Below are 57,671 nucleotides of genomic sequence, written 5' to 3'. Positions count from 1 at the left end.
ATGACTGATGTTTACGGAGAGTTTGAAGTTCAAGAACTATTAGCCTTTTTAGAAGAAGAAGGCGTACTTTTAAAAACAAGTTCAAATTGGCATTGGATGAGTGACAGGTTTCCCGCACATGAAATAAGTCTGCGCTCTAGTGCTCAAGAAAATGTCGTTATTATTGATTGGTCCATTCAAGGTTCAACAAAAGTCATTGGTGAAATGGATACGTATAGCGCCATGACCTTATTGCATGAAGAAGCCATCTATCTACATCAAGGGATTCAATACCAGGTAGAAAAACTAGATTGGGAAGAAAAGAAAGCATTTGTCCGAGAAGTAGATGTGGATTATTTTACAGATGCAAATTTAGCAGTGGAACTAAAAGTGTTAAGCGAAGACAAGAGCAAACCTTATCCTTCTGCACAATTAGGTTATGGTGATGTTAGCTTATTGGCGATTCCTACCATTTTCAAAAAAATTAGATTTAACACTCACGAAAATATCGGATCAGGAAAGATTCATATTCCACCTCTAGAAATGCATACAAATTCTACGTGGCTCTCTTTCGAAAATCTCGAAAATTGGTCAGAAGATGTACTTACGGATGCACTTACTGGTGCAGCATACGCAATCGGATCATTTGTTCCGTTGTTTATCCAATGTGATCGAAAAGACTTATCTGTCGTTCCACAAGTTAAGGCGATTCATAATGAAAAACCAACATTGTTCATCTACGATAGTTACCCAGGTGGAATTGGATTAAGTGAAAAAGTGTATGATATTCTGGATTCTATTATTGAAGAATCAATTCAACATGTAGATATTTGCCCTTGTGAAAATGGATGTCCATCATGTATAGGTGTAGAAAATAATTTGCAAAATGGAAAAGAGAAAGTTACTAAACTATTATCCTTTTTGTTAAATGAGATGAAGTGATCGAAATGTCATATGAAAATAAAATACTTCAATTGAAGAAAATGCTGGGTAGTAAAAAAGAGAAAGTAGTTGAAAAACCTACTTTTGTAAAACCACCAAAGCCAAGCTATTTAGAGAATTGGGTAAAATGTGGGTTGAACGTCATCGAAAATGATTTTGGCGTTGTTTTTAAACGTGAAGTTATGTATTCCAACGACTATAAGCATGGACTTTATGAATTAGGATCTTTGTATGATGCTATCGATAAGTGGGAGAATCATCGCATTAGTCATCCTTTTTCCTTAAGTTTTGACGATGACATTTTATTTTTTGATACAGAAACAACAGGGTTAAAAGGTGTTGGAACCCATATTTTTTTAATAGGAGTTCTTGAAGCTAAAACAGATGGATTTTTACTTACCCAATATGTTTTAGCTGACCCTTCAAATGAAGCCGCTTTTTTATTCGAGTCTAAATTTTGGCAAACACAAAAGACAATCATTACTTATAATGGTAAAAGCTTTGATTGGCCACAGGTTGAAACGAGATGGACACTACATCGAAATACGTTACCCAAACTAACTAATCATAAACAAATCGATTTACTTCATAGTTCAAAACGTATTTGGAAGAACAACCTTGAAAAGATGAAATTAACAACAGTGGAAGAAGAAAAACTTGGCTTTCATCGAAAAGGTGATATTCCAGGTTTTTTAGCACCAATTATTTATGCCGATGCATTAAAAAGTGGTCAAGCAGATACTTTGATAAAAGTTTTATACCATAACGAATGGGATTTACTTTCATTAGTTACACTTTATATACATTCAACGAATTTATTAATTGAAACTAGAGTTGAAGAAGCCGCTACGACCCTTACAAATGTAGGGAAATGGTATGGAGATTTAAAGCATAAGGGTGAAAGCGAACGTTTTTTAAGTAAAGTTACTGAGCATTTTGAAGGTCCAGAAACAGGTCTTGCTTATTACTACCTAGCAATTGAACAGAAAAGAAATGGTCAATTTGTAGAAGCTGCTATACATTTTGAATATGCAATCCCTCATCTAGATATAAAAAAACAAATTAAAGCATATGAGCAATTAGCCATTGTTTATGAACATCAATTAAAAACTTTTGAAAAAGCAATCCGATGTGCATTGGATGGACTTAAATTGATAGAAAATGCTACTTGCTTCAATGCATCACAAAAAATAAAATTAATAGAACAATGGGAAAAGAGAATACAAAGATTAGAAAATAAAATTATTTCCTAAATATTTATTACTTCTATTTCCCAGGTAAGCGCAAGATTTGACAAAAAACATATCGTATATCTACTATAATGTGACAAGATTTTCGATGAAAGAAAATAGTATCTACTTTATTAGTCGATCGCTAATTTTAGTTTGTAGTGTGTTTTCCTTCACTTTTCAACATGTTCATATGATATAATATAATCACGTATGTTTTGTATGGAAGGGCGATGTGAATGGATATAAAATTAAATTCAAAAATAATATTAGAGAAAGAATTTAAAAAAGCTATGAAAGGTTATAGTGTGGACCAGGTTGATCAATTTTTAGATCAAATCATGGAAGATTATGACGCTTTTGAAAAAATTCTGACTGAACTTCGCACTGAAAATACACGTTTAAAAGAAGAATTACAAAATGCTTCAAGAAGGCCTCAACCAAACCAACCTGTTGGAAATACCAATTTTGATATTTTAAAGAGACTTTCAAATTTAGAAAAACATGTATTTGGTAGCAAATTATACGAATAATTAATTGGTCGCTAAATGTTGAAATAACAAATGTTTTTTAGTATAATGATTTTATCAATGTGAAATTCGAGTAATCGCTGCAACTCATATGAAGTTGTAGAGGAAAGTCCATGCTCACACGGCTCTGAGATGACCGTAGTGTTCGTGCTTACTGAAAAAATAAGGTAAGGCAAGGCTTAGCCTTGACGGCGGAAGGAAAACCTAAGTCGTTCTGATATGGTTGACACTTCCTGAAAGTGCCACAGTGACGGAGCTTCATCGGAAACGGTGAAGGTGGAACGAGGTAAACCCCACGAGTGAGAAACCCAAATTATGGTAGGGGCACTCTCCTGAAGGAAATGAACAGATGGAGAGACGCGATAATTTTCGCGTAGATAGATGATTACTACCCGGTTCGTACGAGGCGAAAGCCGTTTGAGTACTCGGGAACAAAACATGGCTTATTGAATTTTACATGATTTAAACATATGTTATTAATAAAATGCGCTGATTCATTATTTTTCAACATGTCGTACGTATATGTAAATTTGTATATGGGTTACGTGGCATGGTTTGATAATGAGAAAGAGCAATAACGCTCAAGTATTGAAAGCTCTCCATCGTAGTGGAGAGCTTTTCTTTTAGTGATGGGAGTTAATATTATGGGAAATAGTAAAGATTTACATAATGGAAATCGCAATAATTCTATCTATCAATACCCATATGAGTGTCTTGAAATTATATTAGAAAATGTTGCTGAAGGAATTATGATTACCGATCAACATTTGAAAATTATTGCTGTAAACCCAGCTTTTGAATTTGTTACTGGATATAGCTCCGATGAAGTAATTGGGAAAACACCAACATTACTCCAATCTGGTATTCATGAAAAAGATTTTTACATAGAGATGTGGGAACAAATTAAAAGAACTGGTAGTTGGCAGGGTGAAATTTGGAACCGTAGAAAAACTGGTGATATATATCCAGAGAGTCTAACAATCAAAGAAGTAAGGGATAAAGAGGGTAACATCACAAATTATTGTGGTCTATTCACCGATTTATCTGAAATGAAAATCGTTGAGAATGAGTTAGAAAAACGTGCATTAACTGATTCATTAACTGAAGTGAATAATCGCTTTGCATTTCTTGAACGTATGAATAGCTTATTAGAATCTTCCAAAAAAATTAACTCTAAAATGTTACATGCAGTTTTCTTTTTAGACTTAGATCGTTTTAAACAAGTAAATGATACACTAGGTCATTCAATTGGAGATCAATTATTATTAGTTGTTGCAAAACGCTTAAAAAGGCAATTGAAAAATAAGGATATAATTGCAAGATACGGTGGAGATGAATTTGTTATTACTTTAACAAACATTACACATCCTAGGGAAGCAGCTTATTTTGCTGAAAAGATTATTAAAATTATTGAAGAACCTGTCTACATAGAAGAACAAGAAATTTACATATCCACTAGTATAGGAATCAGTATTTATCCACATGATGGAAATAATACGGATGAGTTAGTAAATCGAGCGGATAAAGCAATGTATTATTCCAAACAAAATGGTAGAAATGGTTTTTCGTTTTATTTCGAGGATTTAAGTTCTGATTCTAAAAGGGTTTTAAAATTGGATGGAGAATTAAGAAAAGCAATTGAAAATAAAGATTTTGAATTGTATTTTCAGCCCAAAATAAGTTTAAGTGATAATCGAGTTGTTGGAATAGAAGCTCTAGTTAGATGGAATAACGAGGAACTAGGGTTCGTGTCTCCAGCTGAATTTATTCCATTTGCTGAAGAAACAGGACTTATAATCCCAATCAGCGAAATTATCATTCATAAAGCTTGTGAAGATTTACGAAAATTACGGGATGCAGGATATTCGGATATAACAATGTCGATTAACATTTCTAGTATCCATTTCCAACAAGTTAACTTTTTAAAATCCATAAAATCGATTTTAGAAAAAAATAATACTTCGGCAAACAACTTTGAAATCGAAATGACTGAAAGAACAGTTATGAATAACGATACAGATACAGTGAGTAAGTTAGTACGCTTAAAACAACTTGGTTTTAAATTATCGATTGATGATTTTGGTACTGGTTATTCATCATTAAGTTACTTAGTTCGATTTCCACTAGATTATTTAAAGATAGATCGTAGCTTTATACAGCATATGGTTAGCCTCGATGAAAAACAAGCTGTCGTCGACGCAATTATACAAATGGCTCACCGACTAAAAATGAAAGTTGTTGCAGAGGGAGTAGAAAGTGTTCAACAATTAAACTTATTACGCGAAATGGGTTGTGATTTTATCCAAGGATACTATTACTCTAAACCAGTCCCAATGGACGAGTTAATTGAATTTTTACAAATCTGGGAAGTTGTACATCAAGAGGGGAAAGAAAAATGACTAAATATCAATTAGTAGCAACGAGTGCAATGGGTCTTGAGGCACTTGTTGCTGAGGAAGTACAAAGTTTAGGTTATGAAACAAAAGTAGAAAACGGAAAAGTATACTTTGAAGGTGATGAAACAGCAATTGCCCGTTGTAATCTTTGGTTACGCATCGCTGATCGTGTGAAAATTGTTGTAGCTCAATTTCCTGCATACAGTTTCGATCAGCTTTTTGAAAGTACAAAGAAAATTGAATGGGAACGTTATTTACCTGTTGATGCTGCTTTTCCTGTCTCTGGTAAATCAGTAAAGTCAAAATTATTTAGTGTACCTGATTGCCAAGCGATTGTAAAAAAAGCTATTGTTGAACGTCTAAAATTCAATTATAAAAGAATTGGTCTTTTAGATGAATCTGGAGCAACGTTTAAAATTGAAGTTTCAATTTTGAAAGATTTGGCAACAATTACAATTGATACCTCAGGTAGCGGTCTACATAAGCGAGGATATCGTCAAACCCAAGGGGAAGCACCATTAAAAGAAACTCTTGCTGCTGCTCTTGTAAAACTTTCAAAATGGAGTCCGAGTAGACCTTTCGTAGATCTATTTTGTGGATCTGGCACAATACCGCTTGAAGCTGCGATGATTGGTCAAAATATTGCACCTGGTTACAATCGTGAATTTATTTCTGAAGAGTGGAACTGGATGAAAGCAAAAGTTTGGGAAGATGCTAGGAATGAAGCGGACTCACTTGCCAATTATGATCAAGAGCTTGAAATAATAGGTTCAGATATTGATCATCGAATGATTCAAATTGCAGAGGGAAATGCAATTGAGGCTGGATTTGGTGACCTAATCAAATTTAAACAGATGCAAGCAACAGATTTTACAACGAAGGTAATGGATGGCGTGATCGTATCGAATCCTCCATATGGTGAACGTATAGGTGAAATCGAAGCGATTGAAAAAGTCATAAAAGACTTAGGTGCAGTAATGAAGCAATACCCAACATGGTCGGTTTATATGTTGTCTTCGATGGAAAATTTTGAAGAATTATATGGAAGAAAAGCTACCAAGAAGCGTAAACTATTTAACGGGTTTATTCGAACAGATTTATATCAGTTTTGGGGACAAAAATCAAAACGTGATGAATAAATTATTTATGGAAGTACTTGAACGGAAGGAGGGACTTTTGCTCCTTCCTTTTCAATGTCTATACTAGACAAATTTTGAGGAGACAAACTTTATGAGAAAACCTTTACCATTTGAATTATCAAAGGATAAGTCCTTTTTTGAATCACTTAGTGATTGGATGGGGGATGTTCTTTACGATGAATTACCTGAAAAAGGTCTTGAAATGCGTGACGAACAAATATTTATGGCTTATCAGATTGAAAAGGCACTTAAAGAAAAGAGTGTTTTATTCGCAGAAGCTGGGGTAGGTACAGGAAAAACGATTGCATATCTATTACCTGCCATTTCCTATGCACGTTACACAGGAAGACCGGCATTAATAGCATGTGCGGATGAAACTTTAATCGATCAGCTCGTAAAAGCTGGTGGTGATATTGAGAAACTAGAGAATCTATTAAATTTGGATATAGATGTGCGACTTGCAAAATCAAGAGATCAATATTTATGTTTAAAACGTTTTGAGGAAGCTGAAAAAGTTGAAGTTGACGATTGGATCGATGACATTGCCATGTCCATTCCTGAAGGGGTATATGCAAAAGGTTCAATGCTTTCTACTCAACCATACGGTGCTCGTAGTGATTATCCATTTATAAGTGATGAATCTTGGCAAAAAGTAAACTTTAATTCACTAATGCAATGTGGTGTTTGTGAAATGCGTAATCGCTGTGGCCAAACAATTCATAGAGCTCATTATCGTAGTTCAAGTGATTTAATTATTTGTTCACAAGATTTTTTAATGGAACATTTAGCAACGAAAGAATCACGGGAACGTGAAGGGCATTTACCATTATTACCTGAAGTGTCAATGATGGTACTAGATGAAGGGCATTTACTAGAATATGCTGCACAAAAAGCAATGACTTACAAAGTGCAAAACTTTACAATTGTAAACCTACTAGATCGCTTAATGGTAGATGGTGTCCGTGAAAGTACTTTATATGCTATGGAAAAATTACAAGAAGATCATGAACGGTTTTTTGACCAACTTCGTGATGATATTGTGCCATCAGAAGAAAACCGTAAAAAAATTAACAAATCCAAAACATTATTAACTTATGGTAAAAGATTAATTGATGATGTAGAGAAGCTGTTAGAGGAGTTTGTATTTGAATCAGAGCTTTATATGATTCCAGAATATGAGTTAAATATGGCGGAAGAATTTTTGGAGCAATATCAAGCTGCGATTAAAATATTTACGGCGAAATCGGATGCAATTGACTGGTTAGAAGAAGCAGATGGCGAAGAAACATTAGTTATAATGCCACGATTAATAACGGAGGTTTTAGAGGAAAAACTCTTTTCGAAAAACTTACCGATTATTTTCTCATCGGCAACTCTTTCTGTCAAAAAAGATTTTACATTTATCGCATCAAGTTTAGGTATTAAGGATTATATGTCATTTAGTGTCCCATCTCCGTTTGACTATGATGAAGTGATGAAAATCGAACTTCATGAAGCAAAAAACGAGAAGGTAGTTGAGGTAAATGAATTACTTAAAGATAAACAGAAAACGCTAATATTATTTAAATCAAAACATTCAATGCTTAAATTTAAAGAAAGCTTGTCTTTAATGGCAAGATTATCAGTTTTCTTTGAAGGTGACCAAGAGTTATCATCAACAATTCGTGAATTCCAAAGTGGAACAATCAGTACATTATGTTCTTATCACTTATGGGAAGGTCTTGATTTACCTGAAGAAAGTTTAACACGAGTAATTATTTATGATTTGCCATTTCCACCACAAGATCCATTATTCGATGCAAAACGTGCTTTCTCTAAAAATGCTTTTGAAGAAGTGGACTTACCATTTATGCTTTTAAGACTTCAGCAGGGGATTGGTAGACTAATTCGTACTTCTAAAGACTATGGAGAAATTCATATACTCTTAAATGAGGAAGAAGTAAAAGTGAAAGACCAATTCATTGATATATTGCCAGTTTTAGCTAAGTAAATAGATAGCAATGTAAAAATTTTATTTAATTTTTACATTGCTATTTTTAAATTATTGAAAATATTCTAAAATGGATATAAAAGGATGATAGAGTAGTTTCGTTAATTTAAGGTAAAGGAGGGTCATAAAGGTGCAAAATGTCTTATTATCTAAAATTATTCCACCAGATACTTCAAATCATATTATGAGTAGGGCCAATTTAGCAAAAAAACTATCAAAAGTTTCACAAGCAAAATTAACTGTCCTTCAAAGCGGTGCGGGGTATGGAAAGACATCTGTTCTTACACAACTAACCTCAGACCAAAACCTACTCTTTTCATGGTATCAGGTAACAGATGAAGATGATGATATTTTACCTTTCATGAGACACTTATTTTATAGTATTCGAAGAGTGAGCCATGATTTCGGAGCATCTTTAGTTGGATGGGATAATCTGTCCATGTTCCCTAAGTTAGATGAGTTAAATAAATTATATAAGTTATTTGTAAATGAATTATATAAAATTAATCAGCCATTCTTTATTGTGATTGATGATTTTCACCTAGTGAATCATGTATTCCAAATTAACTATGTGTTAAACAAAATCATAGAAAACTTACCTTCACATATTCATTTTATCGTAGCTACAAGACAAAGACTTAGCTGGAATTGCCTTTTACAACTAAAAATTAATGGACAACTAATCGAATGTACAGAAGAAGATTTTCAGTTTACTGAAGAAGAAATACAAGTATTGTTTGAAGATTATTTTGAATGTTATTTATCAAGAGAACAAATTCAAAAAATACTTGCAGTGACTGAAGGTTGGGCAATTGCTATCATTTTACTTGCATTACAACTAAGAGATTCAGACTCAACCATATCAATAGATGAAATTACAAATTTATCATTAAATGAATTTTTTGCATATTTGTCTGATGAAATCTTTGAAAATATGAGTAGTAGGCAACAAGAAGCATTATTAAACTTTAGTATATTCCAAACATTCTCTACTCATTTAGTTGAACAATTCTATAGTAAAGAAATGGCAGATCAATTAATGGAACTTGTCAAGATTCAAGGATTCATTCAACCTTTATACGGTCAAAAAGAATTTAGATTTCATGTGTTGTTCCAACAGTTTTTAGAAATGAAACTGAAGGAAAGAAATGAAGTAGAGTATACTTATTTACAAGAAAAAGCAGCTAATTATTTTATTAACGAAAATAAACCAATGTTTGCACTACACCATGCAAACAAAGCGAAAAACCAACTATTAATCGCTGAGATTTTAGTAAGTTTTGCAACCGATTTCATTAATGCTGGACAATTTGATTATTATTTAGAAAGAATTAAAGAATTATCTAGTGAAACAAAAGAAAATTACTATGCATTATATTTTTATGAGGGTGAGTGTTTTCGTTATAAAGCACAATACGAAAAAGCAAAAAAATCATATGATTATTGTTTAGCCTTTGCTCAAGAACAGATGGATCATTATTTCATTTTAAAAGCGAATGCAGGGATTGCTCATATTTATTTGGATACGATTCAACCTGCCTATGCTGAAGATTATTTAGAAAAAGCATTAGAAATCTCTCAAAGAGTAAATATCAATATAGAAGAACTCCATTTATTGCAAAGACAATATGCAGAGAATCTTGTGAATTTAGGCAGAGCTTATGAATCTGAACAATGGGTAACAAAAATGAACTTGCCAGAAAATGTTTTATATCAAGGCAATTTAGATGTTCGAACGATGTTAAGACAAGGAAAGTTAAGTGAAGCAAGAATGCTTATTAAAATGAGAGAAGTTAAGGATGTATTGCCTTTGGATGCACATCGTGAATCTGATGTTCTCAACTCTCTAATCCTTACAATGTTAGGTGAGATTGAAAAATCCTTTGTAAGGGCGAATAATTGTGTGAAAAATAGTGAACGGGACTTTTCACAATATGCAGAAGCAGTGGCTTTTCTACGTAGGGGACATGCACTTCTTCTCCTAAATCCATTTGATCTTCAGACTGCAGAAATTAGCTATTTAAAAACGATTGAAATTATGGATGAGATTCATGTTTCTAGGGCAAAAGCTGAGTCATATATGGGGTTAGCATTAGTTTATAGCAGAAAAGGAAATATCGAAGAAGCAATTTCTTATGCAAATCTTGGTTTATACGAAACCGAAAGAGTACAAGATAAATGGGTATCAGCATTATTACTTGCTACTTTTACGAAAATCAATGTTGAGAATCATCTACTACCTGAAGCGTTGCATTATGCAAAACGTGCAGAAGAATTATTTACAATATGTAAAGATCACTATGGACAAATGGTTAGTAACTTTTGGATGTCCTATATTTATTATTTGAAAAATGATCAGAATCAGTTTACGAATTCATTTTTACGATTTATATCTCTTTGTATTGATCATCAATACGAGTTTTTCCTGCAAAAAATTACATTACTTGGTCCTAGAAATCTATTAATATTTCATCAGTTATTTCACTATCATTTGACAAATAATTCGAATGATGAAGTTAAGAAAATTGGATATTTGATGAAATATAAAGAGGGAGAAGTTGTTCCGAAATATTTTATTTCCGTAAATGTACTAGGGACATTTAGCATTTTTCGTGATTATGAAGAAATTGATGATAAAGAATGGAAACGTGAAAAAGCGAAGGAATTGTTTTTGTATCTACTATTAAACAAAGATCGCTATGTGTCTAAAGAAGAATTGTTACACATTCTTTGGCCAAAGGGTAATGATGTGGCAATGGCACGCGACTTTAAAGTGATATATAATGCGTGCTTAAAAGTACTTGAACCTGAAAGAAATGCAAGAGAAGAAAGTGCCTACATTATTAGAAAAAATTCTATGTACCAACTTCAGCAAAGCATTGCATTTTCAACAGATATTGACTACTTTAAAAAGTTTGCAACATTTGGATTAGAAGAAAAAGAACCATCAATTTCCATAGAATGGTTACAATTGGCAGTATCATTGTATAAAGGAAATTTATTAGAAGAGTTCTACCATATAGATTGGGTTCAACAAAAAAGGGAAGAACTAGTTAACTTGTATCTCTTAGTCATAGAAAGAATTGCTCAAAATTTATTTAGATTAAAGAGGTATCAAGAGGTCATATTCTGGGCTGAAAAGGTAATTAAGCAAGACAATACTTGGGAAGAAGGATATCGACTTCTCATGCTAAGCTATTATCATTTAAATAATCGAACACAAGCAGTAAAATGGTTTGAAAAATGTGTTGAAAGTTTAAAAACTGAACTAAACATCGATCCAATGGAATCAACGTACGAAATATATGAAATGATTATACGCTAATGATTTTCAGAGAGTGAAAGCTTTCTGTAAGTCATTAGCTTTTTTTCTGTCGAGTACCCGCTACTCGTTAAAGCAAGCAACAAATTTGTCCGCTTGGTGTAAATAATTTTATAAAAAACACCTTGGAAATAATTGAATTTCTCTATATTTCGAAAAAATGTTCACTAAATTGTAACTTTTTTGTAACTCCCATGTTTTATCTTATTCTCAAAGCAGTTGAAAGCGCTTTAAAACACAAAGGGGGTATTTTCATGAAAAAGCTTTGGTATCTGTTTATGCTTGTGTTTCTTGTAGTCATCCTAGCAGCTTGTGGTGGAGAACAATCATCTACTAACACTCCTGGGAAAACGACTGATAAAGAAGAAACAAAAACTGAAGAACAAAAGACAGAAACTACAGAAACAGCAACTGAATCTGGTGGCACAATCAAAATCGGTGTTCTAGCATCATTAACTGGTGCTCTTGAGTCTTATGGTAAACAAACTCAAAAAGGGTTTGAATTAGGTCTTGAGTATGCAACTGGTGGAACGATGGAAGTTGCAGGGAAAAAGATTGAAATTGTTTATGAAGACACAGAAACAAAACCTGAAGTAGCAGTTCAAAAAGCTACGAAACTATTGGAAGATGACAAGGTTGACTTCCTAGTTGGATCTTCTAGTTCTGGTGACACATTAGCTGTTCTTCCTTTAGCAGAAGAATATGAAAAAATTATGATCGTAGAACCTGCAGTTGCTGATAGTATTACAGGTTCTGAGTTTAACCCTTATATTTTTAGAACTGCACGTAACTCTTCGCAAGATGCATATGCTGCAGCTGCTGCTATTGCTGGTGAAGGTGTAAAAATTGCAACATTTGCTCCAGACTATTCCTTCGGTTGGGATGGGGTATCTGCATTCAAAGATGCAGCTTTAGCATTAGGTGCTGAAATTGTGGCTGAAGAGTATGCGCCAGCTGACGCTACTGACTTCACTTCAAACTTACAAAAAATTATAGATTCAAAACCTGACTACCTATTTGTTGTTTGGGCGGGTGCAAACTCACCTTGGGGACAAATTAATGACATGAAGTTACAAGAAAATGGTATTAAAGTTTCAACAGGTGCTCCAGATATCCCAGCTCTTAAAACAATGGGTCAATTAGTTGGTATGGAAGGATTCTCTGTTTACTATCACACTTTACCAGACAACCCAATTAATGATTGGTTAGTAGATGAGCACAAAAAACGTCATAACGGTGAAGTGCCTGACTTATTTACTCCAGGTGGATTTGCTGCTGCAATGGCAATTGTTACAGCTTTAGAAAAATCAGGTGGAGATGCTGATGGTAACAAATTAATACCTTTAATGGAAGGTATGTCATTTGAAACTCCAAAAGGAACAATGACATTCCGTCCTGAAGACCACCAAGCATTACAACCACTTTACTCTGTAACTTTACAAGAAGTGGATGGTTTCGATTATCCAGTACCTGTTTTAATTCGTGAGCTTTCTCCATCTGAGACTGAGCCACCAATAAGGAATTAAAACAAACCATTTGAAACAGACCATATTGTTGGTCTGTTTCTCTTAAAATCTTTACTTTCAATTTAGAAGTTTAGTTGGAAGTTGCTGTTGAAGCTTGGGGAGCGCCTTCCACTTTTCAGGTGTCTAGCTTCAGGCGCTAACTCCTCGGCAACTTCAAAACCGCCTGCAAGAGCAAAGAGCGCTCTTTTGTCGGTTTCTCCAGTTGCTTTCGGAGTTGGGCGAGCGCCTTCCGCATTTCTATTAAAGATTTTAAGAGGAACAGATAGGAGGAGAAACATGGAACCGATCATTCGAACAGAAAATCTAAGTATTAGTTTTGGTGGCCATAAGGCGGTCGATCGCGTTAATTTTGAAATGCCTGAAAAACATTTTAAATCAATCATTGGACCAAATGGGGCAGGAAAGACAACGTTCTTTAATTTAATTAGCGGCGAGTTAAAGAATACTGAAGGTGATGTATTTTTCAAAGGAAAATCCATTGCTAACCTATCATCAGTTGAACGTACAAGACTAGGTTTGGGTCGTTCATTTCAAATTACAAATGTATTTCCAAACCTAACGGTACTAGAAAATGTACGTCTTGCTGTACAGTCGAAGGAAAAAATCCGTTTTAACCCTTTTAAACATTATTTACATTATAAGAAAATTACTGAAGAAGCATTGACAATATTAGAACAAGTTTTACTGGAAAATAAAGCCCATCATATAGCAAGTCAATTAGCACATGGAGAAAAGCGAAAGCTAGAAATTGCTATGTTATTAGCTCTAGATACAGAGGTTCTAATGCTTGATGAACCAACTGCGGGTATGTCTCTTGAGGAAGTGCCTGCCATTTTAGATGTTATTAAATCAATTAAAAATCGCGGAGATAAAACGATTCTATTAATCGAACACAAGATGGATATGATTTTGGACTTATCGGACTCCATCATGGTGCTATTTAACGGAAAACTATTAGCGGATGGCACACCAAAGGAAATAATGGATAATACTACGGTTCAAAATGCTTATTTAGGAGGGCTTTATGATGACGAGCTTGTTGAAACTTGATAATGTCAATACTCATATAGGCCAGTACCATATTTTACAAGGAGTTCATTTCGAAGCTAAAGAAGGTGAAGTTTCAGTACTTCTTGGACGTAATGGTGCAGGAAAAACTACGACATTAAAGACAATTATTGGTCTAACACCAGCATCAGGTGGTTCGGTCACATTTTTAAATCAAGACATTACGAAAAAAGCAACTTATGATATTGCAAATCTAGGGATTGGGTATGTTCCAGAGGATCAGGGAATATTTGGTGATTTAACAGTTGAAGAGAATATTAAAGTAGCAATGCGAAAAGAAACAGATGAAAGTAAGGAAAAATTAGAGTACGTACTGAATTTATTTCCCGATTTAAAGAAGTTTTGGAAAAAGGCTGGCGGTAATTTATCTGGTGGACAAAAGCAGATGTTAGCGATGTCACGTGCATTTGTTAACGATAGTAGGTTACTTTTAATCGATGAACCATCTAAGGGTCTTGCTCCAATTGTCATTGAAAAAGTAATGGAAGCAATTGTTGAAATGAAGAAACAAACAACGATTGTACTAGTTGAACAAAACTTCATTATGGCAAGTAAAATAGGTGATTCCTTTACATTAATCGATGATGGAAAAACAGTTCGCAATGGGGCAATGAAAGAATTGATTGAAGATGATGAGTTGAAACATAAATATTTGGGAATCGGTTAAAGGGGGGGACTACATGGATTTAATTATTAGTTTAGTTATAAATGGTCTTGCAACAGGGATGTTAATATTCCTTCTTGCTTCTGGGCTTACACTTATATTTGGTCTAATGCATGTTCTTAATTTTGCACACGGTGGATTATTCGTGTGGGGTGCATATGCAGGTGTATTTAGCTATGCCTATTCTGGAAGTTTTATTGTAGGGATTATTGTTGCGATTTTAACGGGACTTGTCTTTGGGTTTATTACGGAAAAGTTAATTATTACTCCAGTTTACGGAAATCTCGTTCAACAGATTCTAATCACTTTAGGATTTATGCTCGTTCTTCAAGAAATGATTAAGGTAGTCTTCGGGCCAAACGTTGTTGCTGTAAAGGTACCTGAACTTTTAGCTGGGAGTTGGCAACTAGGAGATATAATTATTATTAAATATCGTATTTTCATTATTTTCTTTGGATTTATAATTTTTGGTCTATTACATTATATGCTGACACGCACAAAAATTGGTCTTATTGTTCGAGCTGGGGTTATGAACAGTGATATGGTACAGGCACTTGGGATTAATATTAAACGAATCTTCTTAGTTGTCTTTATGACGGGCTCTGCTCTTGCTGCATTAGCGGGTATGTTATTTGCACCATATTCTGGAGCAATTTATGCTGAACTTGGAATGGAATTTGCAATTATGGCATTTATCGTGGTAGTAATTGGGGGAATGGGTAGTTTCCAAGGATCACTATTTGCTGCAATCTTAGTTGGATTAGCGGGTAGTTTCATGGCTTATTATGTTCCTTATCTATCTCTTGCAGTAAATATGATAATAATGGTTGTTGTGTTAATATTCCGTCCTCAAGGATTATTCACAACGGCGAAGGGGTGAGAATATGAATAAACCGATATTACTATCAAGATCAAATATTATTTTATTTATTATTGTGCTTGCCCTAGTTGCTTTTCCATTTGTAATGGACTCTCGGACGTTGACAATTTTAGTTACACAAATATTAATCTTCGGCATTTTAGCCATGAGTTATGATATTTTGCTAGGGTATACCGGTATTGTTTCATTTGGTCATGCTATGTTCTTCGGTATTGGAGCATATTGTACTGCAATTATGCTATCAGATTTCGAATCAACAATTGGCGTGTTCATTGTTTCAATTATTGTTGGAATGCTTATTGCTGGGATATTAAGTTTTATCGTAGGTTTACTTACACTACGATTAAAAAGTCATTTCTTTGCTATGTTAACAATGGCTATTTCAGGTCTTCTTTTAGTAGTAGCGGAAAAGTGGAGAAGTGTAACAAAAGGAAATGATGGGTTTACATTTAAAGCTCCAGAAGTCTTTAAAGATAGAGTTATATTTTATTTAGTTGTTTTAGCGTTATTAGTCATTGTATTTATCGTATTGAAGCGTTTTGTTAGCTCTCCGCTAGGACGTGTACTTATTGCCGTACGCGAAAATGAGCAACGAACAAAATCATTAGGTTTTAAAACACTGTATTATAAAGTGATTGCATCTGTTGTTGCAGGAGTCATTGCTGCCTTGGCAGGATCTTTGTATGCTGTATCACTACGTTTTGTGAATACAAGTGTATTAACAATGGAAATTACTTTAGATGCATTACTAATGACAATTATTGGTGGGGTTGGAACTTTAATTGGACCATTAGTTGGGTCAGTTGTTATTGAGTCCGCACAGCACTATTTATCGGGGTTAGCGAGAGATTTCCCTATTTTTGAACGATGGATTATTTTCTTCGGTATTATTTATATTTTAGCTGTAATCTTCTTCCCTAAAGGCATTGTTGGAACAATTCAGACGAAATATTCTCAGTGGAAAATAAAGAGAAATCAATTAGACGTCGCTCCACTTTCAAAGAGTAAGGAGAGTTCAAAATGAATGTAGGTATCATTGGAATTGGTATATATTTACCGACAGAAAGAATGACAGGGGAAGAAATAGCTAAGATTGCTGATATACCAGCTCATATTGTAAAAACAAAAATGGGGATCAATCAAAAAACCATTGCAGGTAAAAATGATCATACCGTTCAAATGGGTATTAAAGCAGCAAAGGATGCCATTCAAAACGCAAATATCGATCCAAGAGAAATTGATGTCATTATTTATATCGGCGAAGAACATAAAGAATATCCGCTATGGACAGCTGCTATAAAAATTCAAGAAGAAGTCGGAGCTACAAATGCGTGGGCATTTGATGCCCAACTAAGATGTGGTACGACTATTATGGGTATTAAACTTGCGAAAAGTTTAATGTTATCTGATGAGAGTATAAAAACCGTATTACTGGCAGGTGGATACAGAAATCACGATTTCATTGATTATAAAAATGAACGAACAAGATTTATGTTTAACCTCGGTGCTGGTGGAGGAGCACTTGTTCTTCGAAAGGATGTAAAAGAAAATATCGTTTATGAAAGTGAAATTATAACAGATGGATCTTTTTCTGAAGATGTACTAGTACCAGTAGGCGGTACAAAAGAACCTTTAACTCCTGAACATTTGGAACAAGGACTTTATCGATTAGATGTATTGGATCCAGCCGGTATGAAAAGTAGACTTGAACAAAAGTCATTAGATAATTTTATTAAGGTAATACGCAATTCCTTAGTAAAAAGTGGATTTAATGAAAGTGATCTGTCGTATATCGGAATGCTTCACGTAAAAAAATCAGCACATGATTATGTATTGAAGGCATTTAATTTAGAGGAAGATAATTCTATTTATCTTTCGGATTATGGTCATATTGGCCAAATTGACCAAATATTATCTCTTAAACTAGCACAAGAAGAAGGAAAACTTCATAACGGTGATGTAGTTACTTTAGTAAGTGCAGGTATAGGTTATGCATGGGGTGCAGTTACAATTCGATGGGGAAAAGAATAGGAGAGAATGCCATGAACATGATTGATCAATTAAAAGCTGTAGAATTATCAAATGGAGAAACCATTACTTATCGGGAAAGACTTGGCGGTGACAAGTTAGTTTTGTTTATTCATGGAAATATGACTTCTTCAAAGCATTGGGATATCTTAATGGAAGCATTTAGTGATGATTTTACTATTATCGCTCCTGATTTAAGAGGATTTGGTGGCTCTACTTACAACAAAAGAGCTTCACACGTAAGAGATTTTAGCAATGACATAAGACTTTTTGTTGATGCATTAGAATTGAAGAAATTTAGTTTAGTAGGTTGGTCTTTTGGCGGGACTGTTTGCATGCAATTCTGCATTGATAATCCAGAATATTGCGAAAAGCTAGTGTTATTAGCTTCAGGATCAACCCGAGGATACCCACATTTTAAAACGAATAGTGATGGTTCTCCAGATGTTTCCAAACGATTTACTACAATCGAGGAAATTGAAAGTGACCCAATGCGAACAATTCCAATGCAAGGACTATATGACACAAAAAATAAAGAAGGCTTAAAAATGGTTTGGAATGCGGCAATCTATACGCATAATCAACCTGTAGAAGAAAAATATAACGAATATATTGAGGATATGTTAACTCAACGAAATCTAGCTGATGTTTACCATGCATTAAATACATTTAATATTAGTCATTTTGACAATGTGGCAGCCAAAGGCACTGGGGAAGTAGATAACATAAACGTTCCCGTATTAAATCTATATGGTGATAGAGATTTAGTCGTTCCGATGATAATGACACAGCAGATTATTGATGACTTAGGAGACAAAGCGGAAAATGTTCAATTAGTTAACTGTGGTCATTCTCCATTAATCGATGACTTAGAAAGATTAAAATTAGAAATTGAAAAATTTTTAGAATAGAGGTGCACTTTTGAGATTAGAAGATAAGGTTGCGATTATAACTGGTGGTGCCAACGGAATCGGTAAAGCAGCTGTAGAAATCTTTGCACGTGAAGGTGCAAAAGTAGTAATTGCAGATTTCGCAGAGGAACAAGGAAAGCAGTTAGAAAGTGAATTACGTGAGAAAAGTTTTGATGTTCAATTTGTAAAGTTGGATGTAGCGAGTAGAGAAAGCGTTCAAACGATGGTACAAAAAGTTCTATCTAACTACGGAAAGATTGATATATTAATCAATAATGCTGGTATAACAAAAGACGCGATGCTTGTAAAAATGACTGAAGAAGATTTTGATCGTGTAGTAGATGTAAATCTAAAGGGAGTTTTTAACTGTACACAAGCAGTTGTTCCGCACATGATCGAAAAGGGATATGGAAAAGTCATTAATACTGCCTCGGTCAGTGGAGTGTATGGGAACATCGGTCAAACAAACTATGCTGCAACGAAAGCGGCAATCGTTGGTATGACAAAAACATGGGCAAAAGAACTAGGAAGAAAAGGTATTAATGTAAATGCAGTTTCACCAGGTTTTACGAGAACTTCTATGACTGAAAAGATGCCGGAGAAAATATTAAACTATATGGAGTCTATTGTCAGTTTACAACGACTAGGAGTCCCAAAAGATATTGCTAATGCTTATTTATTTTTAGCTTCTGACGAAGCAAGCTATGTAAATGGCCATGTTTTAAATGTTGATGGTGGAATCATGATGTGATTTGGGGTGTGTAGTATGTTTAATGAGCAAACCTGGATATTAAATCGAGCAAAATTAACCCCTGAAAAAAATGCGTTAATCGATATTCGAACTGAGCGCACTTGGACCTATGAAGAACTTTCAAAAAGAACTATGAACTGCCTAGTCTATTTACAATCTCTCGGTATAAAAAAGGGAGATCGAGTAGCGATATTAGCTGAAAATTCGATTGACCTTTTCCCAATACTATTTGCCTGTGGTTTAGGTGGGTACATATACGTACCACTTAACTGGCGTTTAAGTATAGAGGAACTCCAATTGATACTTGAAGATTCCTCACCTAGTCTACTGCTAACAGATGATAATTTTCATGATTTTGCAGTGAAGATTCATCCAGCGAAAACTATTGTGATTAAGGAAATTATTGAATTTCAGCCAACAGAGATACATTCAAGAGTTGGGACAGAATGGAGTCCAAAAGATGCATGGTTAATGATTTATACTGGTGGTACGACAGGGAAACCAAAAGGTGTGGTTTTATCATTTGATGCGGTCAATTGGAATGCCATTAATACAATTGTCAGTTGGAGTTTAGAAGAAAATGATTGTACATTAAATTATATGCCGCTATTCCATACGGGTGGACTCAATGCTCTTTCCATACCTATTTTAATGGTGGGTGGTACCGTCGTAATTGGAAATAAATTTGTTCCTGAAGAGGCAATAAGGGCAATCGATGATTATCAAACAACAATTTCTCTTTTTGTTCCCACAATGTACCAGGCTATGATTGAAACAGATTATTTTAAACAGTCACATTTTCCTTCTGTTAAATTATTTTTATCTGGCGGTGCACCTTGTCCTAAAACAATTTATGAACATTTCATAGAAAAGGGTATAAAGTTTAAAGAGGGATATGGTCTTACAGAAGCGGGGCCGAATAATTTTTATATTTCACCTGAACGTTCCGCATTAAAGCCAGGATCTGTAGGTAGGAGTATGGTTTTTAACTCTATAAAAATAGTAAATAAAGAAGGGGATCTATGTGAACCAAACGAGGTAGGGGAACTCCTTGTTCAAGGTAAACATATGTTTTCCTACTATTGGAATAACCAAGAAGAAACAAACAAAGCAATTGTTGATGGGTGGTTAAAAACAGGTGATTTAGCCAAAATGGATGACGATGGTGATGTGTATATTGTCGGCCGTTCCAAAGACATGATTATTACTGGTGGTGAGAACGTCTACCCACAAGAAGTAGAACAATGCATCGTTACACATCCAAAGATAAAAGAGGTTGCTGTTGTTGGATTAAAAGATCCTAAATGGGGGGAAGTAGTTACAGCTGTTGTTGTAAGTGACCAAGGTGATGATAATCTATGTGAGGAGATTAAGACTTTATGTCGCAATCACCTAGGGGCATACAAAGTTCCGAAGAAGATTTACTTTATCAAAGGTTTGCCAAAAACCCATGTTGGAAAAATCGATAAAAAGAAAATAGTTCAGTTATATGAACAATAAAAAACCCCCTCCCAACTAGTATGCCACTAGTAGGGGAGGGGGTTAATCTAAAGAAGGATATTTCATGTTTGACGTTTGTTTAGTGTCTAACTGCGAACGCTAGCTCCTCGGCAACTTCAAAACCGCCTGCAAGAGCAAAGAGCGCTCTTTTGTCGGTTTCTCCAGTTGCTTTCGGAGCTGGGCGAGCGTTCTTCGCTTTTCTTTATTAACGACCAATTAAGTGAGGATATCCTACTGAACCTAATGGCGAATTGCTAATGATATCAATGATTGGAACAGTGTAAGCAATAATAATTAGAGCAACTAAGATAACGCCCCACACTTTGAAGTTTTCTAAAATCATCGGAGTTTTTGCAGCTCCTTCTGCAACTTCAGCAACAGGGAATTCTTCATCACCTTTTGGAGCATACCATAATAAGTTAATAACTACACCGATAATTACTAGAATTGCAACGAATAGGATCGTACCACCAACTGCTTGAGCAACTTGGTAAGAAATCCACTCAACCGCTTGTTCTGATCCACCATAAGTTGAATAATCAGAACGACGTGGAGCACCGAATAAACCAGCAATATGCATTGCTCCAGACATAATGACCATACCAATTGACCATAAGATACCACCTGTAATTGCCATGTGGTTAATTCTCTGTGTTAATTTACGGCCAGTTAGGTGGGGGATTAACCAGAATGCAGCACCGAAGTATGTTAATACAACAGTAGTAGCCGCAGTTAAATGGAAGTGACCTGTAACCCAGATTGTATTATGAATTAACTGGTTCATTTGATATGATGCGTTTACAATCCCGCCTGCACCACCAGGGATGAATGCGACCATACCGATAAATGGTAATAAGAAACGGCTATCATTCCAAGGTAAGTTTTTAAACCAACCAAAAATACCTTTTGCTCCAAGCTCACGTCCTCTTAATTCAAACGTAGCAAATAGTGAAAATGCTGTCATTAAAGATGGAACGACTACAAACATAGTTAATACAACTTGTAAGAATTTCCAGAATGCATCAATACCTGGCTCTGTTAATTGGTGGTGAATACCTACTGGAATAGAAAGTAATAAGAATAAGATAAATGCTAAACGAGCTAAAGCATCAGAGAAAATCTTCCCACCGATAATTTTAGGAATTGCAATATACCAAACCATATATGCAGGTAACAACCAGAAATAAACAAGAGCGTGACCAAAATACCAGAATAAAGTACGTGATAATAAAATATCAATACGTTCTACCCAACCAATTGACCAAGGAATTAATTGGAATAGTACTACAGCAGCTGCACCAATTGTAGCTACAGTCCACATTAAGTTGTTGATCATAACCATAAACGATAATAGAGGTGTTACTTGACCTTTATTTTCTTTTTTCCATTGAGCAAAACGTAAACCTTGCATTAAAGCTAATATCCAACTTCCAACTACAACTAAAGCTATACCAGCATAGAAGATCCAGTGTGCTTGTAGTGGGGCATAGAAAGTAAAGAGAACCGAAGCTTCGTTTAGAAGTACCATAATAGCAGCAGCTGTTGTTCCAATTGTCATGATCCAGAAACCAATCCAACCAAGTTTACGTTGACCATCTGTATAAGCGCCACAAGTTCGACTTACAGCAGCTGTATGGAATCCCATTGCGAAGTATGTTGTTAATACAAGACCTAATAAAACACCGTGTACTGTTAATACTTGGTAATAACCAATACCCCAAGGTAATTCGAATTTTCCAGAACGTACTAAAACTTGTAGTAAACCACAAAGCCCACCAATAAATAAAGCGATAAATGCGACATACATATGAGCTAGTGCAAGTTTTGCGTCTTTACGATCAACCTTAGTAATAGTTTTGGACTTACTTACTACTTTTGAATTAATAGATTGACTGACTTTAGTTTCTTTAATAGCTGTTGTCATCTTACTCCACCACCTTTAAAGTTGAATACATCATTGCGTGACCGATACCACAGTATTCATTACAAACGATTGTGTACTCGCCAACTTTATCAACTGTAGCAACATATTGAGAAACATATCCAGGCTCTAACATCATATTAATATTCGTACCTGCAACCTGGAAGCCATGTATAACGTCCTTTGTAGTAGCAATGAATTTTACTTTTGAACCAACAGGAACTTCAATTTCCATTGGGTTATAGTTAAATGCAGAAGCAACTAATACTACTTCATAATCCCAATCTTTTCCTTCAACTTTGTGTACACCAGGGTTGTCGAAAGGTGCGATAGTGTCTACTTCTTCATAATTAATTGTCCATTTAGATTGGTTTGGATGAGTACTGCCATGAACAGCTGTCACACCAACAACTACTAGAAAAACAACTAATATGGATGTACCAAACGCTAGCCACCATTTTTCATACTTATGTAAGTGCATTTTTTATCCCCCTCTTAAATAAAGGTTTTTTTACATTAGAAGCGATCCATAAATAGGTTAAAGCAAAGTGCCCAAACGATGATTATAAAGAAGCCTAAGCCAAATACTGCATATAGTGTTCCTTTTAAATTATCATCTGTATGTTTATTGTTGTTACCTGCCATTGTCTCTCCCTCCTAATTTGAAAGATTGGTAATCTACGAATTAATCATATATAAAAACGTTTTCACAAGATGTGATAAAAATCACAGTTCACTATCCGAAATGTGAAATAAATGTGAAAGAACAAAAACCCATATTTGAAAAACAACAAAAGGAAGCTCAAAAAATGAGCTTCCTTTTTTAAATTTAAGAACGTTTCTTCTTATATTATTTAGTTATTATTCATTTCCATCTATCGTGAAGAGAATCGATAATTCACCAACTTCTTCAATGTTAACTGGAATATAAAACGCTGATTCAAAACCGTATAATTTTGTTTTACCTACCATAACAGTAGGTGGAGTAATATCAATATTGATATTTTGTGCACCAGCATGAGTACAAATTGCACCGGCGACCATATTTCCAAACTCACCAGTAAAGGATTCTAACATTTCACCTTCAATAGGCATTCCAAACATTTTAGATGCTAGTTGACCGTATGTTGGCTGATTACTATCAATAATGATTCGTCCTTTAATATCACCTATAAATCCTATAAGAACAGACATCTCTTGTTGAACATATGGTTCATTTAGAAAAGAAACTGACTGAGTTGTGACATTCGCTGGGACTATAGTATTTAATGCTTGTTTTGTCCCATCTATAATAGCTTGAATGTGAATTGAATTTTTCATTTATTTTGCACCTTTCATTGTTCTTGTAATTTTACAAAAGTTTTTATGTATGTCTTTCTAGATTGGATGGTCTGTATAATAATTGTGATTTTATTATAACTTGAAAATAAGGATTAGTATGTGACTTTTTAGAAAAAATTGTCGCAATTTGTTGAATTTGATAAAAACTTATATTTATTTCCTTTCAGTATGCAAAAAGCTAAACATTAAAATAAATTCTCGTGAAATCAACTAGTAAAAATCTTTTCTATTTTTTTATTAAATCTAGGCGATTTTGTTTTTAGTTCATGATAGTATATAATAATTGTGACAAAATTAAGACAAAGGGGTATTAAGTAGATGAGTTCGTTTGATGAAAAACTTCAGCAGTTATTTTCTCAAACTGCTGTTCAATACATAGTGTATAGAAATAATGAAGATACAGCTCGAATGGAAAAACTGAAATTATTTGCGCGAAAATTACAACAAAAGGAATATACGATTGCTTTTGCAGGGCATTTTTCTGCTGGTAAATCGAGCATGATTAATGCATTATCAGGGGAAGATATTTTAGCTGCAAGTCCAATCCCTACTTCTGCGAATATCGTAAAAGTACATAAATCAGAAGAAGATTATGCAATTATTTATATGCATCATGATAAACCAATTAAATTTGAAGCAGGGTACGATTTCAAAACTGTAAAAGAGTTAAGTAAAAACGGTGAGCTCGTTTCACAAATAGAAATAGGACATCGGGATTCAACTTTACCTTCTGGAGTAACTGTAATGGATACACCAGGAGTTGATTCGACAGACGATGCACATGCAATGTCAACGGAATCAGCGCTTCATATTGCAGATATAGTGTTTTATACAATGGACTACAATCATGTACAATCAGAACTTAACTTCCAATTCACAAAACAACTATTAAAATATAATCCAAATTTATATTTAATCGTAAATCAAATTGATAAGCATAAAGATCAGGAGTTAACTTTCGAAGAATATAAACAATCCGTATACCAATCATTCCGAACTTGGGGAGTTGAACCAAAAGGAATCTTCTTTACATCATTAAAACAACTGGATCACCCAAATAATGACTTCCAAACAGTGAAGCGTATTGTGAATGACTCCATGAATGACTGGCAAGAACAACTTCTCATTACCGCAGAAAGTACACTTAAAAAGATGCATGATGAGCATATTGAATATTTAAATGAAGAAAAAAACCAATTGTTAGATGAATTTACTGATATTCTTTCAGAGGATGATTGGAATAATAGACAGGATCTTCTAGAACAATATGAAAAATTAAAACTGCAAACTGAATTGTTCTCTTTCGAAAATTGGAATGACACATTTAAAGATAATAGAAAAGAATTATTAGATAATGCTGCCATTATACCAGCTGATTTTAGAGATAAATTACGATTATTTTTAGAAAGTCAGCAACCAGGCTTTAAAGTGGGCGGATTATTTTCTGCAAAGAAAAAAACTGAAGAAGAAATTAATCGTCGAAAAAATGATGTGTATGAACAATATCAATCAATCGTTAGTTCTCAAATAATTGGGCATTTGAAAGGGTTAATGAAACAATCATTAAAAGATGTTGGAGCATTAACTGACCAAGCCGTTTCCCAAATAGAAAATATCCAATTTGCTTTACCATTTTCATTAATTGAGGACCAAATTCACAAAGGTTCATTAGTAACTGGCGATGCTGTTTTAAATTTCGCAAATCGTGTAGCAGATGCAACAAAACGCTACTTTGTACAGGAAACAGACATTTGGAAAGATCAACAAAAAGATTTTTTAAATGAAGTAGCGCAAGATTCAATTGCTCCCGTTTCAGATAAATTAAACGACCTTTCTAAAAAAGTATCGGTGATCAACAGCATATTAGACAGAGATAGCAGAAAACAATTTGCTGAAAAGCAAATGGTGCAAGTTAATAAGGAAACACGTGATGAAGCAAATAAGCAATCTCAACAATGGAAAAGAGATTTTGAGAAGGATCTACAGGAAATTCGCTTATTCGATCCATCTATGCTGAATACTTCTAAAAATGAGGTAACGAACTATGAGGAAGAAACGAAAGAGTCATCGATAGATAATGTAAGTGGCACAGAAGTGATTCAAGCAGCAATTAGAACTGCAAATGCAGTTAGCAAGATTAATGGTTTTGAAGAAGTGGCAAGCTTTTTAAAGAAAAAAGTGGCAAGATTACAGGAGCAAGATTTCACGATTGCATTGTTCGGTGCATTTAGTGCTGGTAAATCTAGTTTCTCAAATGCATTACTTGGTGCAAAAGTGTTACCGGTTTCACCAAATCCAACAACTGCGACGATTAATAAAATTCGTCCAGCTACAAAAGAGCACCCACATGAATCTGCTGACGTACAGTTGAAAACAGAGGAACAAATGTTAGCAGACATTCAAAATGCATATGAGTCAATAGGGCTGAAAATATCTTCTTTAGAAGAAGCGTTTAAACGGGCTGAGGAAGGTCTTGCGGTTAAGTTAGTTGACGAACGATTAAATGTGCATAAGTCCTTTATTCGTGCATATGCAAAAGGCTATCTAAACTATAAGAACGAATTAGGAAACTTGATTCGAGTTAATAGAACTGAATTTGAACTATTTGTAGCAGAGGAAAGTCGTTCATGTTTTGTCGATAATATCGATTTCTACTATGACTGTCCATTAACTCGAATGGGAGTAACACTTGTTGACACTCCAGGGGCTGATTCAATCAATGCAAGGCATACTGGTGTTGCTTTTGATTATATTCGAAATGCAGATGCAATTCTTTTCATAACCTATTACAACCATGCCTTTGCAAAAGCAGACAGAGAATTTTTAATTCAATTAGGGCGCGTAAAAGACGCATTCGAATTAGACAAAATGTTCTTCATCGTCAATGCGATTGACTTAGCATCAACAAAAGATGAAGAAGAAGATGTAAAAAACTATGTGCGTAATGAATTACAACGTTTTGGAATTCGTTTCCCTAAAATCTTTGGTGTATCAAGCTTAAATGCACTACGAGAAAAAGTGGAACATAGTGATTTGCAATCAGGAATGATACCTTTTGAGGAATCCTTCTATCATTTCTTAAAAGAGGATTTAACTGCAATTGCGATTCAAGCTCTAAATGAAGAAGTGGAAAAAACTCACCAACGTTTAGAAGGACTAATAAAACAAACAGAAGATAACTTACTTCGTAAAGATGAACGTCTTATTGAATTAGCACAACTAGAAGAAAAAATTAGACGAATGTATGCAATGTTCTCAACAACAAGCTTAGAAAGCGATGTAAAACAGGAATTAGACGAACTTCTATATTATGTGTTGCAGAGGGTTTATTACCGATATCCTGATTTCTTTAGAGAAAGCTATAATCCATCAACGTTCGCTTCAAAGCAAGCCCAAGTTGCCTTGAAACAAGCTCTAACTGAAACTTTGGATGCGTTAAAATTCGACTTTGCTCAAGAACTTCGTGTTACTAATTTCCGATTGGCTCAATTTATTCAAAAGAAAATGCAAGAGCGTTATAAAGAAGATGTAAGAACTCTTAAAGAAATGAATGCAAGTTTTTCATTTATTGCTTATGAGTCAGATGAACCGAACTTATTAGAATTTGCTGGTCCATTTGAACAATACGAAAAATATGAATCCGTTAAATCCTTCTTCAAAAACGCTAAGGCTTTCTTTGAGAAAAATGAGAAAGAACAGCTGAGAGCTGCATTAGAAGAGTTAACTAAACCAGATGCTGAAAAATACTTAAACTATGAAAAGGTTCAGCTGCAAAGTTGGGCTACTAGCTTTATTGAAGATGAAGCAGAGAGATTACGAGAACATATCTCTCATGAAGCAATTACTCAAATTCAAACTGAACGTATGTTACTACAGGAAGAAAGTCGACTTACTCTTTGGAAAGAAATCTATTCTGATTTGCAAAAAACGGGGGTATAAGTGATGGGGAAATTGATCGTTGAAGCAAACGAAGTGAAAAAAGATGGGCGATTTATCGATACTCGATTTAATTTGCAAGATAAATCGTGGGGACAAAAAGTGTATGATGAATCACATATTGAAGGGGCTATCTATTGGGGATTAGAAAGCGAACTGTCTAATATGTCTGGTACTGAAGGACGCCATCCAATGCCTTCAAAGGAACAGCTACAACAATTATTTGAAACAGCTGGACTAACATTAGAAGATAACATTTACATTTACGATCAAGGTGTAGCACCCTTTGCAGCACGAGCTTGGTGGATGTTAAAGTATGCTAATTTTCCAAATGTATTTATAGTCAATGGTGGAATAAACGCTCTAATTGAAGAAGGTTTTACGGTTACGAGCGAGATCAAAATGTTTCCAAAATCATCTCTACACCTAGATTGGAACGAAAAAATCTATGCAAACCGTCAAGATGTGAAACAAATTGTGGATGGTAATGATAAAGCTACATTACTTGATGCGCGTGCTTCTGTTCGATATAAAGGCGAACTCGAAACAATTGACGTGAAGGCTGGACATATACCGACAGCTAAAAATTTCGACTGGGAGCAATTAAAAGACAACAACAAGTTAACTGCAACTAAACAATTGCTTGAACAATTCGACAAAATTGATGATATTGTTGTTTATTGTGGATCTGGTGTGACAGCCTCACCACTTTATGCAGTATTAGCAGATGCAGGATATGATAATATTCGCCTATATGTTGGTAGTTTCAGCGATTGGATTACGCAATATGAGGTTGAAACAGGGGAAAATAAGTAATTAGTGATTAGGGACATTTTGTGAGGTAATAACCTTCCAAAATGTCCCTTTTAATTTCTTTATACAATTTCACTATGAAGAGTAACCTTTTTCTTTAATTCACGACAAATAAAATGTACAGATTGAAAGGAGAGAGAAAATATGAGAAAAAAATCATTATCAATAATTGCTACTGCTTCTCTTATAGCAAGTTCTATTATTGTACCAACAGCTTCAGCTCAATACTTAGAAGGTCAAGAAAATGTAGAAACTGATGGATTAGAGTATAAAACTCTAATTATGGGAGATGGTGAAATTCAAACGATATCGATTGATGAATCTTTAGAAATTGCGAAGTTCTTACAAATTGAGGGAATAATAAGTGAAATCTCTGAAGAAATGAATGGCAATTTTTTAGTAACAGTTGGTGGAGAACAGCCGTTTAATTTCTACTTTGACGACAAGACAATTATTCTAGATAATCTTGGCCAAAAAGTTGAGTTAAAAGAAGGCATGAAATTTACAGCTTATGTAGATTCTAACAAACCGATGATTATGATATATCCACCAAGATATTCACCAGAAGTTGTTATCGTAAAGACTGAAGAAGCGGGAACAGTACAACAAGATCAGTTCGATGAAAATTTCTTAAACAAAAATAAAGATTTAGTTTTGAATTTAAATGATGAGACACCAATCTATAATCTATCAGGAAAGAAACTTAGTAAAACTGACATTATCAATAAAAATGTTCTTGTATTTTATACTGTTTCAACAAAAAGTTTGCCAGCACAAACTAGTCCTTCGAAAATTATTGTATTAGACCCATCGAATGAAGAATTAGCATATAAAATTGCCGAATTCGACAACTATGAAGTAAACGGAGTTAAAATGATCCCATTACGTTTAATCGCGGAACAATTGGGTTATGAGGTGGAATATACAGGTAAGGGTGCTATTTTATCTAAGGGCCCAGTGAGCTATACAATTACTATTGGAGAAAAAATGTACGGATATAACAAAGCTCTAAGAAACTTCTCAGAAGCTCCAGCATTATTAGAATATGGTAAAACGTATGTTCCTTTTGAATTATTAGAAATGCTTGTTGGTGAAACTAAATAAAGAAAAAAATCTATAAGGCATAATGCTTTATAGATTTTTTTCTTTATTTAAATTGTGAAATTTTTGTGACTAAATAAATTGCCGTGTTTTCAGTAACTTTTATAAGTATGTGAAATTCTTCATATTTTAAAGGACAAATTAAGTGTTCAAAGTTTCACAAAATAACCTTATGGATTATATAGGGTTAACCTTTATAATAAATGAAATAATTATTATACTAAGAAAACAAAAATGATTATCTTAGCTTCTTTAGAAAGCATTTAAAAATCAACATTAATAACAAGATTATATTGATTTTTAAATGGTTAAATTTATTTTTTCTGAAAATTTCAGCAAATAATATTGACTTTACTTTGTTAAAGCAATATTATTCAAAATTATATATTGGTATCGTTGAAAGGATGAAAATAATGGATTTGATGAAGCAGTCTTTAGTTATGCATGAACAAAATAAAGGGAAAATGACGGTAGCATCTAAAGTTCCGATAGAAGATACTTACGATTTAAGCTTAGCCTATTCACCAGGTGTTGCTGCTCCATGTATTGAGATAGAAAAAGATCGTACAAAAGTGTACGACTATACAATTAAAGGGAATACAGTTGCAATTGTAACAGATGGCACAGCAGTACTAGGTCTTGGTGATATTGGACCAGAAGCAGCACTCCCAGTAATGGAAGGTAAAGCACTATTATTAAAAAGATTTAGCAATATTGATGCATTTCCAATTTGTTTAGATACAAAAGATGTTGATGAAATTGTACAAACAGTTAAAACAATTTCCCCAACATTCGGTGCAATTAATCTTGAAGATATTTCAGCACCACGATGCTTCGAGATAGAAGAACGTTTACGTGCTGAATGTAATATTCCTGTATTTCATGATGACCAACATGGAACTGCTATTGTTGTAGGTGCAGGATTAGATAATGCATTAAAAATTGTAGAAAAGCAGAAAGAGGACATTAAAATAGTCATAAATGGTGCAGGCGCAGCAGGGATTGCAATATTAAAATTGTTGCTTAAACTAGGCTATAAAAATATAATCATGTGTGATTCTTCAGGGATTATTTATAGTGGTAGACCATTTGGTATGAATCCTATTAAGGAACAAATTGCAGAAATCACAAATTTGGATCTCATACAAGGAAGTCTAGACGATGCATTAGTAGGAGCTGATGTATTTATCGGGGTTTCAGTAGCGAATTTATTAAATCAATCGCATATTCAATCAATGAATCATGATCCCATTGTTTTTGCATTAGCTAATCCCAATCCTGAAATTACATTTGAACATGCTAAAGAGTGGGGAGTAAAAATCATTGGAACTGGCAGATCAGATTATCCGAACCAAGTGAATAATATGCTCGCTTTCCCAGGAATCTTTAGAGGAGCTCTAGATGTTAGGGCAAAGGATATAAATGATGCAATGAAATTAGCAGCAGTAACTGCTATTGCTTCCATTGTTTCAGAAGATGAATTAAGTGAGGATTTCATTATTCCAAAGTCATTAGATGAAAGAGTTGCAAAGGCTGTTGCTGAAGCTGTTGCCAATGCAGCAATTGAATCAGGTGTATCTCAACTAGGCCAACTTTCTGTATCACCATTACGTTCAGAATAATAAAATCATAAAAAGGAGATGTGACTTATAAACATCACATCTCCAAAAAAATTAATTTTCTATTTCAGCTGTTAATTCTTCTAATTGGTCAATTAGAGACCCGATAAATGTAATTGTATCTTTTAATGGTTGTTCTGTCGTAATATCTACACCAGCCATTTTTGCTAATTCAACAGGATCTTTCGTACCACCAGCTTTTAATACTTTTAGCCAGTCTTCAACTGCATTACTACCTTCTGTTTGAATGCGTTGATACACCTGGGTAGCAATTGTTAAACCTGCAGAATAAGTGTATGGATATAAGCCCATGTAATAGTGAGGCTGACGCATCCATGTTAATTCTGCACCATCATTGATTTCAACTTCGCCGCCCCAGAATTCTTCTAGAACATCCTTTTTCAATTTGTTAAGGATAGAAGCATTCACGTTACCACCTTGGTCGATAATTTCATATACTTTTCTTTGGTAAGCTGCTTCCAATAAATGTGTAACAAAGTTATGATAATACGTTCTAGCAATGATCGTAGAGATAACCCAGCGTTTGAAACGTGCATCAGTAGAGCTTTTCAGTAGGTGATTTGCCATTAACATTTCATTCATCGTAGATGGCGCTTCAATAAAGTATAAAGATGGTCTTGAGTTAAAGATATTTTGGTTTTGATGAGCTAAATAGAAATGTCCTGCATGTCCTAATTCATGAGCTAATACAAATACTTCGTTCATACGACTTGTCCAAGATATTAAAATATATGGGTGGTGTCCATAAGGGCTTGAACAAAAGGCACCAGTTGATTTTCCTTTGTTTTGCGCAAAGTCAATCCAACGTTCATCAAATGAGCGGTCTAACATATTTACATAATCTTCACCCATAATAGATAAACCGTCTTTCATATACTGACGGGATTCTTCTACTGAAATCGTAGGCTCATAAGATGGATCTAACGGGATTTTAAGGTCAGCAAATGTCATCTTATCTAAACCATGTACTTTTTGCACTAGTTTTGCATAGCGGCGCATATGAGGTGCCAGCTCTTTCATAATAATATCAATTTGTCGATTGTATAACGAACGGTCAACTTGTTGATTAAATAGTAGCGAGTCGAAGATTGAATCATAACCTCTTAAATCAGAGTTTGTTTTCTCTGTTTGTAGGTGCATGTCATATGTTTTTGCAGTTGTATGCTGATAATCTTTTAACTTATTAGAAAATGCATTAAAAGCAGCTCTGCGTTTTTCTGTATCATGCTCTAATTCCCAGTCACCTTCAAATAAGTTATAGCTTAGTGGGAACTTTTCTCCATTTACTTCAAAATCATCAAATTTCATGTCTACAAGTTTAGTAGTATTATATAGTTCATATGGTCCGTCAAAAGTTGTTCCAAACGCTGCTAGTGCTTTTTCAACTTCAGGATGTAATTGATATGGTTTTTTACGGATTAGTTCTTGAATCATAACACTAAACTCAGGTGCTTTTTTACTTGCTTCTTCAAGTAATGCTTCATCAAGTTCAAGCAATTCACTAGTTACAAATGACGTTTCTGCACTAATTGAAGCCATGATTTGACCAACTTTTGCAGCACGAAGTTGTGCAGCATCATTTGTTTGGTCCACACTCAATGCAAGATTTGCAAAAGTACCAATTGGGATCATTTTTTTATATAATTCTTGATAGTCATTAATTACACTAACAACTGAATCAACATTAGAAATTTTCCCTTTAAATGTTTCCACTAATTTAGTAGTATCTGCTTTCGCTTCTTCTAAAGCTTTTTCAAAAGCTTCATCGGATTGGAATAGGTGAGTTAAATCCCACGTTTCTTCAATTTTTACTTCACTTCTATTAATCATACGAATCCCCCTAATAAAATTTACTAGACTATAATTTTATCAAATAAATGGTAGTACTACCAAACGAATTCACCTAAATTTCTCTAAAATTCAGAAAATAGTTAGTTGTATAACGAAAGTAGGGGATAGTCTTGAGATTTAACTTTCAAGACTACCCCCATATCTATTAATCTATATTAATAAACCCCTTCTTTTAATAACCCATCTGCAACTTTTACAAAACCTGCAATATTTGCCCCAACTACTAAATTACCTGCATAACCATAATCTTCTGCAGCTTGTTTACACTGAGCATAAATCGATTTCATAATTTCATGTAATTTTAAATCAACTTGGTCAAAAGCCCAGTATATACGACTTGAATTTTGAGCCATTTCAAGAGCTGAAGTTGCAACGCCCCCTGCATTTGCAGCTTTAGCTGGGCCAAAAAGAACACCGTTATTTAAAAATTCGTTAATTGCTTCTAAATCCGAAGGCATATTCGCACCTTCAGCAACAACTTTAACTCCATTTGCAATTAATGTTCGTGCTGATTCACCGTCAATTTCATTTTGAGTAGCACATGGTAATGCGATGTCACATGGAATCGTCCAAATCCCTGTGCAACCCTCTGTATAAGCTGCATTAGGGCGGTAGTTCACATAAGTGCTAATTCGATCACCATTTACTTCTTTAATCTCTTTAATTACTTTCAAATCAATTCCTTCTGGATCATAAATATATCCATTTGAATCTGAACATGCAACAACCTTTGCTCCAAAATGTGTTGCTTTTTCCATTGCATAGATTGCTACATTCCCTGAACCAGATACGACCACGGTTTTGTCTAAGAATGACATTTTTGCATCTTGAAGCATTTCTTCTACGAAGTAAACTAATCCATATCCTGTTGCTTCTTTACGAGCAAGGGAACCTCCGTACCCAGGTTGTTTACCAGTAAGAACACCTGCTTCATGAGCACCACGAATGCGTTTATATTGTCCGTATAAGTATCCTACTTCACGAGCACCAACACCAATATCCCCAGCAGGAACATCGACATCAGGACCAATATAACGGTATAATTCAGTCATAAAGGCTTGACAGAAACGCATAATTTCCGAATTGGATTTTCCTTTTGGATCGAAGTCAGCCCCACCTTTTGCTCCACCTATTGGTAGGCCAGTAAGGGAATTTTTGAAGATTTGTTCAAAAGCAAGGAATTTCATGATGGATTTATTAACAGTGGGATGGAAGCGTAATCCGCCTTTGTATGGTCCTACAACATTACTGAATTGGACGCGGTATCCTCGGTTCACGTGAACACGGTTTTGGTCATCTTGCCATGTTACGCGGAATGAAATAGTTCGATCTGGTTCTACAATACGTGATAATACATTATGTTTAATATACTCAGGACGTTGTTCAAAAACCGGTACTAAAGATATGAATATTTCTTCCACAGCTTGTAAAAATTCATTTTGATGCGCATATTTTTCTTTAAGCTCATTAAATACTGAATCAACGTATCTTTGAGCTTCTGATTTTGCATTTACAATAGGTGTCGTCATCGTGTAACCTCCATTTTTGTTGATGGTTGTATCGTATTAAAAATTTTCAATCTATTCAATCTTGTTTTTAGATGAATATAATACGTAATTTAGATGTACTATTTTTGGAGTTATATCAATATAGCATTTCAGGTGAGTTAATATTTTAAAACATTAGGTTGGTGATTATTATTTTACAACTGTTAATAGATGCAGATGCTTGTCCAGTAACTGATTTGGCGCTATCAATTTCATCGCATTATGAGATAAAACCTATTCTATTTTGCGATACATCTCATCGAATTGAACGAGAAAATGCAATAACAATTATGGTGCCAAAGGGACCAGATTCTGTAGATTTTAAGCTAGTGAATGCGATTACAAAATTTGATATTGTAATTACTCAAGATTATGGTTTAGCAGCAATGTGTTTAGCAAAAGGAGCCTTTGTTGTGGATCAAAATGGAAGAGAAATGACATCAGAAAATATTGATCAGCTTCTCGCATTTCGATATGAAAGCGCAAAATTTAGACGTGCTGGTGGCAGAACAAAAGGACCGAAAAAACGTACGGAGGAAAATAATTTATCATTCGAGAGAAAGTTTCGACAAATTTGTGAACGGGCAATTTCAATGAAAAGAGAGGTTGGATTAGATTGAGTCAGATTAATATTGATCAGTTATCTGAGAAATATCTATTAATAAATGAATTAAAGAGTTTAAACCCAGTACTGTGGGAAAATGATAATTATTTAATAGATAATGACACGAATAATCAGCTACATTTTGATGAAGTGATTGATGCAGAAAAGAGATTAGAGAGATTTGCACCATATTTAATGTTGGCTTTCCAAGAAACAACAAAATCTAAAGGAATCATTGAATCTGATATTATTGAAATACCTCACATGAAAATGTTAATAGAAGAAAAATATGATTTACACATCCAAGGTAATTTAATGTTGAAATGCGATCATCAATTACCGATTTCAGGTTCAATTAAAGCAAGAGGCGGAATTTATGAAGTATTAAAGCATGCAGAGAGACTTGCTATTGAGAATGGTTTATTAAACATTGAAGACAATTATGAGAAGCTTCACAGTGATTCCTTTAGAAAATTCTTTAGTCAATATAAAATAGCTGTTGGTTCCACAGGGAATTTAGGGTTGAGTATTGGAATTATGGGTGCAAAACTAGGTTTCAACGTAACCGTTCACATGTCTAGTGATGCAAAAGAGTGGAAAAAAGCCTTACTCAGAGAAAAAGGTGTAACTGTAATTGAATACGATAGTGACTATAGTAAAGCAGTAGATGAAGGTAGAAGACAGGCTGAAACTGACCCAATGTGTCATTTTGTAGATGATGAAAATTCAAAAGATTTATTCGTTGGCTATGCTGTAAGTGCTTTAAGAGTACAGCAACAATTTAAACAATTAAATATTAAAGTAGATCAGGATCATCCATTGTTTGTCTATTTACCTTGTGGAGTAGGTGGAGGACCAGGTGGAGTTGCATATGGATTGAAACAAATCTACGGGGAGAATGTACACATATTTTTTGCTGAACCTGTGCAATCTCCATGTATGTTACTCGGGATGATGACTGGATTACATGACCAAATATCTGTTCAGGATATTGGTTTAACAAATAAGACAGAAGCTGATGGGTTAGCTGTTGGCAGAGCATCCTCATTTGTCGGGAAAGTGATGGAGCCCGTACTTAGTGGCTGCTATACAGTAGAGGATCGTTTTCTATTTGAAAGTGTAAAAAGGATGTATGAAAGGGAAGGGATTTTTATGGAACCTTCAGCACATGCCGGTGTTTATGGACCAATTAGTTTGTTAAATAAAGGTTCTGATTATTTGAATAGACATGGTTTGAATGAGAAATTAGAAGGCGCAACCCATTTGGTTTGGTCAACAGGTGGAAATATGGTGCCTGAAGAACAACGTCGACTTTATTTGGAATATACTTATTAAAAGAAGTTTGTGAATGCTCAGAAAAGTAGTTCTGGGCTTTTTTTATTTTGTGAGAATTTGTAGCAGGGGAGGGCGTACAGCGTAGTAGAAATAGTGAAACATATTGTCGAAAAGGTAAAAAATGTTATTATTAAATTAACAACTAAATCTATTGTTAGAGAGGTGAATTTTTGCTGAAATTTAATTAGCTTTCTTGATAATTAAGGGAGGAGATTACATTCTACAAATCAAGATCAGAATCTACGGAACTAGTCATTTTCAGATCAATAATCAATCGAATGAATTTGTCTACAAATGATAAGCAATATTATTACAATCTTAAAAAGGGATTTGAAGGAGAATTATTGTTTGATTCATATGTGGAAAAGTTACAGTGTGATGATTGCTTAGTATTAAACGATTTATTATTTAAAGTAAATAAGACTACTTTCCAAATTGACTCGCTAATCATTATGTCTGATGCGATTTATTTATTCGAAGTGAAAAATTTTGAGGGCGATTATGTTTACATACCTTACTCAAATCAAATTCTCCCAAAATCTAAAGAAGTTGAAATTACAAATCCTCTTATTCAGTTACAAAGAGCTGAATCATTATTACGTCAATTACTTCAAAGTCTCGGATTCAGAATACCCATCAAAGCCTCGGTTGTTTTTGTTAACCCAACATTTAACTTATATCAAGCACCATTAGATAAGCCAATCATTTTCCCAAACCAAATAACTCGTTATTTAAAACAACTCGAGTTTAAAACACTACCAATCACTTATAAACATAAACAACTAGCTGACAAATTAATATCACTTCATCTATCAGAATCAGAGTATTCACAAATTCCTTCCTATAATTATGACCAATTGAGAAAGGGAATTACTTGCGCGGTGTGTCATTCATTTTTAGTTACAATTGAAGATTATAGTTGTATTTGTACGGAATGCGGTCATGTTGAAAATGTTTCTGCCTCGGTTTTGCGCTGTGTGAAGGAATTTAAGTTACTGTTTCCGGATGCTAAGATTACTACTGCTGCTATATTTGAGTGGTGTAGGGTGGTTGAGTCTAGAAAGAGGATTAACAGAATCCTAGAAAAGAATTATACGCTTGTTGGGAAAACTCGAGGGGCATATTTTGAATGAGAGTTAAATCTTTATCCGGTATTATTTGAAACTACTTCTTTTGAAATTGGATGGCGGTTTGTGAGCAGTGATGACCTAATATGTGCTAGAAATGTGACAGTGAGGTAATTTGAGCTGGGTACAGAAGGGACTTCCTAATAGACAGATAAATTGGGACAGTAGCCGTTTATTTGAGAGCAGAGATGTCCAAATAATGGATGAATTTAGACAGTAGCGGTTGATTTGTGAGCAGAGATGTCCAAATAACGGGTGTATTTAGACAGTAGCGGTTGATTTGAGAGCAGAGATGTCCAAATAATGGATGAATTTAGACAGTAGCGGTTGATTTGTGAGCAGAGATGTCCAAATAACGGGTGTATTTAGACAGTAGCGGTTGATTTGAGAGCAGAGATGTCCAAATAATGGATGAATTTAGACAGTAGCGGTTGATTTGTGAGCAGAGATGTCCAAATAACGGGTGAATTTAGACAGTAGCGATTGATTTGTGAGTAGAGATGTCCAAATAACGGATGAATTTAGACAGTAGCGGTTGATTTGTGAGTAGAGATGTCTAAATAACGGATGAATTTAGACAGTAGCGGTTGATTTGAGAGCTGAGATGTCCAAATAGCCAGTATATTTAGACAGTAGCCGTTGATTTGTGAGCAGAGATGTCCAAATAACGGGTGTATTTAGACAGTAGCCGTTGATTTGAGAGCTGAGATGTCCAAATAATGGATGAATTTAGACAGTAGCGATTGATTTGTGAGTAGAGATGTCTAAATAACGGATGAATGTAGACAGTAGCTGTTGATTTATGAGCAGAGATGTCCAAATAATGGATGAATAAAGACAGTAGCGGTTGATTTGAGTGCGGAGATGTCCTAATAACCAGAGAAATGTAACAGTAGTCGGTGGTTTTGACACCTAGACAAAGGAGGTCTTGGAAGATTACCTCTCCAAGACCCCAGATAAGCTCCAACCGCTCTGCTAGATATATCCGGCACGCAGCACATACTAACTAATCTTCCTGTACTTCCTTCACGGTTTCTTCAACTTCCGCGCGGGTAATTTTTTCTTTTCCTTCTTTTAATGCTTTTAACGTTTTATGTGCCAAAGCAAGGGGAAGTTTGCAGAATAATTTAATTGATTTTTTATTTATTTGTTCGATATATAGGTCCGCTTTCGCTAAATTTTCTTCAGCGTATTCAAATAATTGGGCACGTGTCCAGCCACCAGGAACAAAACTTACTCCTCTTTCAACCATATCCTCATCCTGATTTCTCAGTATATTTACCGCCTGAAGACCACGGCCAAATCCAATCGCTAAATCTTTATCGGTTTTAATGCCCGCATTCCACTCCCAAAGGTCTGAAAGCATGACCCCAACAAGTCCTGCAACATAATATGTATACTCATCCAATTCTTCACGCGTGTTTACTTGCCAATTTGCTTTTGACCACTTTGCCATACCATAAGCCATTTCGCTTGTTGATTTTTTAATTAAATGTTCTGCACCATCAGGAATTAGACGAATCCAATCTCCTAAGCGCATAGTTACTTCTGGCATATAATTTTTATATGGTGCTAAAATCTCTAAATATCTTTTTTCATCGAAAGTAGATGCTTCTATTAGTCCGCATACTTCATTTAATAATTGGAACTTCACATCATTTGTTATTTCAGTATGTTCGTTGTCTTCAATTTCGTCGATTGCGCGCATCATTAAATAAGCCGTTGATACCGCCATTTTTAAATCCTTTTGTAAAAAAGTTATAGGAATATAAAAGGTACGACTTGTTTCTTTTAATACACGTATCGCGTCTTTTTGGAGTTCTTTATCATTCATTTCTATATCCTCCGATCATTACACCATCCTTATTATCGTACATTAATTTTAAAGAAAATAAAAATAGAAACTTTTTTAAAATGCGTTTTTTACAAGTTTCCACAAATTACTCACCATAAAATAGTGTCTAATCTGTGAAAGTCCGGTACAATTAGAAAGAGTGATAGGTTTATAGAACAACAGAAAGATGAAGGTGTATAATATTGCATCATATGGCTACATTAATATTTTTGGATATTGAGGCGACATTAATAAACGGAAAACAACACATTATTGAAATCGGAGCATGTAAATGGTCGCCAAATAATACAATTGAATCGTTTGAGCATCTTATAAGACCTTCTAAATTTAAAAGATTAAATCGTCATATACAAAATCTCACAGGGATTACAACGGAGGAACTTTTAAAAGCACCTACATTTCTTACCGTAATGAAAGAATTTATGAAATTTTGTGATGAACTAGAAGGCGAGAAAATTTTCGTTACTTTCGGAGAGTTTGATCGAAAAGTTTTAGAAGAAGAGTTTATGAGACATCAGTTAAATAAAGACTTCCTATATCCAATTGTTGATTTCCAACAAAAATATATGATTGAACATCAGTTAAAAAATCAACCAAGCTTAAATCTATTAATGGAATCACTTAACATTGAAATAGATCAACAGCATAGAGCATTAGCAGATGCGAAAAGTTTACTAAAAATCTTCCGTGCTATAGATGGACTTAAATTAATAGAAAATCAGAAAACAAATGAGTTTATTTTTCTAGTAAGTGATATGAACCAAAAAGAAAAAGTATACAATGCATCGATTACATATATCTCAGGAATTGTTGAGAATGAATACATAACTATTAACGAAGCAAAAAATATTAATAGAGATTTACCATTTGAAGTTCGTACTGTAGAAAAAATCACCGCAGAAGGTGAAACGTCTATCGTTCAAATTTATGATATTCACCCAAATCAATCGATTAAAAACTTTTTAACTAAAACTGTTGAAAAGATGAATCATAAAGTATTAATTTCTACTTCAGGATTAAAAACAATTTCTAAAATTTTTCGACTTCATGGAATTTCGTTACCAAAAACTGAATCTATGTCACTTAAACAATTAGTTACGAATGAAACTGGACTGAACCAATTGACTCAATATACGGATACGTTCGGTGATGATTCTAATATAATTCAACAATTTGAAAAACTTCAAAACGTAATTATAGAAGAATTTAAAAGGAGAAATCTTTTAAATGACGAAATAACTAGTAAATACTACCATAATATTTAAGAGTATTTGGGAAGTAATGGTTGCAATATTATATCCAGAAAGTTAAAGTTTTAAATGGGAAAAACTTAAAGGAGTAAGTACATGCAAAAAGTTGTAGGAATTGATGCTGGTGGAACTTTAACAAAGTTAGTCTATTTAGATGAGAATAATGAACTTGAGTTCAAAATTTTCCCATCAAACAACTTTTCACTAGTGAAAGATTGGATTGAGAAACATCCACAAATTGAAGAAATTGGTTTAACTGGTGGTCGTACAGAACAATTACTAAGTGTTTTAAAGACCATGAAGTCTATACAATATATTGTAGAATTTGAGGCTACTATTAAAGGTGTGGATTATCTTTTAAGTCAAGAGGGGTATGACGTAAAAAAAAGCATTATTACAAACATCGGGACAGGGACATCGATTCATTTTATGGATGGAAAACAACATATGCGTGTTGGTGGAACAGGTGTAGGTGGTGGCACTTTAACCGGTCTTTCTGCGATTATGACGGGTGTTTTTGATTTCAATGATATTATTGAGAAATCCCAATTGGGAAGCAGAGAATCCATTGATCTGTTTGTAAAGGATATTTTTCAAGGTATGGAGGCACCCATAGAGGGGCATTTAACAGCTAGTAATTTTGGGAAAGTTAGTATCTTAAAAGATGCAGTACATAGCACGAATGATCTTCTTGCAACGATACAAGCACTTGTTGGAGAGGTCATTACAACATTAAGTATTCAATATGCTGAACAAAAAAACACTGAACATATTATATATATTGGCTCAACGTTAGCTGATAATGTACATTTAAAAAATGTTATTGGAAATTATACAAAGTTAAAAAAACGTCAACCGATATTTCTAAATAATTGCGGCTTCTCCGGTGCTATTGGTGCATTGTTAAATAAATTGGACGACCGCTAAATTAGATACCTAATGTGCTCATTAGGTATCTAATTTTATGTATAAAAATTTTATCTAAGCTAAACATTTTTGATTTTATTTGCATAGCATATTTCAAAAGAGTCTTCAAATAATAATAGGTACTACTACATCATCATTTACCTTGTTGTATCGCTTGTCGAGCTAGAGCATCTGCTGCTTTATTTTCACTATCAGGAATCCATTTAATAAAAAATAGGTCAAATTCTTTTGTGAGCTTTAATGCTTGCTCAAGAAAAGGTTTATATTCTTCATTTTTAACATATTGTTTTTCTATAGATGCAACAACAATTTTGGAATCAGATCGAACTGAAACAATTGAAGTATTTAATTTCTTTGCTTCTTCCAATCCGCGAATTAACGCCTTAAATTCAGCAATATGATTATTTGTTTCGCCGATGAACTCACTAAATTGTATTAGATGACCCTCGCCTTTAATAAATAAGCCAATTCCACTTGGGCCAGGGTTCCCAGCACTTGCGCCATCAATATACACTTCTAACATATAAATCCCTACTTTTACTCAAATAATTATTGTTTTTAAAGTTATTATAACTTATTGTTAACAAATAATAATGTTTAACTCATCAAAGGCTAGATTGTTTTTGACAATGAATTCAGCCGAATTGTAATATATGTATACGTTCGTAAAGGGGGGAGCTCTGTGAATAAAAATACTGTCATAAAAGATATAGATGAAATTACTGACACATATTGTAACGATTGCCCCATCAAACGCGAATTGCGAAATATTCGTGGTAAATCTGGTGCCCATCGTTTTTGCATAGAGCACTGTTCTGTTGGTGCACAGTTAAAGTTTCTAGGAAATGAATTGATGAAAATATATGAAAAGTAATGTGTTTATATTGTTTCATACGCTATTCTAATTTACAAAAGAATAAACTGCATTAGATTGATTAACATATACAATCTTGTGCAGTTTATTTTTTAATTTGTTTGGGTGGTATTTTTATCCTAACTTATATCTCAATTGGAAATTTTAATATATAATTACTAAATAGATTAGTAAAACGAATGCTTAATATTAATTTACTTCATATAGTGGGTGGGATATGAGTTTATTTAAATATGAAATTTTTCATAAAGTGGCGGAAATAGGAAGTTTCACAAAAGCTGGGGAATTATTAGGTTTGACCCAATCTGCTGTGAGTCATGCAATATCAAGTTTAGAAAAAGAATTTGGGTTTGAAATGATTCATCGAAGTAAAAATGGTCTTAAATTGACAACTGATGGACAAATCATGTTAAGTGCTATAAGGAAAGTTCTTCAAGCACAAGAATTATTAAAACAAGAGGCAGCAAATATTAATGGTGTCACTAAGGGTGTTCTCAGAATTGGAACTTTTACAAGTATTTCTACAAAATGGCTGCCTACTATTATTCAAAAGATGGAACAACAATTCCCTGGTGTACAAATAAAAATTAAAGAAGGAGACTATTATGAAATTGAGAAGATGTTATTGGATGGTGTTATTGATTGTGGTTTTTTAAATCGTCCAAGCTCTAATCACTTTCAATTTACACCGATTTATAGCGATCGCCTTTTATGTATCGTTTCAAACAAAAGTCACTTATATAAAAAAGATTTAGTTGATATTAAAGATGTTGAATTAGAACCGTTTATAATGACGTCTTATAATGGAACAAATGATGTAAAATATATACTTGATATGTATAATGTAAAAACAAATATTCGTTTTGAGTTACATGATGAGTCAGCAATTGTGTCCATGGTCGAACATGGATTAGGGATAACAATTTTACCCGAACTTATTCTGTCGAAGTTACCAATGAACGTTAGAGCTATTCCTTTAGCGCAAAATTGTTATCGAACAATAGGAATTGCAACAAAACAATCTATTTCTCCAGCAACAGAAAAATTTATAAATCTTTTAACTGACTGGTTATCAAAACATAATAACAATGAATGATTAATAGTCTATATAACTTATTAAGCAAGTGGGTGATCTTGTGAAAAATTTAGTAGGTAAAAAAATATTGATTACAAGTGGTGGAACATTAGAAAAATGGGACCTTGTTCGAGGTCATACGAATTTATCTAAAGGGAGCATGGGATGTTTCTTAGCTGAGTCTGCAATTTCACGAGGAGCTGAAGTAATTTATTTACACGGGTATTTTGCAAAGCTTCCTGTTCATGCAAAAGATATGAAAACCATTATGTTTGAAGGAATAGAAGATTTAGGGGAAAAGGTGAAGTCTATTGTGCAATCTGAGCAGATAGATTTTGTTATTATGGCTGCTGCAGGTTCTGACTGGCTAATTGATAAAGTTTATGATCAATCAGGTAATCTAATGGACGAAAAAGGGAAAATGCCTTCAGATGAACCACCAGTTATACATTTTAAAAAAGCGCCAAAAGTGTTAGGTCAAATTAAAGAATGGGCACCAAACACTACGTTAATTGGCTTTAAACTTGAAGCAACAGATAATATTGACTATTTAATCTCTCGTGCAAAACTTCGGATGGAGTCTGCTCAAGCACAATTTATGGTAGCAAATAGCTCCAAGTCATTATATGGTGCATTTGAACCGCATTTCATTGTTGCAGAAAATGGGGAAGTAAAACGTATAGACGGAAAAGAAGATACTGCAAATGCATTAATGGATTTATTAGCTAGCCAAATTTGATTATTGGTCAATTCTGAATTTTCTTAGTATAATTATTTCTAATCAAAGTAATTTTCTAGGAAAAGAAAGGATTGTTTAATATGTCATTGCAAAGTGTTCGTGAGCATTTTAGAAAATTTAATCGAGAACAGGACATTTTAGAATATACTCAAAGTAGTGCAACAGTTGAGGAAGCTGCAATTGCTTTAAATGTTATTCCAGCTCGAATTGCTAAAACGCTATCATTTAAAGATAAAGAAGAAAATGCATTTTTAGTTGTAACTGCAGGTGATGCGAAAATTGATAATCGCAAATTTCGAGATCAGTTTGGAGTAAAAGCAAAAATGTTAAGTGCAGAAGAAGTTGTAGAACAAACGGGTCATGTTATAGGTGGTGTTTGTCCATTTGGCCTTGCAAATAATTTACCTGTATTTTTAGACATCTCCATGAAACGTTTCTTGAGTGTTTTTCCTGCATGTGGAAGTATAAACTCAGCGATAGAGCTTACATGTGATGAGTTAATGGAATACTCTGGTGCACTTACTTGGGTTGATGTTAGTAAAGACTGGGATGGGCTATTAAAAGATGAGTCCCACTTAGACGTTGTGAAAAAGTAATTTAAATGTTCTTTGAAAAGTGGATTGTATTGCTAATAAAAGGGGAAAAGGGAAATGTATAAGTTAGACCATATAGTGCATTTTGTTAGTAAACCAGAATCATTCATCAAACAAATGTCTGATGAAGGTGTTCTAACAGTTCTTGGTGGCAAACATGAAATGTGGGGAACGTATAATTCTCTATGTTATTTTGATGATCTTTCCTATATTGAGTTTATAGGGTTGTTTGATGAAGAAATGTTTAAACAATCTGCAAAAGAACCTTTCACATTACATGAAACTTATGAAAATAGACATCGAAAAAATGGATTTACTCGAATTGCACTTCGTACAAATTCAATTGAAGAAGACGCTATAAAGTTAAAAGAAGCTGGATTAACAGTATATGGGCCCCAATCCTTCTCAAGAAAACGTCCTGATGGTACGATTGTCTCTTGGAAATTATTGCATTTTGGGATAGAAGGTCAAAATTTAGATTTCCCGTTTTTGATAGAGTGGAATCGTGAAGATCGTGAAAGATACGATGATTTGATAAACAGTGGAGCATTAAGTGAGCATCCATTAGGATGTTTAAAGATTGATTCGATTGTTTTTGAAGTAACTAATCTAGAACCAATTAAGCAATGGGCTAATCTGTTTAACTTTACACTTGAAACTACTGATAATGGTTTTTTATTAGTTACACCAAATTGTAATTTATCGTTTTATTCAAATACCAATAGTCAAAACAACATTAAAGAAGTTATTATTAGTGGGGCAAAGCAAGAAAAAATCATAGAAATTGAAAATGCTAAATATTCGTTTATCGTCTAGTACACACTCTTCCTTTTAGGAAGGGTTTTTTTATGATAATTTTGAGACGCTCGTAGCTTGTGGACCTCTATTTCCTTCAACAATTTCAAAAGATACCCTTTGCCCATCAATCAGAGAACGGAAACCTTCTCCAGAAATACCTGTAAAATGTACAAAAACATCCTCACCATCATGTGTTTCTATAAATCCATAACCTTTATCATCACAGAACCATTTAACTGTACCTTCGTGCATGTTAAAGTTTCCTCCCTTTTTCAGGTCAATTACTATACTATATTCAATCAACCTAAAATCTGTATACAAGTTGTTGGAATTGTACCAAATCCTTCATAGTTTTATTTTATCGGGTAAGTGTATAATTATAATTGAATAATTTCGAAAGTAGGTATTGATATGGCCCAAACAAAAAATTTAACTGATATAGAAATCGCAAATAATGCAGATATACAACCAATAGATGTTATCGCAGAAAGTGCCGGCATACCAGAAGATGCACTTGAACCATACGGCCGTTTTAAAGCAAAAATTGATCCTCTAAAAATTACTGGTACAAGTAAGGGGAAAGTCGTATTAGTAACTGCAATTAGTCCTACTCCTGCAGGAGAAGGAAAGTCAACAGTTACTGTTGGTTTAGCAGACGCATTAAAACGCTTAAATCAAAAAGTAATGGTAGCACTTCGCGAGCCTTCTTTAGGGCCTGTCATGGGTATAAAAGGCGGTGCCACTGGTGGCGGTTATGCGCAAGTTTTGCCAATGGATGAAATCAATTTACATTTTACTGGTGATTTCCATGCTATCACGTCAGCTAATAACGCTTTATCTGCTTTCATTGATAATCATATACATCAAGGGAATGAATTAAACATCGACCCACGAAGAATAATTTGGAAACGTGTATTGGATCTAAATGATCGCGCATTACGTAAGGTAATTGTTGGTTTAGGTGGTCCTGTACAAGGAATGCCTAGAGAAGATGGCTTTGATATTACAGTTGCATCTGAAATTATGGCAATATTCTGTTTAGCAACAAGTCTTCAGGATTTAAAGGAACGACTTTCAAGTATACTCATCGGCTACACATTTGATAAAGAACCTGTGTTTGTACGCGACTTAGGTGTAGAAGGTGCACTAACTTTATTATTAAAAGATGCAATTAAACCAAATTTAGTGCAAACGATGGAAGGTACACCAGCAATTGTACACGGTGGACCATTTGCAAACATTGCCCATGGTTGTAACTCGATTATGGCAACACAAACAGCTAGAAAATTAGCGGATATTGTTGTAACTGAAGCTGGTTTTGGAGCTGACCTTGGTGCTGAGAAATTTATGAATATTAAAGCAAGAAAAGGTCAATTCTCACCGGATGCAGTTGTAGTTGTTGCTACAATCCGAGCATTAAAAATGCACGGAGGAGTTCAAAAAACAGATCTAGCTAAGGAAAATGTAAATGCATTACAGACTGGCATTGTGAATTTAGAGAAGCACATTGACACAGTTCGTACTTTTGGCGTTGAACCAGTAGTGGCATTAAATCGATTTATTACAGACACTGAGGCTGAAATTAACTTCATCATGAACTGGGCCGAAGAACATAATATTCGCATCGCTCGTACTAATGTATGGGAAGAAGGTGGATTAGGTGGACTTGAATTGGCGCAAAATGTCATTGAAATACTAGATCAAGATCAGAACTTTGCCCCATTATATGAGTTAACTGAGTCAATTGAACAAAAAGTTACAACAATCGTTCAAAAGGTTTACGGTGGTTTAGGCGTTCAGTTTACAGACAAAGCGAAAAAACAAATTGCTCAAATCGAACAATTTGGATGGGACTTGTTACCAGTTTGTATGGCAAAAACACAATATTCATTATCAGATCAACCAAATCTCATTGGACGACCTGAAGGGTTTACAATAACTGTTCGCGAAGTGATTCCAAAATTAGGCGCTGGTTTTATCGTATGTTTAACTGGAGACATTATGACAATGCCAGGACTTCCTAAAAATCCAGCTGCATTGAGAATGGATGTAGATGAGAACGGGAACGCAGTTGGGTTATTTTAACTTGATATTTAAATAAATCTTAGTAATTAAGAGGATATATGTTCTATTTTAGAACACATATCTTCTTAATTTTTTTTGTTGTAAGGATTTTGTTTAAGATGCTTATTATTCTCTCCTTTTAGGAGAATTTAAAAAAGAAGGAGTGAGGATAATGAAAATGAAAATGTTTAATATTGGTTTATTTATATTTTTTTTCGTTTGGCCTAATGGAAATCCATATGCGGCTCAGAGAGTTGTTACTTCTCACATAATATCTGATTTATGGTATGAAAACATATTTCTAATTGCAGACAAGATAGATGGGGTGGCTACTAAAAACTTTACCATCCAAATAGGTGGTGGGGTGGATAGTGTTGGTGGGGAATTATTCTACAATTTTCCAAATTGGTACAATGCTAAGTTTGCACCAAAATTGTTTCATGAGGATATTAATGGGGACGGGTTAAAGGATGTAATTGTTTCGCTGATTACTGGTTCAGGTTCTGGACTATCTACTAAAGAAATTCATGTTTTGAATCAATTCAAAGATCCTAATAAAAGATATCAAGAAGTACCGGTTGAATCCATTAATGATGCAGTAAAAAGACTTGTAAATATTGGAGGAGAAGGCAATGAGGTTATGGTTGAAATAAATAACATGAAGTATTTTGTGGACTTAATGCAATTTGATTATCAATTTTTGAATGAGTCTCCTGCAGTAGGATCATTAGAGGATTATAAAGTGGAAAATGGTGTTCTGTTTGGCTATACAACTGTATTTGTAGCTATTCCGGAAGCTAGTATAGGCGAACTAAAAATTAAATATATTTGGGAAGGGAAAACATATAAAGCTGAATCTGTTGAGTTTATAGAAAAAGTGACTTGAACTACAAAATCATATTTTTTCTAACTAAGTCATTAAGAGTAGCTTTCTAATAGTGTTCATTTTTCCATTAGTATATAATGGAAAAGAATAATTGGAAAAAAATTAAAATTACATATACGAGACAATTTATTGCATTTTCATGATTTTGTTTCTAGTAGATCACTTTTACTAGAAACTGCAGATATTTAAATATTGAGATTAATAGGAGAAATAAGATGATTAATCAAGAAGGTTCAATCACATCTTTTAAATCGTTGATCGCTAAAGCTGGCTTGCCTAAAATGCAACTGATTTTTGGTTTTTTACTAAGTATTATTACAACAATATTTGGCCTAGCAATACCACTTCTAACAAGGGAAATTGTTGATGGATTTGCAGTTTCATCGATTAATATTGTTATTGTCATTGCGATTGTTGCAGTTTTTATTCTTCAAGCCATCATTGATGGGACATCTATGTATTTACTAAGCTATGTTGGACAAAAAGTGGTGGCCAATTTACGCGAAATGATGTGGAAAAAACTAATACGATTACCAGTTTCCTATTTTGACAAGCAGCAAAGTGGTGAAACAGTAAGTCGTGTAGTTAATGATACAGGTATTGTGAAAGATTTAATTTCACAGCATTTCCCAAACTTTATTTCAGGGTTAATTTCAATTATTGGTGCGATTATTGTCCTCTTTATTATGGATTGGAAGATGACTTTAATTATGTTTATATCTGTTCCAGTCACAGCAATTATTATGATTCCACTTGGCTCGAAAATGGCTAAAATTTCACGAAGTCTTCAAGACGAAACAGCAACTTTTACAGGAAATATTCAACAAACTCTTAGTGAAATTCGTTTAATGAAATCTTCCAATGCAGAAGTTTATGAAGAAAACAAAGGTTTTAAAGGGATTAAGAATTTATTTAAATTTGGTTTAAAAGAGGCGAAAATATTTGCCCTTATATCACCAATCATGTACACGATTGTCATGATTGTGATTGTGGTCATCATTGGGTATGGTGGAGTTCGTGTTGCAGAAGGTTCTATGACCACAGGTTCCCTTGTTGCCTTCTTGTTATATTTATTCCAAATTATTTATCCGATTACGGCTTTTGCAATGTTCTTTACGGAACTATCTAAAGCAAAAGGTGCAACAGAAAGGATAATTGAAATATTAAATATCCCTCTTGAAAACGGTCAAATTGGTGTTGAATTACAAATAACGAACGAATCGATTGTATTTGAACATGTTTCATTTAGCTATGATGAAGAACATCCTGTTATTCAAGATGTATCATTCGAAGCTCGTTCAGGTGATATGGTTGCCTTTGCAGGTCCTAGTGGAGGCGGAAAATCAACGCTATTCTCTTTAATAGAAAGGTATTATGAGCCATCAGAAGGACAAATTCGAATTGGAGATATGTCCATCCATCAACTTTCACTAGAGTCATGGAGAACTCAAATTGGCTATGTATCGCAAGAGAGTGCTATGTTAGCTGGAACAATTCGTGATAATCTATGCTATGGACTTTCTGAAGATATTTCAGACGAACAGCTGTGGGATGTTGCTAAAATGGCATATGCAGAAGAATTCATCCGAGCTTTCCCATATGGGCTGCATACAGAAGTGGGTGAACGAGGTGTAAAGTTATCGGGTGGACAAAGACAAAGAATTGCTATTGCGCGGGCATTTTTAAGAAATCCCAAAATCTTATTAATGGATGAAGCAACCGCAAGTTTAGATAGTGAATCAGAAAGTGTCGTACAAGAGGCGCTTACACAACTAATGAAGGGAAGAACGACATTCGTAATCGCCCATCGATTATCAACGATTGTTGATGCAGATAAAATTATTTTTATTGAAAAAGGTCGAATTACTGGGATGGGTAAACATGACGAATTGATCGCTAATCATGAGATCTATAGAAATTACGCTGAGCAACAGCTGACAACTTAAAAACAGTATTAAGAGTGGTCTTAAAAGGGTATTTTCATGATTGTTTCTATTTTATTGTATTAATGGTTCTAACGTGAAAATTTGTTAAAAAATGTGATTTAAATATTGAAAGGAGAGCAAAATGCTCTCCTATTTTAGTACTATTCAATCACAGTAAAGATAATAGAGGTTTCTAAATTTACAGTGTTAACTGAAATATCTTCACCAACTGCAAAATCTGTTCTTCCTTTAATTTCATATTGTCCAGGAGGGAATTTTCCTTCAGCTATTTGCATAAACACTTCGTCACTATATGGCTTACCTGGGGCTCCATCGTAATAAGTGCCGCCTGAGAATTGATATTCTTCAATTAATGGAACGTCTTTTTTAAGCTCTGTAAAAATTAAAGGTTCGTTCATGGCAGCTTGAAATTGATAATCTTCTGTTAAATTTGTTGTCAACAGCCAAATTGGTGATGCTGCGTGTGAAATTGTAATAGAAGCTTGATCGCCTATATATGTAAGCACAGCTTGAATTTGTAAGGGTTCCCCAACTTGATAGACAGCTTTTTCACTCGTAAGTTTAAATGAGAATTGCCCATCTTCTATAATACCTTCTGTTACATTTTCTATGTCATAATTCGATGAATTTCCGTTAGTTTGTTCTCCTGTTCCACAGCCAAATAACATAAACACTAGGACAACAAGAGTTATGATCCATTTGCTTTTCAATGACTTTCATCTCCTTTTGTGAATTAGTCGTATAAAATTGAAGAACGTTTCAACCAAAATAAAAAGCTTGTGATTAAACAATCAACAAGCCAGAGTGATAAAACAACTTAGTATTTATTTCTTTTTCTTTCTCTCTACAAAAAAATTATCCAGGGCAATGAATCTACTTCCAGCAACTAATAAGGCCATTGACATGGCTAGTAATAATACATCGATTTCGTAGCCTTGTAAGAATCCTATTTCAAATTTTACATAAACAATGGCACCGATCATAATGATTGAGAACAATGTGGCAACAAAACGAGTAGTGAAACCAATAATCATAAATAGACCACCAACGATTTCAACAAACGTCACACCGTAAGCTACATAATCTGCATAAGGGATGTTGTAGTTTAAAAAACGATCTTGAACGACACCAATACCCTCTTGATATTTAGCTAGTCCATGTAATAAAAACGTCGCACCTAAAACAATACGGATGAGAAAAGTACCAAATTCGTTTGCCTTCAGAATAATCTCCTTTCGATTTTACACTCTTTAAAACTAGTTTATTATAGCCAGTCCAACTATAATACAAAATATAGGAAAAGATATTTATCTTTGAGAGGGAGTCAAGATAACATGATTGAATCAATGAAAGAGAAAGTAAAAATTATTTATGAACAATTTGACGCTAGTCATGATTTTGATCATATTATGCGAGTTTTGCAAAATGCTGAAGCTATCTTAGCAAGCGAAGCTTCTTGTGATAAAGAAATTGTTCGTTTAGCTGTATTGTTACATGATGTAAGTGATAAAAAATATAGCGAAAGCAAAGATCTTGAACAACAATTAATTAATGAATTAGAAATTAGTGAGGATAAAAAACAACATATTCGAGATATTATTGCGAGTGTTTCATTTAATGGAGGAAACGAACTTCCAGTAACAACGATTGAAGCAAAAATAGTTAGAGATGCTGATCGTTTAGACGCAATAGGTGCAATTGGGATTGCTAGAACTTTTGCTTATGGTGGAGCAAAGGGGCGTAAATTGTATGACGAGTCAGAGGAAGTGAGGTTACAAATGTCAGAAGACGACTACCGTAGTAAATCTACTGCATCTGTGACCCATTTTTATGAAAAACTTTTACTGCTAAAAGATTTAATGACAACAGTAAAAGGAAAACAAATGGCAGAGGAAAGGCACGCCTTTATGATATCGTTTTTGCAACAACTTAAGATGGAAATTAAAGGGGAAGCTTGATTAATCGAGCTTTCTTTTGTTTTCTTCGGAATATACTTAGTGTGACTATTTCCCATCACAAACGTCTATTTAACGATAGGATAATTTAACCGGAATTATTTGTGTTGATTTTAATATGCTCAGATTGGAGATTGGAATGAGAAAAATTTGTTTATATATGATTTTCCTCACGCTTTTTGTTGTTATGTTAGCAGCTTGTAATAGTCAAATCGAATCAACTAGTAGTGAAGAACAGCCATCAACAATTGATAATAACTCTAAACTTAACGTTAAGGGTGTAAGTAATGTTGATATTGTAAATAGTCATGGAAATATTGAAGGATTGGAAAAGATGACTCAGTTTTATGATAATGCACAAAATAGAGTTCCTTCTGAATTGCGGATTGTGCACTATACTATTGAAGGTGACCCGATTGTAGAGGATATAAGTTACGATGGTGGGACACTTCAAGTGACACATGACTCAACTCGTGACAAATTTGGAAGTGGAGAAATTACAACCTATCATTGTGGCAAGCTGATTGAGGAAATGAATCCTACAAATACGACATATATAGCGGTTGACTGTAACGATGAATATTATGGATTACAAGAACTTTTGCAAATTAACTACAACATGAGCCAACAAGATTTGTTTGAATTTGAGTTGAAGTATGGTTTAAACGAGGAGAACGAAATCAGTACGAGTACTGTAGATGTAAACATTGCAACGGATGTAAAGCAAGAGGTGTATAAAAAATTAGTTTATGCGAATTATTTAGGTGAAAAAGAGTTTAAGAGTTCCTGTAATAACGATGATTCAATAACTTACAATCTTTTAGTGAAAATTAATGGAGGCCAACGAGAATTTCAATGGAGTGATTGTGATACAAGTTTAGATGGCATTAAGTTTACGAATATAGCAAACTATATCATCGAACAATCTGCTATTAAGGAAAATGTACAATTAACAGATACTGTTTTGGGTTATGTATTGAAAATAAAAGATGATGAACTACTTATTGGTGAAGATCTCACAATGCTCGATTACGAATGGGTAAAAGATGAAATTGAGCATATGAATTTTGAACACTTTGTTTATGAGTTTACAGTTTTAGAGGGTGTTGATACAAAAGAATTCATTCCTGGTGATAAAATTGTAGCAACCATAGAAGGAAGTATAATTGGTTCCAAACCTGGTAGAGCAAAAGTGAAGGAAATTAATAAAATAAATCTATACTAATTGTTTCATTTATTAATATGCTTAAGAGCTTACGTTCTGCGTAGGCTTTTTTTTTTGCCCTACTTTATAGATGACTATTAAAAGAGGTAACACAATTCAATTTGTGTTAAATGCTTTCTACTGCAATATTAGTTATAATATAAAGAACAGAAAGCTGATGGAAGGTTTTTCATTGTTGCCAATGCATGAAAAATGAAAAATCTTTAATTCTATAGCAAAAAGGAAAGAGAAGGAATTTTATGAGCCATTTAATAGTTTCAAACTTAACTAAGACGGTAGGGGACAAGACCCTGTTTAAAAATATAGAATTTACAATTTATGAGGGTGAACGCGCGGGATTAATCGGTATCAATGGAACAGGTAAGTCGACGCTATTATCGATTTTAGCAGGTATACAAGATGCTGATACGATAGAAATAGATCATCCAAATAAGTATCGAATTGCCCATTTACCTCAAGAACCGCAATTTACAGAAGATGAAACTGTCTTACAAGCGGTATTCTCTAGTGATTCTCCTATAGTGAAATTAAATCGAGAGTATGAAGATACAGTTGCACAATTATCTAAGAATCCGGATTCAGAACAATTACAAACTACGCTATTCCGGTTACAACAACAAATGGATTCTGAAAAAGCTTGGGATGTCAATGCATTAGCTAAGCAATCGTTAACTAAGCTTGGTATCGATATGTATGATGAAAAAGTTTCTAACCTATCTGGTGGTCAGCAAAAAAGAGTGGCACTTGCAAAGGTATTAATTGAACCAGCAGATTTGTACTTATTAGACGAGCCTACTAACCATTTGGATGTGCAATCGACTGAATGGCTCCAAGAGATGGTTACTCGTTTAAAAGGGGCGGTCATTTTTATTACTCACGATCGTTACTTTTTAGATGAAGTATCTACTCACATCTATGAACTTGCAAATCAGACGCTCTATCGACATACAGGAAGCTACGGGGATTATTTAGAGTCTCGTGCTATACGTGAAGAAATGCAAGCTGCAACGCAAGATAAATTACGAAACCGCTACCGTTCAGAATTGAAATGGATTCGACGTGGAGCAAAAGCCCGTACGACGAAGCAAAAGGCAAGAGTTCAACGGTTTGAAGATTTGGATTCCCAAATCGAGCGAGGTTCAAATGATGCAAATTTAGAATTGTCACTAGCAACAACTCGCCTTGGGAAAAAGGTTTTAGAAGGTGAGAATTTATCAAAAGCTTTTGGTGAACGTGTCATTTTAAAGGATTTCGACTTTTTACTAAGTCAAGGTGATCGAATCGGTATTATCGGATCAAATGGTTATGGTAAGTCAACTTTACTAAATATACTAGCAGGTGAACTAGAACCTGATGCTGGTGAGGTTATTGTCGGTTCGACAGTTAAACGAGCTCATTTTAAACAAGTACTTCCAGCCATGAATGAAAACGCAAGAATGATAGAATATATACGAGAAACTTCGAATGATATTACAGATTCGGAAGGTGTACGTTATTCAGCCGCACAAATGCTAGAGAAGTTTTTATTCCCTTTACATACTCACGGAACACCAATTGGTAAGTTATCTGGTGGGGAAAGAAAAAGACTTCATTTATTACGTTTGTTAATGGAGCAACCGAATGTTCTATTACTGGATGAGCCTACAAATGATTTAGATATTGAGACATTAGGGGTACTTGAGGACTTTATCGAACATTTCCCAGGAGTCGTTATTACTATTTCACATGACCGCTTTTTCCTAGATCGAATAGCAAGGAAACTTTGGATATTGGACGGTAAAGGAAATGTGGATGAAAGCTTAGACGTCTATTCAGATTATTTAGAGAAACAGTCATTTGTCGTAAAACAAGAAAGTAAAGAAGAAAAAGAGGAAAAGCCGAAGCAACAAAAGACAAAAAGTGATAAGAAAAAGTTAACATTCAAAGAACAAAAAGAATGGGAAACGATGAGTGATTCAATTTCAAAAGTGGAAGAAGATATTGAGAAAACAGAAGCAGAGATAGCTACTGCTGGCTCCGATTATACAAAATTACAACAACTAACTGACCACTTAGCTGAGCTAAACAAAGAATATGAACGATTAATTGAACGATGGTCTTACCTTGAAGAAATCGTAAATGGATAGGAGAGATACAATATGAAAATCGTAACAATTGAACCAACGCCAAGTCCAAATTCAATGAAAGTTGTAGTAGATGAAGAACTTCCATTTGGAAAAAGTTTTAATTATACAAAAGACAATGGATCTAGTGCCCCTCAAGAAATACAAGCAATCTTGAATGTGGATGGTGTAAAAGGGGTATACCATGTAGCAGATTTTTTAGCAATTGAACGAAATGCTAAGTTTACTTGGGAATCTATTTTATCCAGTATTCGTAAAGCATTAGGTGAGAAAGGCGAAGAAGTTGCACAGAATGAGCAAGTAGTAGATCATTTCGGTGAGGTTTTTGTGCATGTTCAAATGTTTAGAGGTATCCCTCTTCAAATAAAAGTATTTGATTCGTCATCTGAACAAAGAATTTCAACTGGCGAGCGCTTTGTGCAAGCTTTTCAATCCATTCAAATTGAGAAAAATGATGAAAATTATATATTAGAAAGAAAATGGGTTGATTTTGGCGTTCGTTATGGTGATAAAGAAGAAATTGCCCAAAGCATCTTAACGGAAATTTATGCAACTTACCCAGAAGCTCGTGTACAAGAGATTGTTGAGGGTGCTAATACGAAAGAGACAATTTCCCTTGAACGTGAAAAAGTAACATTAGAACAATTCGAGAGTGCAGAGGATTGGCAAAAGCGTTATCAATTATTAGATCAACTACCTGATCCGGAAATAGATGATCTCCCTTTACTAGAAAGAGCATTAGAAGATGAACAAATGTCGATTCGACGTTTAGCAACTGTTTATTTAGGGATGATTGAGAATGTAGCGGTAGTTCCGCTACTTTCTTGCGCATTAAACGATAAAAGTGCAGCTGTCCGTAGAACTGCTGGGGACTGTATGAGTGACTTAGGATTAGTTGAATTTGAGCCGGCAATGATTCAAGCCTTAAAAGATAAAAATAAATTGGTCCGCTGGCGTGCGGCAATGTATCTTTATGAAACAGGAACGGAAGAAAGTTTACCCGCTTTACAAGAAGCCGAGAATGATCCCGAATTTGAAGTAAAACTGCAAGTGAAAATGGCAATTGCTCGCATTGAACAAGGTGAAGAAGCAAAAGGTTCTGTTTGGAAGCAAATGACGGAAAGAGATAATTAATAATTAGTAAGGGAAAAGGGTGCAATCTGTGGATTGTACCCTTTTGACATTCTATCCCTAAGAAATATAGATACAAAAGCAGAATCAACTTATGTGCCCAAAGAGAGAAACGATGCAGCGAAAAGTAACATAGAAGGCCTCTATGTGCCCAAAGAG

At 34.3% G+C, this 57,671-nt stretch carries 48 protein-coding genes and 1 other RNA gene (1 of these 49 running past the window's edge); 38 read left to right on the top strand and 11 right to left on the bottom strand.

Annotated elements, in window-relative coordinates; genetic code table 11:
• From CD29_RS05090 to CD29_RS05010, 17 genes are all read left to right on the top strand, one after another.
• Nucleotides 1-921: the 3' end of a DEAD/DEAH box helicase gene (locus tag CD29_RS05090; protein WP_036183679.1), read on the top strand. It extends 1,359 nt beyond the left edge of the window; 921 of the gene's 2,280 nt are visible here — the last part of the coding sequence; the start codon falls outside the window, past its left edge; the stop codon is at nt 919-921.
• A gap of 5 nt (nt 922-926) precedes the next feature.
• A complete protein-coding gene (locus CD29_RS05085; RefSeq protein ID WP_036184064.1) occupies nt 927-2,174 on the top strand; it encodes a ribonuclease H-like domain-containing protein in 1,248 nt (415 codons plus the stop codon).
• Nucleotides 2,175-2,389: 215 nt separating this feature from the next.
• A complete protein-coding gene (gene gpsB / locus CD29_RS05080; protein ID WP_036183675.1) occupies nt 2,390-2,683 on the top strand; it encodes a cell division regulator GpsB in 294 nt (97 codons plus the stop codon).
• A gap of 62 nt (nt 2,684-2,745) precedes the next feature.
• Nucleotides 2,746-3,131: RNase P RNA component class B (gene rnpB, locus CD29_RS19935), an RNA gene on the top strand.
• Between the two features lie 193 nt (nt 3,132-3,324).
• Nucleotides 3,325-5,079 (top strand): putative bifunctional diguanylate cyclase/phosphodiesterase, encoded by a 1,755-nt coding sequence (locus tag CD29_RS05075; RefSeq protein WP_036183673.1) that lies wholly within the window; start codon nt 3,325-3,327, stop codon nt 5,077-5,079.
• The gene (locus tag CD29_RS05070) at nt 5,076-6,215 is read left to right on the top strand and encodes a THUMP domain-containing class I SAM-dependent RNA methyltransferase (RefSeq protein ID WP_036183670.1); all 1,140 of its coding nucleotides are present in this window, start codon (nt 5,076-5,078) and stop codon (nt 6,213-6,215) included. The genes CD29_RS05075 and CD29_RS05070 overlap by 4 nt, the downstream gene beginning before the upstream one ends.
• 91 nt (nt 6,216-6,306) lie before the next feature.
• A complete protein-coding gene (locus CD29_RS05065) occupies nt 6,307-8,205 on the top strand; it encodes an ATP-dependent DNA helicase (RefSeq protein ID WP_036183668.1) in 1,899 nt (632 codons plus the stop codon).
• A 130-nt stretch (nt 8,206-8,335) separates the two neighbouring features.
• A complete protein-coding gene (locus tag CD29_RS05060) occupies nt 8,336-11,530 on the top strand; it encodes a BTAD domain-containing putative transcriptional regulator (protein ID WP_036183666.1) in 3,195 nt (1,064 codons plus the stop codon).
• A 251-nt stretch (nt 11,531-11,781) separates the two neighbouring features.
• Entirely contained in the window at nt 11,782-13,053 is a 1,272-nt protein-coding gene (locus CD29_RS05055; RefSeq protein ID WP_036183662.1) for a substrate-binding domain-containing protein, read from the top strand.
• A 276-nt stretch (nt 13,054-13,329) separates the two neighbouring features.
• Nucleotides 13,330-14,103 carry an ABC transporter ATP-binding protein gene (locus CD29_RS05045; protein ID WP_036183657.1) on the top strand — a complete coding sequence of 258 codons (774 nt, stop codon included), beginning with the start codon at nt 13,330-13,332 and terminating at the stop codon, nt 14,101-14,103.
• Nucleotides 14,081-14,788: an ABC transporter ATP-binding protein gene (locus CD29_RS05040; RefSeq protein ID WP_036183655.1), complete on the top strand. Its 708-nt coding sequence runs from the start codon at nt 14,081-14,083 to the stop codon at nt 14,786-14,788. Before CD29_RS05045 ends, CD29_RS05040 begins: the two co-directional genes overlap by 23 nt.
• A 13-nt stretch (nt 14,789-14,801) precedes the next feature.
• The gene (locus CD29_RS05035; RefSeq protein ID WP_036183653.1) at nt 14,802-15,665 is read left to right on the top strand and encodes a branched-chain amino acid ABC transporter permease; all 864 of its coding nucleotides are present in this window, start codon (nt 14,802-14,804) and stop codon (nt 15,663-15,665) included.
• Between the two features lie 4 nt (nt 15,666-15,669).
• Complete coding sequence (locus CD29_RS05030) at nt 15,670-16,689, top strand: branched-chain amino acid ABC transporter permease (RefSeq protein ID WP_036183651.1); 1,020 nt, start codon at nt 15,670-15,672, stop codon at nt 16,687-16,689.
• Nucleotides 16,686-17,696 (top strand): 3-oxoacyl-ACP synthase, encoded by a 1,011-nt coding sequence (locus CD29_RS05025; RefSeq protein ID WP_036183649.1) that lies wholly within the window; start codon nt 16,686-16,688, stop codon nt 17,694-17,696. The genes CD29_RS05030 and CD29_RS05025 overlap by 4 nt, the downstream gene beginning before the upstream one ends.
• 11 nt (nt 17,697-17,707) lie before the next feature.
• Nucleotides 17,708-18,604: an intracellular short-chain-length polyhydroxyalkanoate depolymerase gene (phaZ, locus tag CD29_RS05020; RefSeq protein WP_036183645.1), complete on the top strand. Its 897-nt coding sequence runs from the start codon at nt 17,708-17,710 to the stop codon at nt 18,602-18,604.
• A gap of 10 nt (nt 18,605-18,614) precedes the next feature.
• Nucleotides 18,615-19,355 (top strand): 3-oxoacyl-ACP reductase FabG, encoded by a 741-nt coding sequence (fabG, locus tag CD29_RS05015; RefSeq protein WP_036183643.1) that lies wholly within the window; start codon nt 18,615-18,617, stop codon nt 19,353-19,355.
• Nucleotides 19,356-19,370: 15 nt separating this feature from the next.
• Entirely contained in the window at nt 19,371-20,855 is a 1,485-nt protein-coding gene (locus CD29_RS05010; RefSeq protein ID WP_036183639.1) for a class I adenylate-forming enzyme family protein, read from the top strand.
• A 205-nt stretch (nt 20,856-21,060) separates the two neighbouring features.
• Here CD29_RS05010 and CD29_RS05005 read toward each other — a convergent pair whose 3' ends face one another.
• From CD29_RS05005 to CD29_RS04995, 4 genes are all read right to left on the bottom strand, one after another.
• Entirely contained in the window at nt 21,061-22,779 is a 1,719-nt protein-coding gene (locus tag CD29_RS05005) for a b(o/a)3-type cytochrome-c oxidase subunit 1 (protein WP_052124007.1), read from the bottom strand.
• A gap of 1 nt (nt 22,780) precedes the next feature.
• Nucleotides 22,781-23,257 carry a cytochrome c oxidase subunit II gene (locus CD29_RS05000; RefSeq protein ID WP_036183637.1) on the bottom strand — a complete coding sequence of 159 codons (477 nt, stop codon included), beginning with the start codon at nt 23,255-23,257 and terminating at the stop codon, nt 22,781-22,783.
• Nucleotides 23,258-23,292: 35 nt separating this feature from the next.
• Nucleotides 23,293-23,421, bottom strand: a complete 129-nt coding sequence (locus tag CD29_RS20775) for a hypothetical protein (protein WP_268870973.1) — start codon at nt 23,419-23,421, stop codon at nt 23,293-23,295.
• Nucleotides 23,422-23,637: 216 nt separating this feature from the next.
• The gene (locus CD29_RS04995; protein ID WP_036183634.1) at nt 23,638-24,096 is read right to left on the bottom strand and encodes a chemotaxis protein CheX; all 459 of its coding nucleotides are present in this window, start codon (nt 24,094-24,096) and stop codon (nt 23,638-23,640) included.
• Nucleotides 24,097-24,435: 339 nt separating this feature from the next.
• On the opposite strand from CD29_RS04995, the gene CD29_RS04990 reads away from it, so the two are divergent.
• The 4 genes from CD29_RS04990 to CD29_RS04975 all read left to right on the top strand — a co-directional run bounded on the left by CD29_RS04990 (nt 24,436) and on the right by CD29_RS04975 (nt 31,589).
• Nucleotides 24,436-28,056, top strand: a complete 3,621-nt coding sequence (locus CD29_RS04990) for a dynamin family protein (protein ID WP_036183632.1) — start codon at nt 24,436-24,438, stop codon at nt 28,054-28,056.
• Nucleotides 28,057-28,059: 3 nt separating this feature from the next.
• The gene (locus tag CD29_RS04985; RefSeq protein ID WP_036183629.1) at nt 28,060-28,869 is read left to right on the top strand and encodes a sulfurtransferase; all 810 of its coding nucleotides are present in this window, start codon (nt 28,060-28,062) and stop codon (nt 28,867-28,869) included.
• A gap of 141 nt (nt 28,870-29,010) precedes the next feature.
• Nucleotides 29,011-29,970, top strand: a complete 960-nt coding sequence (locus CD29_RS04980; RefSeq protein ID WP_036183627.1) for a stalk domain-containing protein — start codon at nt 29,011-29,013, stop codon at nt 29,968-29,970.
• 410 nt (nt 29,971-30,380) lie between these two features.
• On the top strand, nt 30,381-31,589 hold the full coding sequence (locus CD29_RS04975; RefSeq protein ID WP_036183624.1) for an NAD(P)-dependent malic enzyme: 1,209 nt from the start codon (nt 30,381-30,383) through the stop codon (nt 31,587-31,589).
• A gap of 51 nt (nt 31,590-31,640) precedes the next feature.
• Here the strand turns inward: CD29_RS04975 and pepF are convergent, their stop codons facing one another.
• Both pepF and gdhA read right to left on the bottom strand, forming a co-directional pair.
• Nucleotides 31,641-33,437, bottom strand: coding sequence for an oligoendopeptidase F (gene pepF, locus CD29_RS04970; RefSeq protein WP_235801781.1), 1,797 nt, complete (start codon nt 33,435-33,437; stop codon nt 31,641-31,643).
• 176 nt (nt 33,438-33,613) lie between these two features.
• Nucleotides 33,614-34,987 (bottom strand): NADP-specific glutamate dehydrogenase, encoded by a 1,374-nt coding sequence (gdhA, locus tag CD29_RS04965; protein ID WP_036183620.1) that lies wholly within the window; start codon nt 34,985-34,987, stop codon nt 33,614-33,616.
• 158 nt (nt 34,988-35,145) lie between these two features.
• Between gdhA and CD29_RS04960 the strand changes: the two genes are divergently transcribed.
• The 3 genes from CD29_RS04960 (at nt 35,146) to CD29_RS04950 (ending at nt 38,077) form a co-directional block, all read left to right on the top strand.
• Nucleotides 35,146-35,625 carry a YaiI/YqxD family protein gene (locus CD29_RS04960; RefSeq protein ID WP_235801780.1) on the top strand — a complete coding sequence of 160 codons (480 nt, stop codon included), beginning with the start codon at nt 35,146-35,148 and terminating at the stop codon, nt 35,623-35,625.
• The gene (locus CD29_RS04955; RefSeq protein WP_036183617.1) at nt 35,622-36,944 is read left to right on the top strand and encodes a D-serine ammonia-lyase; all 1,323 of its coding nucleotides are present in this window, start codon (nt 35,622-35,624) and stop codon (nt 36,942-36,944) included. Before CD29_RS04960 ends, CD29_RS04955 begins: the two co-directional genes overlap by 4 nt.
• 212 nt (nt 36,945-37,156) lie before the next feature.
• Nucleotides 37,157-38,077, top strand: a complete 921-nt coding sequence (locus CD29_RS04950) for a nuclease-related domain-containing protein (RefSeq protein ID WP_036183615.1) — start codon at nt 37,157-37,159, stop codon at nt 38,075-38,077.
• Nucleotides 38,078-39,077: 1,000 nt separating this feature from the next.
• Here CD29_RS04950 and CD29_RS04945 read toward each other — a convergent pair.
• Complete coding sequence (locus tag CD29_RS04945) at nt 39,078-39,905, bottom strand: squalene/phytoene synthase family protein (protein ID WP_036183613.1); 828 nt, start codon at nt 39,903-39,905, stop codon at nt 39,078-39,080.
• A 212-nt stretch (nt 39,906-40,117) separates the two neighbouring features.
• Between CD29_RS04945 and CD29_RS04940 the strand changes: the two genes are divergently transcribed.
• Both CD29_RS04940 and coaW read left to right on the top strand, forming a co-directional pair.
• Nucleotides 40,118-41,191 (top strand): 3'-5' exonuclease, encoded by a 1,074-nt coding sequence (locus CD29_RS04940; protein ID WP_036184058.1) that lies wholly within the window; start codon nt 40,118-40,120, stop codon nt 41,189-41,191.
• An 81-nt stretch (nt 41,192-41,272) separates the two neighbouring features.
• Nucleotides 41,273-42,103: a type II pantothenate kinase gene (gene coaW, locus CD29_RS04935; RefSeq protein WP_036183611.1), complete on the top strand. Its 831-nt coding sequence runs from the start codon at nt 41,273-41,275 to the stop codon at nt 42,101-42,103.
• 133 nt (nt 42,104-42,236) lie between these two features.
• On the opposite strand, the gene CD29_RS04930 is transcribed toward coaW, so the two are convergent.
• A complete protein-coding gene (locus CD29_RS04930) occupies nt 42,237-42,626 on the bottom strand; it encodes a ribonuclease HI family protein (RefSeq protein ID WP_036183608.1) in 390 nt (129 codons plus the stop codon).
• Between the two features lie 159 nt (nt 42,627-42,785).
• Between CD29_RS04930 and CD29_RS04925 the strand changes: the two genes are divergently transcribed.
• The 5 genes from CD29_RS04925 to CD29_RS04905 all read left to right on the top strand — a co-directional run bounded on the left by CD29_RS04925 (nt 42,786) and on the right by CD29_RS04905 (nt 46,200).
• Complete coding sequence (locus tag CD29_RS04925) at nt 42,786-42,977, top strand: zinc-finger domain-containing protein (protein WP_036183605.1); 192 nt, start codon at nt 42,786-42,788, stop codon at nt 42,975-42,977.
• 217 nt (nt 42,978-43,194) lie between these two features.
• Nucleotides 43,195-44,073, top strand: coding sequence for a LysR family transcriptional regulator (locus CD29_RS04920; protein ID WP_036183602.1), 879 nt, complete (start codon nt 43,195-43,197; stop codon nt 44,071-44,073).
• Nucleotides 44,074-44,113: 40 nt separating this feature from the next.
• Entirely contained in the window at nt 44,114-44,791 is a 678-nt protein-coding gene (locus CD29_RS04915; protein WP_036183600.1) for a phosphopantothenoylcysteine decarboxylase domain-containing protein, read from the top strand.
• 80 nt (nt 44,792-44,871) lie between these two features.
• The gene (locus tag CD29_RS04910; protein ID WP_036183598.1) at nt 44,872-45,387 is read left to right on the top strand and encodes a YbaK/EbsC family protein; all 516 of its coding nucleotides are present in this window, start codon (nt 44,872-44,874) and stop codon (nt 45,385-45,387) included.
• 54 nt (nt 45,388-45,441) lie between these two features.
• Complete coding sequence (locus tag CD29_RS04905; protein WP_052124005.1) at nt 45,442-46,200, top strand: VOC family protein; 759 nt, start codon at nt 45,442-45,444, stop codon at nt 46,198-46,200.
• Nucleotides 46,201-46,230: 30 nt separating this feature from the next.
• Here CD29_RS04905 and CD29_RS04900 read toward each other — a convergent pair whose 3' ends face one another.
• A complete protein-coding gene (locus CD29_RS04900; protein ID WP_036183597.1) occupies nt 46,231-46,434 on the bottom strand; it encodes a cold-shock protein in 204 nt (67 codons plus the stop codon).
• 159 nt (nt 46,435-46,593) lie between these two features.
• Between CD29_RS04900 and CD29_RS04895 the strand changes: the two genes are divergently transcribed.
• The 3 genes from CD29_RS04895 (at nt 46,594) to CD29_RS04885 (ending at nt 51,078) form a co-directional block, all read left to right on the top strand.
• Nucleotides 46,594-48,267, top strand: coding sequence for a formate--tetrahydrofolate ligase (locus CD29_RS04895; RefSeq protein ID WP_036183594.1), 1,674 nt, complete (start codon nt 46,594-46,596; stop codon nt 48,265-48,267).
• Nucleotides 48,268-48,418: 151 nt separating this feature from the next.
• The gene (locus CD29_RS04890) at nt 48,419-49,132 is read left to right on the top strand and encodes a hypothetical protein (protein ID WP_036183593.1); all 714 of its coding nucleotides are present in this window, start codon (nt 48,419-48,421) and stop codon (nt 49,130-49,132) included.
• 215 nt (nt 49,133-49,347) lie between these two features.
• On the top strand, nt 49,348-51,078 hold the full coding sequence (locus CD29_RS04885; protein ID WP_036183591.1) for an ABC transporter ATP-binding protein: 1,731 nt from the start codon (nt 49,348-49,350) through the stop codon (nt 51,076-51,078).
• A 140-nt stretch (nt 51,079-51,218) separates the two neighbouring features.
• On the opposite strand, the gene CD29_RS04880 is transcribed toward CD29_RS04885, so the two are convergent.
• Both CD29_RS04880 and CD29_RS04875 read right to left on the bottom strand, forming a co-directional pair.
• Nucleotides 51,219-51,788: a hypothetical protein gene (locus tag CD29_RS04880; protein ID WP_052124004.1), complete on the bottom strand. Its 570-nt coding sequence runs from the start codon at nt 51,786-51,788 to the stop codon at nt 51,219-51,221.
• A 114-nt stretch (nt 51,789-51,902) separates the two neighbouring features.
• Nucleotides 51,903-52,271, bottom strand: a complete 369-nt coding sequence (locus CD29_RS04875) for a DoxX family protein (RefSeq protein WP_268870975.1) — start codon at nt 52,269-52,271, stop codon at nt 51,903-51,905.
• 141 nt (nt 52,272-52,412) lie between these two features.
• Between CD29_RS04875 and CD29_RS04870 the strand changes: the two genes are divergently transcribed.
• The 4 genes from CD29_RS04870 (at nt 52,413) to CD29_RS04855 (ending at nt 57,515) form a co-directional block, all read left to right on the top strand.
• The gene (locus CD29_RS04870) at nt 52,413-53,036 is read left to right on the top strand and encodes an HD domain-containing protein (protein WP_036183584.1); all 624 of its coding nucleotides are present in this window, start codon (nt 52,413-52,415) and stop codon (nt 53,034-53,036) included.
• A 136-nt stretch (nt 53,037-53,172) separates the two neighbouring features.
• Nucleotides 53,173-54,258, top strand: a complete 1,086-nt coding sequence (locus CD29_RS04865; RefSeq protein WP_036183582.1) for a DUF4362 domain-containing protein — start codon at nt 53,173-53,175, stop codon at nt 54,256-54,258.
• Nucleotides 54,259-54,497: 239 nt separating this feature from the next.
• On the top strand, nt 54,498-56,384 hold the full coding sequence (locus CD29_RS04860) for an ABC-F family ATP-binding cassette domain-containing protein (protein ID WP_036183579.1): 1,887 nt from the start codon (nt 54,498-54,500) through the stop codon (nt 56,382-56,384).
• A gap of 12 nt (nt 56,385-56,396) precedes the next feature.
• Nucleotides 56,397-57,515: a conserved virulence factor C family protein gene (locus CD29_RS04855; RefSeq protein WP_036183577.1), complete on the top strand. Its 1,119-nt coding sequence runs from the start codon at nt 56,397-56,399 to the stop codon at nt 57,513-57,515.
• Nucleotides 57,516-57,671: the final 156 nt, after the last annotated feature.

It is taken from the genome of Ureibacillus manganicus DSM 26584 (assembly GCF_000772945.1).
In the GTDB taxonomy this organism is placed as follows: Bacteria; Bacillota; Bacilli; order Bacillales_A; family Planococcaceae; genus Ureibacillus; species Ureibacillus manganicus.
Note: the sequence above shows the minus strand (reverse complement) of the source record. Positions and strands in the feature narration are given on the sequence as shown.

What these genes read in the sequence shown, in the direction of transcription:
- CD29_RS04985 (WP_036183629.1), top strand. Translation starts at nt 28,060, where the DNA reads ATGGGGAAATTGATCGTTGAAGCAAACGAAGTGAAAAAAGATGGGCGA.
- CD29_RS05085 (WP_036184064.1), top strand. Translation starts at nt 927, where the DNA reads ATGTCATATGAAAATAAAATACTTCAATTGAAGAAAATGCTGGGTAGT.
- gpsB (WP_036183675.1), top strand. Translation starts at nt 2,390, where the DNA reads ATGGATATAAAATTAAATTCAAAAATAATATTAGAGAAAGAATTTAAA.
- CD29_RS04870 (WP_036183584.1), top strand. Translation starts at nt 52,413, where the DNA reads ATGATTGAATCAATGAAAGAGAAAGTAAAAATTATTTATGAACAATTT.
- CD29_RS05035 (WP_036183653.1), top strand. Translation starts at nt 14,802, where the DNA reads ATGGATTTAATTATTAGTTTAGTTATAAATGGTCTTGCAACAGGGATG.
- CD29_RS04990 (WP_036183632.1), top strand. Translation starts at nt 24,436, where the DNA reads ATGAGTTCGTTTGATGAAAAACTTCAGCAGTTATTTTCTCAAACTGCT.
- CD29_RS05005 (WP_052124007.1), bottom strand. Translation starts at nt 22,779, where the DNA reads ATGACAACAGCTATTAAAGAAACTAAAGTCAGTCAATCTATTAATTCA.
- CD29_RS04905 (WP_052124005.1), top strand. Translation starts at nt 45,442, where the DNA reads ATGTATAAGTTAGACCATATAGTGCATTTTGTTAGTAAACCAGAATCA.
- CD29_RS04885 (WP_036183591.1), top strand. Translation starts at nt 49,348, where the DNA reads ATGATTAATCAAGAAGGTTCAATCACATCTTTTAAATCGTTGATCGCT.
- CD29_RS04995 (WP_036183634.1), bottom strand. Translation starts at nt 24,096, where the DNA reads ATGAAAAATTCAATTCACATTCAAGCTATTATAGATGGGACAAAACAA.
- CD29_RS04930 (WP_036183608.1), bottom strand. Translation starts at nt 42,626, where the DNA reads ATGTTAGAAGTGTATATTGATGGCGCAAGTGCTGGGAACCCTGGCCCA.
- CD29_RS04900 (WP_036183597.1), bottom strand. Translation starts at nt 46,434, where the DNA reads ATGCACGAAGGTACAGTTAAATGGTTCTGTGATGATAAAGGTTATGGA.
- CD29_RS20775 (WP_268870973.1), bottom strand. Translation starts at nt 23,421, where the DNA reads ATGGCAGGTAACAACAATAAACATACAGATGATAATTTAAAAGGAACA.
- CD29_RS04865 (WP_036183582.1), top strand. Translation starts at nt 53,173, where the DNA reads ATGAGAAAAATTTGTTTATATATGATTTTCCTCACGCTTTTTGTTGTT.
- CD29_RS05030 (WP_036183651.1), top strand. Translation starts at nt 15,670, where the DNA reads ATGAATAAACCGATATTACTATCAAGATCAAATATTATTTTATTTATT.
- CD29_RS04855 (WP_036183577.1), top strand. Translation starts at nt 56,397, where the DNA reads ATGAAAATCGTAACAATTGAACCAACGCCAAGTCCAAATTCAATGAAA.
- CD29_RS04890 (WP_036183593.1), top strand. Translation starts at nt 48,419, where the DNA reads ATGAAAATGAAAATGTTTAATATTGGTTTATTTATATTTTTTTTCGTT.
- CD29_RS04945 (WP_036183613.1), bottom strand. Translation starts at nt 39,905, where the DNA reads ATGAATGATAAAGAACTCCAAAAAGACGCGATACGTGTATTAAAAGAA.
- pepF (WP_235801781.1), bottom strand. Translation starts at nt 33,437, where the DNA reads ATGATTAATAGAAGTGAAGTAAAAATTGAAGAAACGTGGGATTTAACT.
- CD29_RS05010 (WP_036183639.1), top strand. Translation starts at nt 19,371, where the DNA reads ATGTTTAATGAGCAAACCTGGATATTAAATCGAGCAAAATTAACCCCT.
- CD29_RS05075 (WP_036183673.1), top strand. Translation starts at nt 3,325, where the DNA reads ATGGGAAATAGTAAAGATTTACATAATGGAAATCGCAATAATTCTATC.
- CD29_RS04980 (WP_036183627.1), top strand. Translation starts at nt 29,011, where the DNA reads ATGAGAAAAAAATCATTATCAATAATTGCTACTGCTTCTCTTATAGCA.
- CD29_RS04910 (WP_036183598.1), top strand. Translation starts at nt 44,872, where the DNA reads ATGTCATTGCAAAGTGTTCGTGAGCATTTTAGAAAATTTAATCGAGAA.
- gdhA (WP_036183620.1), bottom strand. Translation starts at nt 34,987, where the DNA reads ATGACGACACCTATTGTAAATGCAAAATCAGAAGCTCAAAGATACGTT.
- CD29_RS04895 (WP_036183594.1), top strand. Translation starts at nt 46,594, where the DNA reads ATGGCCCAAACAAAAAATTTAACTGATATAGAAATCGCAAATAATGCA.
- CD29_RS04940 (WP_036184058.1), top strand. Translation starts at nt 40,118, where the DNA reads ATGGCTACATTAATATTTTTGGATATTGAGGCGACATTAATAAACGGA.
- CD29_RS05045 (WP_036183657.1), top strand. Translation starts at nt 13,330, where the DNA reads ATGGAACCGATCATTCGAACAGAAAATCTAAGTATTAGTTTTGGTGGC.
- CD29_RS04860 (WP_036183579.1), top strand. Translation starts at nt 54,498, where the DNA reads ATGAGCCATTTAATAGTTTCAAACTTAACTAAGACGGTAGGGGACAAG.
- CD29_RS04975 (WP_036183624.1), top strand. Translation starts at nt 30,381, where the DNA reads ATGGATTTGATGAAGCAGTCTTTAGTTATGCATGAACAAAATAAAGGG.
- CD29_RS05065 (WP_036183668.1), top strand. Translation starts at nt 6,307, where the DNA reads ATGAGAAAACCTTTACCATTTGAATTATCAAAGGATAAGTCCTTTTTT.
- phaZ (WP_036183645.1), top strand. Translation starts at nt 17,708, where the DNA reads ATGAACATGATTGATCAATTAAAAGCTGTAGAATTATCAAATGGAGAA.
- coaW (WP_036183611.1), top strand. Translation starts at nt 41,273, where the DNA reads ATGCAAAAAGTTGTAGGAATTGATGCTGGTGGAACTTTAACAAAGTTA.
- CD29_RS04920 (WP_036183602.1), top strand. Translation starts at nt 43,195, where the DNA reads ATGAGTTTATTTAAATATGAAATTTTTCATAAAGTGGCGGAAATAGGA.
- CD29_RS05025 (WP_036183649.1), top strand. Translation starts at nt 16,686, where the DNA reads ATGAATGTAGGTATCATTGGAATTGGTATATATTTACCGACAGAAAGA.
- CD29_RS05000 (WP_036183637.1), bottom strand. Translation starts at nt 23,257, where the DNA reads ATGCACTTACATAAGTATGAAAAATGGTGGCTAGCGTTTGGTACATCC.
- CD29_RS05040 (WP_036183655.1), top strand. Translation starts at nt 14,081, where the DNA reads ATGACGAGCTTGTTGAAACTTGATAATGTCAATACTCATATAGGCCAG.
- CD29_RS05070 (WP_036183670.1), top strand. Translation starts at nt 5,076, where the DNA reads ATGACTAAATATCAATTAGTAGCAACGAGTGCAATGGGTCTTGAGGCA.
- CD29_RS05055 (WP_036183662.1), top strand. Translation starts at nt 11,782, where the DNA reads ATGAAAAAGCTTTGGTATCTGTTTATGCTTGTGTTTCTTGTAGTCATC.